Annotated in this window: 51 protein-coding genes, 2 tRNA genes and 2 pseudogenes (1 of these 55 cut by a window edge); 32 read left to right on the forward strand and 23 right to left on the reverse strand. The window is 60.0% G+C overall.

What is annotated here, in order from left to right; all coding sequences use genetic code 11:
- Window positions 1–64: 64 nt before the first annotated feature.
- A tRNA-Lys gene (locus E8E78_RS15425) sits at window positions 65–140 on the forward strand.
- 206 nt (window positions 141–346) lie between these two features.
- Here E8E78_RS15425 and E8E78_RS15430 read toward each other — a convergent pair.
- The 3 genes from E8E78_RS15430 to E8E78_RS15440 all read right to left on the reverse strand — a co-directional run bounded on the left by E8E78_RS15430 (window position 347) and on the right by E8E78_RS15440 (window position 2,663).
- Entirely contained in the window at window positions 347–1,642 is a 1,296-nt protein-coding gene (locus E8E78_RS15430) for an NAD(P)/FAD-dependent oxidoreductase (RefSeq protein ID WP_049278019.1), read from the reverse strand.
- Between the two features lie 84 nt (window positions 1,643–1,726).
- The gene (locus E8E78_RS15435; RefSeq protein WP_013970765.1) at window positions 1,727–1,900 is read right to left on the reverse strand and encodes a DUF3094 family protein; all 174 of its coding nucleotides are present in this window, start codon (window positions 1,898–1,900) and stop codon (window positions 1,727–1,729) included.
- Window positions 1,901–2,033: 133 nt separating this feature from the next.
- Window positions 2,034–2,663, reverse strand: coding sequence for a DUF1780 domain-containing protein (locus E8E78_RS15440; RefSeq protein ID WP_016501581.1), 630 nt, complete (start codon window positions 2,661–2,663; stop codon window positions 2,034–2,036).
- 193 nt (window positions 2,664–2,856) lie between these two features.
- On the opposite strand from E8E78_RS15440, the gene E8E78_RS15445 reads away from it, so the two are divergent.
- The gene (locus E8E78_RS15445; RefSeq protein WP_016501580.1) at window positions 2,857–3,564 is read left to right on the forward strand and encodes an energy-coupling factor ABC transporter permease; all 708 of its coding nucleotides are present in this window, start codon (window positions 2,857–2,859) and stop codon (window positions 3,562–3,564) included.
- A gap of 134 nt (window positions 3,565–3,698) precedes the next feature.
- Here E8E78_RS15445 and yacG read toward each other — a convergent pair whose 3' ends face one another.
- From yacG to E8E78_RS15465, 4 genes are read right to left on the reverse strand one after another with little or no spacing between them, the layout of a single operon-like run.
- Entirely contained in the window at window positions 3,699–3,899 is a 201-nt protein-coding gene (gene yacG / locus E8E78_RS15450; protein ID WP_016501579.1) for a DNA gyrase inhibitor YacG, read from the reverse strand.
- Window positions 3,896–4,519 (reverse strand): dephospho-CoA kinase, encoded by a 624-nt coding sequence (gene coaE / locus E8E78_RS15455; protein WP_049278022.1) that lies wholly within the window; start codon window positions 4,517–4,519, stop codon window positions 3,896–3,898. Before coaE ends, yacG begins: the two co-directional genes overlap by 4 nt.
- Complete coding sequence (locus E8E78_RS15460; RefSeq protein ID WP_280315176.1) at window positions 4,519–5,385, reverse strand: A24 family peptidase; 867 nt, start codon at window positions 5,383–5,385, stop codon at window positions 4,519–4,521. Before E8E78_RS15460 ends, coaE begins: the two co-directional genes overlap by 1 nt.
- Before the next feature lie 2 nt (window positions 5,386–5,387).
- Window positions 5,388–6,596 carry a type II secretion system F family protein gene (locus E8E78_RS15465; protein WP_280315175.1) on the reverse strand — a complete coding sequence of 403 codons (1,209 nt, stop codon included), beginning with the start codon at window positions 6,594–6,596 and terminating at the stop codon, window positions 5,388–5,390.
- 216 nt (window positions 6,597–6,812) lie between these two features.
- On the opposite strand from E8E78_RS15465, the gene E8E78_RS15470 reads away from it, so the two are divergent.
- The 8 genes from E8E78_RS15470 (at window position 6,813) to E8E78_RS15505 (ending at window position 14,854) form a co-directional block, all read left to right on the forward strand.
- The gene (locus E8E78_RS15470) at window positions 6,813–7,223 is read left to right on the forward strand and encodes a pilin (protein ID WP_049278026.1); all 411 of its coding nucleotides are present in this window, start codon (window positions 6,813–6,815) and stop codon (window positions 7,221–7,223) included.
- 71 nt (window positions 7,224–7,294) lie between these two features.
- Window positions 7,295–7,370: transfer RNA gene (locus E8E78_RS15475), tRNA-Thr, on the forward strand.
- 161 nt (window positions 7,371–7,531) lie between these two features.
- Window positions 7,532–8,821: an integrase arm-type DNA-binding domain-containing protein gene (locus E8E78_RS15480; RefSeq protein WP_280315174.1), complete on the forward strand. Its 1,290-nt coding sequence runs from the start codon at window positions 7,532–7,534 to the stop codon at window positions 8,819–8,821.
- Between the two features lie 830 nt (window positions 8,822–9,651).
- On the forward strand, window positions 9,652–9,858 hold the full coding sequence (locus E8E78_RS15485) for an AlpA family phage regulatory protein (protein WP_280315187.1): 207 nt from the start codon (window positions 9,652–9,654) through the stop codon (window positions 9,856–9,858).
- Complete coding sequence (locus tag E8E78_RS15490; RefSeq protein WP_280315173.1) at window positions 9,855–10,190, forward strand: hypothetical protein; 336 nt, start codon at window positions 9,855–9,857, stop codon at window positions 10,188–10,190. Before E8E78_RS15485 ends, E8E78_RS15490 begins: the two co-directional genes overlap by 4 nt.
- A gap of 520 nt (window positions 10,191–10,710) precedes the next feature.
- Entirely contained in the window at window positions 10,711–11,007 is a 297-nt protein-coding gene (locus E8E78_RS15495) for a hypothetical protein (RefSeq protein ID WP_280315171.1), read from the forward strand.
- A complete protein-coding gene (locus tag E8E78_RS15500) occupies window positions 11,004–13,886 on the forward strand; it encodes a DUF927 domain-containing protein (protein ID WP_280315169.1) in 2,883 nt (960 codons plus the stop codon). The genes E8E78_RS15495 and E8E78_RS15500 overlap by 4 nt, the downstream gene beginning before the upstream one ends.
- 89 nt (window positions 13,887–13,975) lie before the next feature.
- Window positions 13,976–14,854, forward strand: a complete 879-nt coding sequence (locus E8E78_RS15505) for a hypothetical protein (protein ID WP_280315168.1) — start codon at window positions 13,976–13,978, stop codon at window positions 14,852–14,854.
- A 209-nt stretch (window positions 14,855–15,063) separates the two neighbouring features.
- On the opposite strand, the gene E8E78_RS15510 is transcribed toward E8E78_RS15505, so the two are convergent.
- From E8E78_RS15510 to iteA, 4 genes are all read right to left on the reverse strand, one after another.
- Window positions 15,064–15,930: a hypothetical protein gene (locus tag E8E78_RS15510; RefSeq protein WP_280315166.1), complete on the reverse strand. Its 867-nt coding sequence runs from the start codon at window positions 15,928–15,930 to the stop codon at window positions 15,064–15,066.
- Window positions 15,931–16,236: 306 nt separating this feature from the next.
- Entirely contained in the window at window positions 16,237–17,004 is a 768-nt protein-coding gene (locus E8E78_RS15515; protein ID WP_280315165.1) for a hypothetical protein, read from the reverse strand.
- A gap of 262 nt (window positions 17,005–17,266) precedes the next feature.
- On the reverse strand, window positions 17,267–19,252 hold the full coding sequence (gene iteS, locus E8E78_RS15520; protein WP_348532383.1) for a S8 family anti-phage peptidase IteS: 1,986 nt from the start codon (window positions 19,250–19,252) through the stop codon (window positions 17,267–17,269).
- A gap of 233 nt (window positions 19,253–19,485) precedes the next feature.
- Complete coding sequence (gene iteA, locus E8E78_RS15525) at window positions 19,486–20,670, reverse strand: anti-phage ATPase IteA (RefSeq protein WP_280315161.1); 1,185 nt, start codon at window positions 20,668–20,670, stop codon at window positions 19,486–19,488.
- 841 nt (window positions 20,671–21,511) lie between these two features.
- Here iteA and E8E78_RS15530 point away from each other — a divergent pair.
- The 9 genes and pseudogenes from E8E78_RS15530 to betT all read left to right on the forward strand — a co-directional run bounded on the left by E8E78_RS15530 (window position 21,512) and on the right by betT (window position 29,123).
- A complete protein-coding gene (locus E8E78_RS15530; RefSeq protein ID WP_280315159.1) occupies window positions 21,512–22,837 on the forward strand; it encodes a hypothetical protein in 1,326 nt (441 codons plus the stop codon).
- 370 nt (window positions 22,838–23,207) lie between these two features.
- Window positions 23,208–23,330: pseudogene (locus E8E78_RS15535) on the forward strand (Fic family protein); the annotation flags it as partial.
- Between the two features lie 7 nt (window positions 23,331–23,337).
- Window positions 23,338–23,538, forward strand: a complete 201-nt coding sequence (locus E8E78_RS15540; RefSeq protein ID WP_230676157.1) for a hypothetical protein — start codon at window positions 23,338–23,340, stop codon at window positions 23,536–23,538.
- Window positions 23,539–24,156: 618 nt separating this feature from the next.
- Entirely contained in the window at window positions 24,157–24,384 is a 228-nt protein-coding gene (locus E8E78_RS15545) for a hypothetical protein (protein WP_049278030.1), read from the forward strand.
- Window positions 24,385–24,756: 372 nt separating this feature from the next.
- Window positions 24,757–24,999, forward strand: a complete 243-nt coding sequence (locus E8E78_RS15550; protein ID WP_049278032.1) for a hypothetical protein — start codon at window positions 24,757–24,759, stop codon at window positions 24,997–24,999.
- Window positions 25,000–25,339: 340 nt separating this feature from the next.
- Window positions 25,340–26,269, forward strand: coding sequence for a malate dehydrogenase (locus E8E78_RS15555; protein WP_280315156.1), 930 nt, complete (start codon window positions 25,340–25,342; stop codon window positions 26,267–26,269).
- Window positions 26,270–26,387: 118 nt separating this feature from the next.
- Window positions 26,388–26,639, forward strand: a pseudogene (locus tag E8E78_RS15560) (type VI secretion system tube protein Hcp); the annotation flags it as partial.
- 5 nt (window positions 26,640–26,644) lie between these two features.
- The gene (locus E8E78_RS15565; RefSeq protein WP_230676156.1) at window positions 26,645–26,986 is read left to right on the forward strand and encodes a hypothetical protein; all 342 of its coding nucleotides are present in this window, start codon (window positions 26,645–26,647) and stop codon (window positions 26,984–26,986) included.
- Window positions 26,987–27,149: 163 nt separating this feature from the next.
- Window positions 27,150–29,123: a choline BCCT transporter BetT gene (gene betT, locus E8E78_RS15570; protein ID WP_049278035.1), complete on the forward strand. Its 1,974-nt coding sequence runs from the start codon at window positions 27,150–27,152 to the stop codon at window positions 29,121–29,123.
- 4 nt (window positions 29,124–29,127) lie between these two features.
- On the opposite strand, the gene E8E78_RS15575 is transcribed toward betT, so the two are convergent.
- The 3 genes from E8E78_RS15575 to E8E78_RS15585 all read right to left on the reverse strand — a co-directional run bounded on the left by E8E78_RS15575 (window position 29,128) and on the right by E8E78_RS15585 (window position 35,696).
- Complete coding sequence (locus tag E8E78_RS15575) at window positions 29,128–30,084, reverse strand: bile acid:sodium symporter (RefSeq protein ID WP_049278037.1); 957 nt, start codon at window positions 30,082–30,084, stop codon at window positions 29,128–29,130.
- A gap of 243 nt (window positions 30,085–30,327) precedes the next feature.
- Window positions 30,328–31,581: a serine hydroxymethyltransferase gene (glyA, locus tag E8E78_RS15580; protein ID WP_012270418.1), complete on the reverse strand. Its 1,254-nt coding sequence runs from the start codon at window positions 31,579–31,581 to the stop codon at window positions 30,328–30,330.
- A 284-nt stretch (window positions 31,582–31,865) separates the two neighbouring features.
- Window positions 31,866–35,696, reverse strand: a complete 3,831-nt coding sequence (locus E8E78_RS15585) for a bifunctional diguanylate cyclase/phosphodiesterase (RefSeq protein WP_059396021.1) — start codon at window positions 35,694–35,696, stop codon at window positions 31,866–31,868.
- Window positions 35,697–35,944: 248 nt separating this feature from the next.
- Between E8E78_RS15585 and E8E78_RS15590 the strand changes: the two genes are divergently transcribed.
- The 3 genes from E8E78_RS15590 to gdhA all read left to right on the forward strand — a co-directional run bounded on the left by E8E78_RS15590 (window position 35,945) and on the right by gdhA (window position 39,890).
- On the forward strand, window positions 35,945–36,358 hold the full coding sequence (locus E8E78_RS15590; protein ID WP_016501554.1) for a hypothetical protein: 414 nt from the start codon (window positions 35,945–35,947) through the stop codon (window positions 36,356–36,358).
- A 302-nt stretch (window positions 36,359–36,660) separates the two neighbouring features.
- The gene (gene ettA / locus E8E78_RS15595; protein WP_016501553.1) at window positions 36,661–38,328 is read left to right on the forward strand and encodes an energy-dependent translational throttle protein EttA; all 1,668 of its coding nucleotides are present in this window, start codon (window positions 36,661–36,663) and stop codon (window positions 38,326–38,328) included.
- A 221-nt stretch (window positions 38,329–38,549) separates the two neighbouring features.
- Window positions 38,550–39,890, forward strand: a complete 1,341-nt coding sequence (gene gdhA, locus E8E78_RS15600; RefSeq protein ID WP_280315151.1) for an NADP-specific glutamate dehydrogenase — start codon at window positions 38,550–38,552, stop codon at window positions 39,888–39,890.
- Window positions 39,891–40,022: 132 nt separating this feature from the next.
- Here gdhA and E8E78_RS15605 read toward each other — a convergent pair whose 3' ends face one another.
- The 4 genes from E8E78_RS15605 to E8E78_RS15620 form a co-directional block, all read right to left on the reverse strand.
- Window positions 40,023–40,520 carry a GreA/GreB family elongation factor gene (locus tag E8E78_RS15605; RefSeq protein ID WP_049278042.1) on the reverse strand — a complete coding sequence of 166 codons (498 nt, stop codon included), beginning with the start codon at window positions 40,518–40,520 and terminating at the stop codon, window positions 40,023–40,025.
- A 68-nt stretch (window positions 40,521–40,588) separates the two neighbouring features.
- Window positions 40,589–40,945: a lipoprotein gene (locus E8E78_RS15610; RefSeq protein ID WP_041167873.1), complete on the reverse strand. Its 357-nt coding sequence runs from the start codon at window positions 40,943–40,945 to the stop codon at window positions 40,589–40,591.
- Between the two features lie 91 nt (window positions 40,946–41,036).
- Complete coding sequence (locus E8E78_RS15615) at window positions 41,037–42,890, reverse strand: DUF4105 domain-containing protein (RefSeq protein WP_049278044.1); 1,854 nt, start codon at window positions 42,888–42,890, stop codon at window positions 41,037–41,039.
- A gap of 71 nt (window positions 42,891–42,961) precedes the next feature.
- Entirely contained in the window at window positions 42,962–43,450 is a 489-nt protein-coding gene (locus E8E78_RS15620) for a DUF3015 domain-containing protein (RefSeq protein WP_016501548.1), read from the reverse strand.
- A gap of 261 nt (window positions 43,451–43,711) precedes the next feature.
- On the opposite strand from E8E78_RS15620, the gene E8E78_RS15625 reads away from it, so the two are divergent.
- From E8E78_RS15625 to E8E78_RS15645, 5 genes are all read left to right on the forward strand, one after another.
- Complete coding sequence (locus E8E78_RS15625; protein WP_016501547.1) at window positions 43,712–46,150, forward strand: ATP-binding protein; 2,439 nt, start codon at window positions 43,712–43,714, stop codon at window positions 46,148–46,150.
- Window positions 46,151–46,311: 161 nt separating this feature from the next.
- On the forward strand, window positions 46,312–46,650 hold the full coding sequence (locus E8E78_RS15630; RefSeq protein ID WP_016484826.1) for a hypothetical protein: 339 nt from the start codon (window positions 46,312–46,314) through the stop codon (window positions 46,648–46,650).
- Between the two features lie 196 nt (window positions 46,651–46,846).
- Window positions 46,847–47,335: a TIGR00645 family protein gene (locus tag E8E78_RS15635; protein ID WP_016501546.1), complete on the forward strand. Its 489-nt coding sequence runs from the start codon at window positions 46,847–46,849 to the stop codon at window positions 47,333–47,335.
- A gap of 128 nt (window positions 47,336–47,463) precedes the next feature.
- The gene (locus E8E78_RS15640; RefSeq protein WP_016501545.1) at window positions 47,464–47,769 is read left to right on the forward strand and encodes a DUF6482 family protein; all 306 of its coding nucleotides are present in this window, start codon (window positions 47,464–47,466) and stop codon (window positions 47,767–47,769) included.
- Between the two features lie 85 nt (window positions 47,770–47,854).
- Entirely contained in the window at window positions 47,855–48,472 is a 618-nt protein-coding gene (locus E8E78_RS15645) for an FKBP-type peptidyl-prolyl cis-trans isomerase (RefSeq protein WP_016484828.1), read from the forward strand.
- A gap of 136 nt (window positions 48,473–48,608) precedes the next feature.
- Here the strand turns inward: E8E78_RS15645 and E8E78_RS15650 are convergent, their stop codons facing one another.
- The 3 genes from E8E78_RS15650 to E8E78_RS15660 form a co-directional block, all read right to left on the reverse strand.
- A complete protein-coding gene (locus E8E78_RS15650; protein WP_016484829.1) occupies window positions 48,609–48,854 on the reverse strand; it encodes a hypothetical protein in 246 nt (81 codons plus the stop codon).
- Window positions 48,855–48,938: 84 nt separating this feature from the next.
- Window positions 48,939–49,280, reverse strand: a complete 342-nt coding sequence (locus E8E78_RS15655; protein ID WP_016484830.1) for a zinc ribbon domain-containing protein YjdM — start codon at window positions 49,278–49,280, stop codon at window positions 48,939–48,941.
- A 166-nt stretch (window positions 49,281–49,446) separates the two neighbouring features.
- Window positions 49,447–50,415: a polyprenyl synthetase family protein gene (locus E8E78_RS15660; protein WP_016501544.1), complete on the reverse strand. Its 969-nt coding sequence runs from the start codon at window positions 50,413–50,415 to the stop codon at window positions 49,447–49,449.
- Window positions 50,416–50,659: 244 nt separating this feature from the next.
- Here E8E78_RS15660 and rplU point away from each other — a divergent pair, with 244 nt between their 5' ends.
- The 5 genes from rplU (at window position 50,660) to E8E78_RS15685 (ending at window position 54,347) form a co-directional block, all read left to right on the forward strand.
- Entirely contained in the window at window positions 50,660–50,974 is a 315-nt protein-coding gene (rplU, locus tag E8E78_RS15665) for a 50S ribosomal protein L21 (RefSeq protein WP_003247466.1), read from the forward strand.
- A gap of 38 nt (window positions 50,975–51,012) precedes the next feature.
- Entirely contained in the window at window positions 51,013–51,270 is a 258-nt protein-coding gene (gene rpmA / locus E8E78_RS15670; protein WP_003247464.1) for a 50S ribosomal protein L27, read from the forward strand.
- Between the two features lie 188 nt (window positions 51,271–51,458).
- Window positions 51,459–52,685 carry an Obg family GTPase CgtA gene (gene cgtA / locus E8E78_RS15675; RefSeq protein WP_016501543.1) on the forward strand — a complete coding sequence of 409 codons (1,227 nt, stop codon included), beginning with the start codon at window positions 51,459–51,461 and terminating at the stop codon, window positions 52,683–52,685.
- 85 nt (window positions 52,686–52,770) lie between these two features.
- A complete protein-coding gene (gene proB / locus E8E78_RS15680) occupies window positions 52,771–53,889 on the forward strand; it encodes a glutamate 5-kinase (RefSeq protein WP_016501542.1) in 1,119 nt (372 codons plus the stop codon).
- The gene (locus E8E78_RS15685) at window positions 53,886–54,347 is read left to right on the forward strand and encodes a CreA family protein (RefSeq protein WP_049278050.1); all 462 of its coding nucleotides are present in this window, start codon (window positions 53,886–53,888) and stop codon (window positions 54,345–54,347) included. The genes proB and E8E78_RS15685 overlap by 4 nt, the downstream gene beginning before the upstream one ends.
- A gap of 133 nt (window positions 54,348–54,480) precedes the next feature.
- On the opposite strand, the gene mksF is transcribed toward E8E78_RS15685, so the two are convergent.
- Entirely contained in the window at window positions 54,481–57,312 is a 2,832-nt protein-coding gene (gene mksF, locus E8E78_RS15690; RefSeq protein WP_061202944.1) for an Mks condensin complex protein MksF, read from the reverse strand.
- Window positions 57,309–57,439, reverse strand: the final stretch of a protein-coding gene (gene mksE / locus E8E78_RS15695) for an Mks condensin complex protein MksE (RefSeq protein ID WP_061202945.1). Its footprint extends 577 nt past the window's final position; 131 of the gene's 708 nt are visible here — the last part of the coding sequence; its start codon lies off the right edge, out of view; the stop codon is at window positions 57,309–57,311. Before mksE ends, mksF begins: the two co-directional genes overlap by 4 nt.

Genomic DNA, 57,439 nt, shown 5'->3' on the forward strand with positions numbered 1-57,439 from the left:
GGTAGCGCGCCTGCTTTGGGAGCAGGATGTCAGGAGTTCGAATCCCCTCACCCCGACCATTTTTGGGTCGTTAGCTCAGTTGGTAGAGCAGTTGGCTTTTAACCAATTGGTCGTAGGTTCGAATCCTACACGACCCACCATGAATAAAGGGCATCTCGAAAGAGATGCCCTTTTTCTTTTGCCTCAAATTTAACCCACCTCTTACCGCAACACAGGCCCTTGTAGGAGCAGCCTTGTGCAGCGAAAGGGCCGGTACGGTAAAAGATTTTCTCTGCGGGTAATGGCCTCTTCGCAGCACAAGGCTGCTCCTACAGGTCAGTGCATGGCCTGCAGGAGCGGGTGCCTGTCAGTGCAGCTTCAGGCGTGGCTCGGTACCCCGGCCAATCTTGCTCCCCAGCATCATCAACGCCGTGCGGAAGAACCCGTACAACGCCATCTGGTGCATGCGGTACAGCGACACGTAGAACATCCGCGCCAGCCAGCCTTCCAGCTTCACGCTGCCCATCAGGTTACCCATCAGGTTGCCCACCGCCGAGAAGCGCGACAGCGACACCAGCGAGCCGTAGTCCTTGTACTCGTAGGTCGGCAGCGCCTTGTTCTCCAGGCGCGCCTTCAGGCTTTGCGCCAGCATCGATGCCTGCTGGTGCGCCGCCTGGGCACGTGGCGGCACATTGCGGTCGCTACCCGGTTGCGGGCAGGCGGCGCAGTCACCGAAGGCGAAGATGTTGTCGTCGCGGGTGGTCTGCAGGGTAGGGCGCACCACCAGCTGGTTGATGCGGTTGGTTTCCAGCCCATCGATGTCCTTCAGGAAGCCCGGCGCACGAATACCCGCCGCCCACACTTTCAGGCTGGCCTGGATCACCTCGCCGTCCTTGGTTTTCAGGCCGTCCTCGGTCACTTCACTGACAGCCGCGTTGGTCATCACCTTCACCCCGAGTTTTTCCAGGGTCTTGTGCACCGGCACGCTGATGCGCTCCGGTAGCGCCGGCAGCACGCGTGGGCCTGCCTCGATGATGGTGATGTGCATGTCTTTGGGCTGGATGCGGTCCAGGCCATAAGCCGCCAGCTCGTGGGCGGCGTGGTGCAGCTCGGCCGCCAGTTCCACACCGGTGGCACCGGCACCGACGATGGCTACGCTGATCTGCTCGCTGGCCACGTCGCCGGCGTGGGCGCGCAGGTAGTGGTTGAGCAACTGCTGGTGGAAGCGCTCGGCCTGCTTGCGCGTGTCGAGGAACAGGCAATGCTGCGCCGCGCCCAAGGTACCGAAGTCGTTGGTGTTGGAACCCACGGCAATGACCAGGGTGTCGTAGCCCAGGGTGCGCGCAGGCAACAGCTCGCGGCCCTCGTCATCGAGGGTGGCGGCCAGTTGAATCTGCTTGCCCTCACGGTCCAGGCCGCTCATGCGCCCCAGCTGGAAGTTGAAGTGGTTCCACTTGGCCTGGGCCACGTAGTTCAGTTCGTCTTCCGAGGAGTTCAGCGAGCCGGCGGCCACTTCGTGCAGCAGTGGCTTCCAGATGTGCGTGAGGTTGGCGTCGACCAGGGTGATGTCGGCCTGCTTGCGCTTGCCCAGGCTTTTACCCAGGCGGGTCGCCAGTTCCAGGCCGCCGGCGCCGCCGCCGACAATCACGATGCGATGAGTCATGGGGATATCTCATAAGGTTTACGGAATTCGTGGCCCTTTGGGCCGGCCGCAAACTGCACGAGGGGAGGGCGAGCGCGAAGCAGCTCATAGCACCAGTCCACTCAGCAGGCGGCTGATGAGACCCAACCCGATGGTCACGGCCACCACCAGCACAAGGAGCAGCCACGGCCGGAATGGCCTGCGCTCGACTTGGTGCTGGGGGGCTCGCAGATACTCATCGACACGACGCTGATCTTCCGGGTTCAGGCGGCTGGTCATGGTGGGCCTCGTCAGGTAGACGTTTGTGACTGCGCAAACGCTACAGCGTTCGTGCAGGCGCTTTGAAACAAATGATAATGCTTTCTATCTCTGGCGCCGAGTGTACGCCATCGCAAACACTCGCTGCACTGGATCAAAGACTGATGCCCACATCAAAAACAATGCTGCGCCCCAGGTTGCCACGCAGGAAGTCTGGCGCGTCGGGGTGGGCGAACAGCACCCGGGCAAACGTCGGCCCCACCAGCGACAACGAGCGCCAGCCCTGGCGCAGGTATTCGGTGGGCGGCGGGAAGTGGGTGTTGAGGTCGAGCACTTCGCGCTTGAGGCTGGAGAAGGCGATGATGTCCAGCTCGTTCAGCTCCAGCCCGCGTTCCCGGTAGTTGTGCGCTTTTTTGCGCAAGGTAGGCGCCAGGCGCGCCAGCAGCTCGGTGGCACTGATGCGCCGCGGGCGCGCTTCACGGCGCACCAGTTGTGCCAGGGAAAACGCACTGCGCCGGCGCTGCAGCTCTTCGCGCCACTCATCGTTCAACCGACGCCCCTCGTCGAGCACGAAAAACACCTCAAAGGCCGCATCGCGGAACAGCACATCCGGCGGCTCTTGCCCGGCCGGGGTGAAGTCCTCGCTGCGGTAGGGGATGTTCAACCCCTGCAACAGTCGCTGGCACACCCAACGCTCCCGCTCCCACTTGCGGGCGTTGGAGAGAAAGGCGTTAGCTTGCTCGGCCTGAATGGTAAGCAGGCGCAAGTAGTCTGAGTCATCCATGCAGACAAGCTTAGCCGCTAATCGATGACGGTAAGATGCTGTTTAAGCGTGGGAATCAGCCCAGTACCGACAACGCTTGCACAGGTGCGCCCGATTTCTTCGGGCTTGACCGATGCTTCCTAGATCGAATGAGGGCACTAATCCACCGCAGCCGAAGGAAAGGGAGAATGGGTGTAGACTCGATCTTGTCCACATGGCTGCAAAGGGTATTGTTCAGGTGATCAGCGCGCAGGTGTTGTCCGGCACCACCCTTACTCTTGGCTGGCTGGGTTTTGTGCCGTTGCTGATCTGGGCGGTAAGCCGGGTTCGCTGGGTTGAACTGTTCACCGACCGGCGCCGCCAGCATTTGCTGTTTGGCACGGTGTTCTGCCTGTTCGCGCTGTGGCTGGTGAGGCGCGATTTTGATACCGGGGTGTCGTACCACTTTATTGGCATGACCGCGGTCACCCTGTTGCTGGACTGGCCGCTGGCGGTGCTGGGCGGGTTCATGGCCCAACTTGGCTTGCTGGCGCTAGGGCGACAGGACCTGGCGGCGCTGGGGGTGAACGGCTTGTTGCTGATTGGTTTGCCGGTGCTGATTACCGAGGTGTGCGCGATAGTGGTCGAGCGCGCCCAGCCGCGAAACCTGTTCGTTTATATCTTCTGTTCGGGGTTCTTCCCGGCAGCGCTCACCGTGCTGGTTTGCGTGCCTGCGGCGCTAGGGTTGTTGTGGCTCGACGGGCGTTTTGCCCTGCCGGAGTGGCTCAGCGACTTTGTCGGTTACCTGTGGCTGATGATGTTCCCCGAGGCGTTCATCAACGGCATGGTGATCAGTGCGCTGGTGGTGTTTTGCCCGGAGTGGCTGGAAACCTTCAACCGCACACGGTATCTGCAGGCGCCCTGGAAGGACGATGAGCGGTGAATGAGTGGTGGCTGTGCCGGCCTCTTCGCGGGTAAACCCGCTCCCACAGGTACCGCGCAAGTTTCGGGCACGCGCTATATTTGTGGGAGCGGGTTCACCCGCGAAAGGGCCGGCGCACCCACCTTGTAATCAGCTCAGTGCCGCGGCTCCAGGTCCCCCGAATACAGCTCATCTTCGGACTCTTCCGACCCGGCAATCTTGTGCTCCTCGGCTGCCCAGGCCCCCAGGTCGATCAGTTTGCAGCGGTCCGAACAAAACGGCCGGAACGCGCTTTTCTCGGCCCATTCCACAGGTGCGCCACAAGTAGGGCAATCGACGGTCAACGGCTGGCTCATGGCTGGCCTCCTTTCAAAGTCAGGTAAAAGTGGTGCAGGCGGTCAATCTGCTCATGCAGCGCGGCCAGGCCGCCGTCGTTGACCACCACATCATCGGCATGGCGCAGGCGTTCCTCACGGGCCAGCTGGGCCTGCAGAATCGCCTGCACCTGTTCGGCACTGGTGTTGTCCCGCGCCAGGGTACGGGCTATTTGCAGCTCCTGCGGCGCATCGATCACCAGCACGCGCTGGGTCTTGTGGTACTGGCCCGATTCGATCAGCAGCGGCGACACATACACCGCATACGGCGACTGCGCCTTGGCCAGGTAGCTGAAAATCTCTTGCCCGATCAGCGGGTGCAGCAGTTGCTCCAGCCATTTGCGCTGCGCCGGGTCGGCGAAGATCAGCTGGCGCAAGGCGGCGCGATCAAGCTGGCCGTCCGCCTGCAACACACCCGGGCCGAAGCGCTCGACGATGCTGGCCAGGGCCGGGCGGCCAGGTTCGACAACCCAGCGCGCCGCCTGGTCGGCGTCGACCAGGTGCACGCCAAGCTCGACAAAACGCTCGGCAGCAGCGCTCTTGCCGCTACCAATGCCGCCGGTCAGGCCGAGAATCCAGGGGGTAAATGCTGCAGTGGCCATCAGTATCCAAGCAGTTGCATGTAAGAGGCGTACATTTCATCACCCCAGAGCACAGCAATCCACCCCGCAATCGCCAGATAAGGGCCAAACGGTATCGCCGTGCCCATCGCATACCGGCGCAAACGCAGCAGGCACAGGCCAACCAGCGCCCCCACCGCCGACGACAGCAGCAGCGTCAACGGCAGTACCTGCCAACCGCCCCAGGCCCCGATCAGCGCCATCAGCTTGAAGTCGCCGTAGCCCATGCCTTCCTTGCCGGTGACCAGCTTGAACACCCAGTACACCGTCCACAAGCTGAGGTACCCGGCCACTGCGCCCCACAACGCGTCGGCCAGTGGCACATACAGGCCAAAGGCGTTCACGATCAGCCCAAGCCACAGCATCGGCAGCACCAGCACATCCGGCAACAGCTGGTGGTCCGCATCAATCAGGCTCAGGGCCAACAGGCACCACGTGAGCGGCAGTGCCAGCAACGCCTCGGCCGAAGCGCCAAAGCGCCAGGCCACCACCAGCGAAAGCAGCGCGCTGGCTATCTCGACCAGCGGGTAGCGCGGGTTGATACGGCCTTTGCAGGCTGAGCACCGCCCGCGCAACGCCAGGTAGCTGACCACTGGAATGTTCTCCCACGCACGAATCTGATGCGCGCAGTGCGGGCAGCGGGATGCCGGCAGGCACAGGTCGAACCGTTCGTGTTGCGCAAGCGGCAGCCCCAATACCTCTTGCGCCTCACGCTGCCACTGGCGCTCCAGCATGATCGGCAGGCGATACACCAGCACGTTGAGAAAGCTGCCCACCAGCAAGCCGAGCACCGTGGCCAGGGTAAGGAAGTACGCCGGCTGCTCAGCCAGCAAAGTCCATAAAGTCATGTTCAGATCAAGCTACCCAACTGGAAGATCGGCAGGTACATCGCCACCACTAGGCCACCCACTAGCAGGCCCAGGATCAGCACGATGGCCGGCTCCAGCAGGCTGGTCAACTGGTCCAGCGCCTGGCTGACCTGTTCCTCGTAATGGCTGGCGGCTTTTTCCAGCATCTGGTCCAGCGTGCCACTGGACTCTCCGATGGCGGTCAGCTGCACCAGCAGCGGTGGGAACAGCAACTCGCCCGCCATCGCCTGGTTCAGCCCCTGCCCGTTGGCCATGCCCTGGCGCAGCCGCAACACCGCCTGCTCATGCAGCTCGCCCCCCATCACCCTGGCCACCGTGCCCAGCGCATCCAGCAACGGCACCCCGGCGCCGTACGACGTTGCCAGGCTACGCGCAAACCGCGCCAGCGCCGCCTCCCTCAGCAACTTGCCGAACAGCGGCAAGCCCAGCACCCGCCGAGATATCCACAGGCGCGCTGGCGCATGCTGCCGATACAGCTGGCGCACGGCCAAACCCAGCACCACCCCTATCACCAGCAACGGCGGCGCAAACCGGCTCAGCCCTGTGGACAAGTCGATCACCCATTGGGTAAATGCCGGCAACGCCGCGCTCATGCCCGAGAACATGCTTTCGAATTTCGGGATCACCTCCAGCAACAAGATCGCCGACACCCCCAGCCCCGTCAGCAACAGCAGCAGCGGATAGACCATCGCCTTGCGCACCTTCTTGTGCAGCGCCCGGTGCTGTTCCAGCATGCCCGCCAGTTGCTCCAGCTGCCGGTCCAGCGTGCCGGACTGCTCACCTACCCGCACCAGGTTGCAGTACAACGCATCAAACCATGCCGGGTGACGCTGCAACGCATCCGCCAGCCCCAGGCCCGAGGCCACATCCTGTTTCAATCTACTCAGCAACGCCGCCTGCGCCGCATCGCAACCACTGCGCCCCATCACCTCGAACGCTTGCAACAGCGGCACCCCGGCCTTGAGCAAGGTCGCCAACTGCCGGCTGAACCCCGCCGGGTCCGCCTTCACCCGCCGCTTCGGCAAACTGAACGCCAGCCCGCTGGCCGGCCGCAAACTGGCCACCGTGATGCCCTGGCGAATCAGCCCGGCGCGCACATAAGCCGGGCTGCGCCCAGGCGTTTGGCCGCTGACCGGCGTGCCGTTGGCGTCGGTGCCGTGCCAGCTGTAAAGCAGTGAAGTTGAAGTCATGCAAAGGTCCTTTTTCTGCCCCGGCGACAAGCCTGGAAACAGCTTGCCGCGTCCATGCAAGGGCGCGCGTCCGTGATGCTCACTAGAGTAGTTCAGCGAAGATGACGCCCAAGCGGGCAGGGGTGACAAAAGGTGTCTGTTCAGGCCTACTGCGCCGCTGCCGGTTGGGGCGCAACCCACCTCAATGTGTAAGCGAATCAAAAAGGAAAGATGTTCATGAAAGGGCAACGCGGTATCACCCTGATCGAACTGATGATCGTTGTCGCGATCATCGGCATTCTGGCGACCATCGCCTTACCGATGTACACCAACCACCAGGCACGCTCCAAGGCCGCGGCCGGCCTGCTGGAAATCAGCGCGCTGAAGACGGCGATGGACCTGCGGTTGAATGACGGGAAAGACATAGCGGCCGTGGCCGAGCTGGGTGGCCAGCCGGCGACCGCGCATTGTGCGATCACCGCAAGCGGCAAGGCGGCAGATGGCAGCGGCAGCATTGCTTGCACGCTGGTGGATGCGCCGGCCAACGTGCTGGGCAAGGCACTGACCCTGACCCGTTCGGCCAACGGCTGGGCGTGCACCACCGACATCGAGGAAGACCTGGCGCCCAAGGGGTGCAAGGGGGCTTGAGGGCAGGGCAATAAACCAGCGGAAACAGGGGTTTGCGTTGCGGGTGTGAGCAGTGGTACGTTGCGCTACACGCCGGTGTAGCTCAGTCGGTAGAGCAGCGCACTCGTAACGCGAAGGTCGCAGGTTCGATTCCTGTCTCCGGCACCAGAGATCAGTTTCCAGAAGTCTATGACTGTCTACGAAACACCCCGCAAAGCCCGCCCAGCGCGGGCTTTGTTGTTTCTGCCTGTCTCGTTTTGTCTCTGGGCATCTACGTGATTTAGGGATATGGTTAGGGATATCTCGGTTCGACAAGGAAACGTATCCCTATGGCGCGCACAGTGGTGCCTCTCACTGATCCCAAATGTGATGCGGCCAAGCCTCGGGAAAAGGACTACAAGCTGTTCGATGGCAAAGGCCTCTACCTGCTGGTGAAGCCTTCAGGCGTCAAGACCTGGCGTATGAAGTACACCAAACCTGATGGCCGTGATGGTTTAGCAACGTTTGGCAACTATCCGGCGCTCGGCTTGAAGGCTGCTAGGGAGCGACGCGCCCAGGCGCTTGAGCTTCTTGCTGCTGGGAAAGACCCCATCGAGCAGGCGCGCTTGGACAAACAGGAAGCGGCCAACGCCCGGTCGAATACATTCCGTTTGCTTGCTCAGGAATGGCATGCGGCTTGCGCTCGTAAGTGGACACCTGGTCATGCTTCCACCGTGTGGCGACGCATTGAATCCCACCTGTTGCCCTCTCTCGGTGATCGTCCTGTTGCGGAGCTCAAAACACGGGATCTGCTGGTTCCGCTGAAAGCGGCGGAAAAGCGGGATACCTTGGATACGGCTGCACGCCTACGCCAATACATGACGGGCATCCTCCGCATGGCGGTTCAGCATGGCCATCTGGATTTCAACCCTGCGATCGATCTACAAGGCGCCACGGCTACCCGCAAAACAGCGCACCGGCCTGCCTTGCCATTCGAACGCTTACCTGAGCTTCTCCAGCGGATAGATGCCGACAGCGGGCGCGGCCTGACCAAGCTCGCGGTACAGCTGACCATGTTGGTATTCATCCGCTCCAGTGAGCTCCGCTTCGCTCGCTGGGGAGAGATAGACATGGGGAGGCTGATGTGGGAAATCCCTGGCGAAAGAGTGGCTATTGAGGGTGTGAAGAACTCCCATCGAGGCTCCAAGATGAGCACGCCACACCTGGTGCCGCTCAGCCGACAGGCTATAGAGGTGCTGGAGAGAATTCGTAACCTCACTGGTCGTTTCGATCTGGTGTTTGCGGGTGACCACAATCATTGGAAACCGATGAGCGAGAACACCGTGAACAAAGCGCTGAGGCGAATGGGGTATGACACCAAAGCAGAGGTATGCGGCCACGGTTTTCGGACAATGGCCTGTTCCGCATTGGTTGAGTCTGGGCTTTGGAGTAAAGACGCTGTCGAACGGCAAATGAGCCACCAGGAGAGGAACACCGTGCGTGCCGCCTACATCCACAAGGCTGAGCACATACAAGAGCGTAGGCTCATGGTGCAGTGGTGGGCTGATTACTTGGATGCAAATCGCAAGGAGGCGATCACCCCCTACGATTTTGCCCATGGGCGGTTGCCTCATTCATGAAGCTGATAAGGTGGGAAATATCGAACAGGGGTATTTGGGCAAATCTGGTTGAGGATGCTCAGCCTTTTCAAGGCCGGTGTATCAGGTGTAACCGGTGTAACGGAATGATGCAACGCATTGAAAATATTAAGGAAAACCTGTTTACACCTTATGCAGTGTCGGCATACACCCGGGTGTAACACAGCAAGAAAGTGTAACAGCCGGAAGCTCGGCTCTTCCTGCTGGTCGCTCTTTCGTTTGGACACAAATCATCTAAACGGCGCGGAATTCACTCCACAGCCATGGGGCGCGGGGGGCAAATGATTGAAAGTCAAACATACGACATGCTTCTGAAACGTTATGGCAGCACGTGCTTACCGCTTGAGCTCGTGCGACAGCACTATATTTCGCACATGGGGATGCCGGCGCTTCTCAGGGCGTTTGGCAAAGGGAGGATATCGTTGCGCGTAGTGAAGGGTGAGTGGGGCGGACGCGTGCAACGGGTGGTATACCTTCACGACCTGGCTAGCTGGCTCGATCAAGGGGGTAATTGACCCTCTTACCGCTGCGCAGCGGGTTGTTGACGACCACGACCGTTCGTCGGGGTCGAATGTCGTATAGATGTGACGAGAGTGCTACGAAGAAGCGAGATGGGGATAACTCCAGTCGCCTAGAAATTTCTCTGTTTCTTTCCCCAGTGAATCGGCATAAATAGTTGGCCCTGTTCATACCAATACAGGGAACTAGCTATGACAACTCGTAGCACTTCAAGCACCACCCCTCTTGCACCATCAAGTCCAAGAGCTGACCTCGGTGACACGAACCCACTCGGCTTTGATCCAGCAACACGGCTGATCCGCATAACAGATGTGGTCGCCCTGGTAGGTCTTGCGCGTCCGACGATCTATAAGCTGATGAGTCAGCCTGAAAGCGGTTTTCCCCAGCCAGTAAAACTTACGGATAGCACCGCTCGCGGTGCGCCTGTCGCTTGGGTCTTGTCTGAAGTCTTGGACTGGACCCGCGCCCGCATTGCCGCTCGCGACAAGGTGGCGGCATGACTCCAATCTTCCTGCCACACACCATCCTCGACGCGGTCGGAGTACTTGAAGGCGCCCGGCCTGCAGTGGCCATGGGGCGTGATCGCCTACGCGCCTTGCGTGATCGTGCCATTTCTGAGGGCGCGCACGTTCTGCTCTTGGCCTGGCCGTCGCTGGAATGGGTGATGCTGGCAGTCGAAGTGCCATCGGGCGTAGTAATCGAAGACGCGCGGCAACTAATACCCAATCTGCTGGCCAATCCCGCTGCCTTGGAGCACATGCGTTCAAAGTCTCGAAATGGCCAGCATCTGAGTTGGCTGTCTCTGGTCCGCCCCGTCGCCGCTAAGCACTAACGAAAACGCCCCCGGCTGCAACCGGAGGCGTTAGAGGTACATTCGTATGCCCCCTCAATCTATGACGCCGTGCGTGATCGCGCAAGCCTCGCGTATTGCTCTTATCAAATCGAGACGCTATGCTCCGGCTGTCGCTGCAAATTCAGTGACCGGGTTTGGCGACCCGATATACTTGGCGCATAGGCGCCCCATCCGACAGCAGGCGCTTTTTTTGTGTCTGCCGTTTCGTGTTATGGCGGCTGTGCGTGGGAGGCCTTCGGGCCTGCCGGGTTCCAAGTTCCCGGTTCGCCAACCTGCGCACAGCTGCCACCCAAAATCGTTTGGCGACGATCAGTGGCAGCTCCAGCTAACTTGGAGTACCACACATGCCCGCCCTCAATCCGTCCAAAATTCGCGCCGCCGCCCACCGGGCAATGGCTCTCGCCGCTCTGCACGCAAACTCAAGCCTTGCTACCCGCCTCGCACGATACAACCGACATATGAGCATTGCTCGCTCCCTGGAAACTGTCGGGGGTGCGCAATGAAATCTGAATCCAAGGGACTTGAGGGGCGTCTCCCCGAAGATCTTCTATCCGTATGCGCCACCAATGCTGCCGGTGTGCCAATTGATGCCATCACTGCGGCTTGTTCCCGCGTCGACGCCGTTTTGCACCTACTCATGGCGCAGTTCAATTCCGGTTCGGATGTTGAAAGGTTGTCTGACTCAGTAATTGCGAATGTTATTTGGGACGTCCAAGGCACAGTGGGACTAATTCGGTCGCTGGCTTTGCACGGCGACAAGTCCACGTACCAGCTGGTGCATGGAGCGGGCAAATGAGCAAGCGCCCCAGCTTTTCCGAAGTGAAACACGCCTCCCTCAAGTCAATCGAGCAAGTCCTTTCTAACTGGTTGCCAGGCGGTAAACGAGTAGACGGCGGTAAGGAGTACACCGCACCGAACCCCACCCGGAATGACAAGCACGCCGGTTCTCTGAAAATCAGTCTGACCAAGGGGACGTGGGCTGACTTTGCCACGGGTGACAAAGGCGGCGATCTGATCGACCTGGTGCGCTATCTCGAAAGCTGCTCCGATGTTGATGCATGCCAGAAGCTCATCGAGTTTCTACGTATTGATGCCGGTACGGTTATTTCGGCTCAGTCGGCGAATAAGCCCGCCACTGCTGAATGGCAGGCGGTGTTACCGATCCCCGCTGAGGCGATGACCAAATGTCCAAACAAGCACCGACAGCATGGGGTTCCATCGAAAGTTTGGTGTTACCGCAACAGCCAAGGCGAGCCCTTGATGGTTCTCTATCGCTTCGATGTCGCCGGTAATCCAGAAGAGCCCGCCAAGAAGGTTTTTGCACCACTCACGTGGTGCATACGCGGTGCGCAGGGGCGGGCTCAATGGCGCTGGCAGGGGCTGGCTGAGCCACGCCCACTGTTACGCCTGGACGAGCTGGATAAGAAGCCAGATGCTCCGGTAATTCTGTGCGAGGGCGAGAAGGCAGCTGATGCAGCCCAGGTGCTTTTGCCCAGTTACGTGGCCACCTGTTGGCCCAACGGCTCCAACTCTTGGCATAAGGCGGACTTCACCCCCTTGCAGGGCCGTGGGGTGCTCTTATGGCCTGATAACGATGACAGCGGTGCGAAGTGCATGCAGGCGGTAGCCGCCAAGCTGGCGGAAATTGGTTGTGCAGTTCAAACCATCGAGCTAGCAGTGTTCAAGCGCAAGCCTGTGCTCAACGACGAAGCACCGAGCTTCACCAAAGGTGGACGATGGGGTGACGGTGATGACGCCGCCGATGCACTGGAGAAAGGGTGGACTGCTGCGCATTTCGCATTGCTTGCTAGCACCGGTGAGCTTTTCGGCGGCGCGAGCCAGAGCACTCCATCGGTTGTCGAGGTGGTTAATGCGAAGCCAAGCAAGGCGAAGGAAGGGAAGGTCCGCCCCAGTCGGGATCTACTCCCGACTGGCTTCCGCCTGACAGAAGAAGGCGTGTTTTACACCACCGAGGATGGTGAGGCACGCCCCGTATGTTCGCCCTTGGAAATTCTCGCGCGCACCCGCGACGAGAAGGGGCATAACTGGGGGCTGCTCGTCGAGTTCGACGACCCAGACGGTGAAAAAAAGCGCTGGAACATCCCGGCGCGGACTATGACCGGCGATTTTGGCAAAGACGTATTGGGCCCCTTGGTCGACATGGGGCTGCGCCTGGCTGGATCTAGGTCAGGTAGGCATGCGCGCAACGACCTGCAGAGCTATCTGCAGGGTTTTGATAGCTCGCAGCGAGCACGACTGGTTAACCGTCTGGGCTGGCACAACAATGCATTCCTGCTACCTGATCGTCAGGTCGGTCAGCATGGTGAGCACCTGCATTTCTATGACGCTGGAGCCCAGCTCCCGCCAATCAACGAGTCGGGCACCCTAGAGCAGTGGCAGAGCCAGATAGGCGCTCTCTGTGTCGGTAATCATCGCTTGGCGTTTGTGGTCAGCACGGCCTTTGCCGGCCCCTTGCTTCATCTGCTGGGACATGAGTCCGGCGGTTTTCACCTTTACGGTGACAGTTCCGGCGGGAAGACCACGCACTTGCAAGTGGCGGCCTCAGTATACGGCGGACCACGATTGGTACGGTCTTGGCGGTCCACCGACAACGCATTGGAGTCAATCGCTGCGGCGCACTCTGATGGACTTCTGATCTTGGATGAAATCGGCATGTGTGACGCTCGCATTATCGGCGAAACCGTCTACATGCTCGGAAACGGCACTGGCAAAGCCCGGGCGAATGATCGAGGGCAAGCAGTCCGTACCGTACAAGAATGGCGACTGCTGTTTCTTTCGACCGGTGAGAAGACGCTGGCGCAGCACATGGCCGAAGCCAACAAAGAGCTAAAGGCTGGTATGGAGGTTCGCATGTTGGCGGTACCGGCGAACGCCAGCAAAGGGTTAGGAATGTTCGACACCCTGTGCGGATTTGATGATGCCGCAGCGCTCTCAGATGCGCTCAAGCTGCGGGTGAGCAAGTTTTACGGTACGCCGCTCACAGCATTCCTGGAGGCCCTGTGCGCTCCCGGCAAGCTTCCCGGTTTGGTGAGCATCATGCGCCGTACTGTAGAGCAGTTCATTGCACAGAACCTCCCGGCGTCAGCAAGTGGGCAAGTCCAGCGTGCTGCTCTGCGCTTCGGCCTCGCAGGGGCTGCGGGCGAGCTCGCCACTGCCTTGGGCGTGACTGGCTGGCCAGATGGCGCTGCGCTCACGGCAACTCGTGTTTGCCTGCACGCCTGGCTGGCGGAGCGGGGCGGTGCTGGGAACATGGAGGGGGAAGCCATCATGGCGCGCCTGCGCCAAGTCATAGAGCGCTTCGGTGAGAGCCGGTTCACACGGTGGGAGTCCACCGCCGCGAAGATCGATGAGCACGGCCCGCGCACGATCGATCGATTGGGCTTCCGCAAAACTATGGAGCACGGCATGGGCGACACCATGCACACCACCATCACGTATTACGTACTCCCGGAAGCATGGCGATCGGAGGTGTTCCGTGGAATGAACATCACCGCCGTGAACCGCGAGTTGATAGAGCGAGGCGTTCTACAGAGCGGCAAGGACGGAAAAGCTTCCTGCACCGTACGCCTGCCCGGCATGGGCATGCAGCGCTGTTATGTGGTGCTGAGCGAACCCAAAACCGAGGCCCCACTGGCAGAGGTTGTGGCGGCCTAACGGCAAGCCAGCCCATATGAGGTATGCGCCGGCGCGTCCGGCCTCGCCAGCCGCTCAAATCTCAACTCACTTCTAAGGATGACAAAGCAATGCGAAGCCTTGAAAAACTGAACATAGAACGCACCCAGCACCAAGCTGAGCTCGAGGAGCTCAATGGGCAGATCGCCCAATACGAAGAGCACCTGAGTGATCCAAACTATGCTGAAACGCCAGCAGGTAACGAGCTTCAAATCCGCCTTCGGGAAGTGAGATCGAAGGTCGGAACCATCGAGCACAAAGTCTCTGTGATTGATCGGGACATTGCATGGTGGGACCGAAAGACCAACAGCTCTGAGCTGATGGCAGAGTACAAAGAAACCATGGGTAACTGGGCAGCTGATAAGGCCGACCTGGAGGGCAAGCGCAAAGTGCTTAGCACGCGGTTGGCGGAAACCAAGAGCCAGTCCGAGAAAATGATTGCTGATGCTCGCCAGGCTGAGGAGGATGCCGCGCGAGCTTATGCTCAAGCGGTTGCCTGGAGCGATGTAGATGGTGAGAAAAAAGCTGCCGATGACGCACAGAAAGCGGCGAAGGCCTTGAGCTCATCGATGGAGCAACAGCGCCGCCAAGGCTTGATGATCGCTGCGTTGGAGCAGGAAATTAAAACGATCGACGCGCATATCGAAGAGGCTGCTGAGGAGATTCTCAAGGCCGAACGCTCCGCTGTTGTAGTGGCTCTTGAGCGCCTTGAGGAGCAGTGGGATGTATCGGTAAAAGAAATTCTTGATCTGGGAGCCAAGCTGTATGCGGCAAAGCGCTACATGGGGCGCGAAGGGATGGCATTTCATCGTTTCCACGTGAGTAGCCAATTGGACAGCTATACCCACTGGAGTGACAGCGACTTGGCTGCATTGAGTTACCAATATTCCCCGGCACAGATTATCGATATCAAATTAACTGACTTTAAAAAAAATAGTAAAGCAGCCTGAAGAGACGTAAAGCGCATCACTTAACTCTGTGCGGTGATGCGTTCTATTACAATTTGCCTTTCCAGTGCGCTACAATCGAGGGTTAACAGTCTGCGGATTGTATGTCGAAAGCGAAATATTTAGTGGCTGCTTTCGGACCTTATCTACCCTTGAAGGAGGGTAGATAATGGGCAGAAATATCGCAGAAAGTCTAAAGCGCCATTAAGGTTTCAAGTTTTTTCAAGTTCACAGTATGTCTCCTCACCTTCGAATTCCGCATAAATTCGTACGGCATATATTCTATCTGAGGTTAGATTCAGGCCTTTAAACTCACACCTCACCTGATCGTTGCAGTAGAACTCCAAAGCAGGTAAGTCGTTATGTAGGATAAGAACTGATTTTTCGCATATATCAACCCTGATTTGCGGTATGGACTTGATCGTCTCCCAGAAGGAAGATTCAATATACAGGCCGCTCACCTTGAAACCATGCTTGCTTCCTAGAGCATCCATTGAGTATGCCTTCGCGAAGGCGGTATTTAACTGAAATTCAAGAGGATTGTAAACAAATGTCTTGTTGAGAAGTTTTTTTCCAAAGTCACTGATATTGTTTTCGCTATGATGCAAGATCGAGTTTCCCGTGAACTCTTCTGCGGAATACTGAACCCTTTCCCCACCTGCCAATACTGTACGGATACCATATCCATAAGATTTGGTTAGAGCTAATAGGTGGCTATGCGCAAAGAAAAGATCTCTGAGGTAAAAAATGAATTGGGCGGCAATAGCAAATTCGGGATTGCCTAGGTCGACGGTTCGAGCGATTCCGTCATTGATGACAAGTACTGTCTCATAAGGCATGGGTTTCACGCCTATCAAGAACGGGTGGGCTACTCTCTCGTAAACTTCACTCAGCATCGTTAGTATTTCATTTTGCTGAAGCGTGGCTAAATCCCAAGAGCTATTCTCTAATGCTGCCCCAAACCCACAAATGTCCATCCAGGTAGCGACGCAAGGTATCACGTCTAGCTGTTTCCCCCGGGCTTTTTCCGCCCACTTCTTAGCTTGTTTGTATTCGTCTTTTTCCCAAGGATTTACCATGTGTTGATCTCTTGATAGCTATTCTGCGCCAGGGCTGAAGGTTTAAAAATTCAAGTGCGGACTTTGTGGGCGATCACCGTCGGCTGCCTCTGCTACTACTCTGTCATGTTTGCTTTTCGGCTTTCGATGGTGAGTTATGCAGCTATCTGCTGATGGCGGGCAAAGCGTGCAGTGCTAGCTATCCACGCCGCATTATGGTGGATTAGTGGTTAGCCTGATAGTTTTGGTGTGCCCATAGCCTCACGTATACTGAAGATTCGTAAAATAAATGGGCGTTGAGTTTCGATTTGCGAATGCTTAAGCAATCTATCGTGAGTGGTTTATATATCCAAAATTATAATTGTTTATCATTTGAATGGTTTTTTGAGCTCTTGTGGGAGCGGGCTGTACATGAGCAAGAACGTCTTGTAAAAATTTCTTCGTGATTGTCATGAAATGTTTTGGTACTTCGTGCTCTGCTAGGTTCTCAAAAAAACCATCGTGCCCGAATGTAGTTTTAAGATAGACATGCGCTCTTTGGGTTTTTCGCTGCCATGTATAGGGATATACATCCTTCATGTCTTCTTCCATTTGTTCGCTAGGCTGGATAATCGCTGTACCATGAGCAATAATATTTCGCAGAACGAAAAGAGTATTGATCCCTTCGCGCGTACTTTCGTCCGTTATTTTCTCAATGGCGAGGTTGAAATAAAATGAGTATTGATTTTTGAGGCTTTCCCAACCCCCTTGAAGTTCAACTTCGTCACGAAATTTGAATAGAAGTTGCTCCGCTTTTGTCGGTCCTGTTCTTCCTGCTTCATTCGCTTGGACGATTGCTAGGTTGATATCAGTGGCAAGTGTTTCTGATATTATGCTCCTGAGAGTTCCTTCTAAGATTGACGCGTTGAGAGTGATTAAAGCTAATGACTGGTTGTAGTTGGCGTAGTCATGCTTCGGGGGTTCTGCTCTCGTCAACTCCGTAGTATGCTCAAAATTAAATGGTGTTCGAATTGATAGGGCCTTCTTGTAGCCTAAGGCAAGAACTTCGTATGCGATGAGTAACGAGTTGCTGGTTTCCCAGATTTTATGTTTCAAGAGTTTCTCCTATATGATTGCTGAGGTGTTTTTCCGGTCACCAATGAGTTGTTATGGCAGAAACAGTTTTACATTAATCGGAGGCTGTTTTGTATGGGGGTGGAGAGTTGGTTTTTCAACTTTCTCAGTGTTTTTACAAAGGCCTGAATTCAGGAATTGTTGTAATCAGCCCGAATAAAAATTCATGGGGTTTGGGTCGAAAGCTATTATTAGAAAGCAAGCGGCTATCGACCCAAAGCGAGTAGTCAGCTTTGTATCTATCTCATGTGCGGATAGGTGTGCGTACGGGAAGTACGGCATGTATCCAGTTGGCCTGCGTCAGCGCACGAACTCCATCGCTTCTAACATCTGGGTTTCCATCAAGTGCACGAAGCGTGACAATTATTGTGACCGGAAGCGCGTGCGTCAGAGCTGGTTCGAAAGCTCGAAGCATTGCTGTCGCTTGAAAGCCCCAAGTTTCAACGGCTGTTCCTTGAGGAAAACTCTTGCGATGGACCTTCACCGGCGACCATTTGCTCCCATGCTCCACTTGGGCGGCTTCGTAGCCACTTTGTCCCACCTCGCCATCCATGGGTACTTTACCTCTAATGTTATTTCCTTCGATTTCGCCAAAGCTAAGCTCAACATTCGCCCGAACGTATTCACTACCGGCTCCAGGATCAACCGGTGGTGCGTAGGCAGCTGTAATGATGATCTCACCTCGAAATTTTCCGTTATGAATCAGAGAATCCGGGATTGGATATGGAGCCTTACGCCATCGCATTCCCGGTACCAGGTCCGCTTGGAAAACCAGTGTGAAGCTGTCGTCGCTGTCATATAGGCATTTCAAAATCGCCTCTGGTCTACCTGCCCCATGATATCGGCGCTCGAACGCCTCGTAATCAGGCGAAGACAGCTGAGCCGAATGGATCATCAGGGCCTTTACCAATGCGGGAGTGGGAGCCAAAGCACCATGCCCAGTCACGGCCAACCAAGCGTTAGCAGCCATTGCAGACGCGATAGGGGCTGCATAACTTGTTCCGAAGCCATACCCCAACTGATTATTCGGAGTTAGCACTTTGAGGCTGCTCGGGCCTGCTGCCCAAGGCGCATGAACGCCTCCACCTACATGGGTTATATCTGGTTTAGGTGTAAAGACAGGGCCTGGGCCACAGCGAGAATATGGCGTAGGGTGCCCGGCAGCAGACAGTGCCCCGGCAGCATCTACGTGAGAGATTGAGCCCACGGTTAGAGCTCGAACAGATTCACCAGGACATGAGACGCGGTCGGCGAGTAGCGCAGGATTTGGCCATGTCCGGCGCGGTTGGTCGAGATAGTTCCCGGCTGCGACAACGAAGAGAACACCATATTTGTCGCTAAGGTCATCCAGTGCCATGGACATTTCGCTGAAGCTTTGCTCGTCGCACGCCGCGCCGCCAAGCGAAAGATTCCAGACTTTGATATCTGGTCGCCGTTGAACCGCTTCTCGCAGCCTCAGTTCCAACTCACCGAAAGTTGACCCAGCGGCTTCTAACGCGCATACGTCATGCACATAGGCCTGGGTCGGAGGTATCCAAGCGTGCCCATCATTGAAATGCGCTGCACCTGCCACGAGGGAGGCGACTGCCGTGCCGTGCTCGAAGTTCGTGTCAGGCGGAAGAACGTAAGTGTCTCGACTTTTCACCCAATCGGTTATCGCCAATGCGTCTCTACTCACACCGGTATCGAAGACTGCCACCGTAGGGTAAACAGTGCTTGTAGAGGAGGCAGCGCTGCCTGACGCAGCAGTTACCGGTACGCTCACTGAGTTACGACTGTAGTAGGTTGGTTCGGCGTAAATCTGACGTGCGCCAGGATAGTCCAGCAAGCTCTCAAGGGCTGAGTCGTCGAGTCGGTCTAAGCGCCGTATCGCAATGAGAGGCAAGCCTCTCCCTATGGGAATTTCGTAGTAGTCGATGCGCAGCGATTTCAACAACTGGAGGACGGTTTCTTGGTTGATGCTGTTGAAATCTGACCGTTGATATTGGAAAAGTCTCAGCAGGCCACTTCCCTTCTGCTGCAGTTCCGCAGAACCTCCAGGGTTCCGACGGGCCCGGCCCCAAGGCTCGATTCCTTCAATAGCGCTGAGATTAGCAGTGATTACTTTCGTTCTGCGCGTCAAAATAGCGTTGTTGAGGGCAGAAATGGCGCTACCATCCGCTGAGACCAACATCTCGTCTATTTTAGCGTGACCTGCAGGTTGCAGTCCTGTCTCTTGAGTAAGCTCGATCGGCCGGTGACTTCGCTATCCCTTTTTCCCTAAGGCGGAAGACAAACGTCGACAGCTGCGATGGATATCTTTCCTGCTCACCAGACAAAACTGCCGAGGCTTGCAGCAAGCTCCGCGAAAGAGTTTTTCGGTATTCGTCATCCACCGGCACCAGAAGCTTCTTGCCCCCACCGGGTGGACGCTCAACGGAGCTGAGGTCCATCGGGGAAAAGGGGACATGAATGAAGGGGTTGTTAGTCCGTGGACTGGGCCGATCCGGGACTGACTCTGGGCCTTTCTTGCGTGCCATGGTCGCTACCTTCCTTGATGACTTTGCCGATATGCCTTGTCGACAAGCCGTACAGCTTTGCGAGTGCTCTCAAGGAAAAATGCTTAGGAGACCACTCTCGCAGCCAGTAAATCTCAGCTTCGACAGTTGATAGCAGTATGCCATTGGTTATCGCAAGATTTAAACCCAAGCGTCTCATCAGCTCTAGCTCACTAATTTCATGAGAGCCTGCCAGTACAGTTGCTCGTTTTGTGTCCAGACAAACCTGCTCGATGTTAGCGCCGGTGATGCCTGTGGAGATGTCTGCGAGATGTTCCAGGTCAATTCCCTCAGTTTTATACGGCAACAAAAATTGTGCCCATAGCTGCCTGCGTAAAGCAGTGTCCGGAATCGGCATGGGAACGCGGAAGCCGAAACGTCGCCATACCGCAGGGTCCAGCAAGCGATCGTGATTCGTGGCAGCGATAACAACGGTGCTTTCGGTTATCGCGTCTATGTTTTGCAATAGTGCGATCACGACGCGTTGAAGCTCTCCGACATCTCGATCGTTCCCCCTAGCGCTTGCGAGCGCATCAAACTCGTCGAGGAGAAGTACACAAGGCCTTTGTTGAGCGAACTCAAAAACTCGTCTCAGGTTTCTACTGGTCTGACCTAGGAGGCTACTCACTAGGGTATCGCAACGCACCGTAAGCAACGGCAGCTTGAGCTTGGCAGCTATATAACGGGCGAGCTTGGTTTTACCAGTTCCAGGCAGTCCGTAAGCTAACAGTCGGCTCGGCATCGCTGCGTTCATCCGCGCGAGCTCGTCATAACGTTGCACATTGGATATGAACTCACCGATTCGTGAGGCGATCGCACTCGGCAATAGGAGAGACGGTTCGTCTTCCATCGGGTGGCTCACGTCCACTGTGTGCAAGTGGCTTTCACCGTCAACTGGCAGGTTGCCAAAGCTGACCCCGTTCGAAGCATCCTGGGCATTTGCTAGCGCGACAGGTGCCCGGGCCAGTCGCTCGCGAATCATGCGGGCTTGCTTGCCATCTCCGGCCTGTTCCAGCTTATCGGCTAGAAGTCCTGCGTAGTTTGAGGCCATGCTGGCATTGGCCTTCAGGGCGCCATCAAGGATTTTTAGTATTTCGGAAAGATGTTCCAAGTGAGCTACCAATCAATGGATTCGTTTCATATTTCTGGGGTAGTGTAACGTAAAGGTGCAATTTCGCTACAGGATATGGCAATTTTGATACGGGCAAGTCTTTCGGGCGATGCGTGACCGCCCTAGGGGTGGTGAGTCCACTCCACTAGGCGCAGCGCTCTATGCCGGCAAGCCCTTGGGCAGTGACTTAGGCCATGCTTCAGGCGACCGGGTGTCAGCAGCGGGGCAAGGGCTGGGAGCGTTCATTGCGTCAAAAAACGTCGCAGGTTACAGGGGACGCGTTGAGGACAGTTGGCAGCTGAAGGAGGGGCGACGTTCGCGGCTCCTCAACATTGCGTGAGTGCAGCAGCGGAACGCCTCCGTAACACCGTTACACGTTACGCTCAGTTGCTACACATACTCGAAAGCAGTATCAATAATCGTGAAAGTGCTTATAAATCAATTGGTTGATTCGTTTGAAACACCTGCTACACCTGTAACCCCATACTAGCCAAACTCTGTATCAGGCCCTCGCCCAGCGGTTAGCAAAACCTCCAGCGAGAATCGGTACCGGAAGCTTGGTATGGACTCTGTTTCTGCTATGACCGGGGGACCCTGATCAAATCACTGAGATACGGGGCAGGAAACCCGCGATCTTTTGTTAGCGGCTGATCTGCCAGCTTAGTGAACTGGTCAACCTGGTGAACAGCGGTGAATTGTTGGACTTTTTTAACACCGGCTGGGTTGGTTTCTCTGGATCAGGCGACGTTCCCAGCTCGCTGCGCATTTGCCGAGCTTGGGATATGCTCGATCTCTGGTGGCGCGGGCAAGGAGCGCGTGCCCGGAATTGGAAGACTCATGCATGACCGACTCCCTAGCTGACTTGGACACGCTGGTACTCAGGTGCCGAGCGGAGCGTTCGAGAGACTATGTTTCGGAATCAATCCAGTGCTACAAGGCTGGCGCGTACAGGTCAGCCATTGTTAACGCCTGGATTGCGGTCGTATTCGACCTAGTCGATAAAATCCGCGATCTTGCCCTTGCAGGTGATGCAAAAGCGCAGCGCATCAACACTCGCTATGAGACCTACATCGACCAGATCAATGCGGGCAATGACCAAGGTGTGAAAAACGCCTTGGAATTCGAGCGGACGATTATCGGTACGTGTGGTACGGATCTGGGCTTCTTTGACCACCAGCAAATGCGTGATCTTCAGCGCCTTCGCGAAGATCGGCACCAATGTGCGCATCCGTCATTTCAGTCTGCAGGGATTCCTCACCGGCCGAATGCTGAGCTTGCTCGCCTCCACCTCCGTAATGCGGTAGAGCATGTGTTGTCACAGCCACCTATCCAGGGGCGCGCCGCTATCGCTGAGCTGCTCACCACCGTTGCCTCTGACTATTTCCCGAGGGATCACCACCAGGCATCGATTGCACTACGCCAAACCCCATTGGCGAACCCGTCCGAAGCCCTCGTTCGTGGCTTGGTTGACTCGCTCATCTTCGGATTTGCTCAGCCAGATAGTCCCGTGACTGGGAAAATCCAAGTCGGTGCGGTGCTGTCGGTGCTGCTCGATTCCCATCGAGCGATTGCTGAGCCTAGGATATCCCAGCAATTGAGTACGCTAATCAGGCAGGTAGGAGACCCAGGATTGCCAGCAGTTGCCCGACTGGTAGCGGCGACACCTGAAATGGCCGGTTTGATTGATGAAGCTGCTCGTGTGCGGATGGCGGAGTTCCTTCGTAGTGGACCCGAAGCTGAGGTAATGCCGGCCCTGGCGGTTGGGAGACATCCGACGTTGGCTGCTGCGGCGAACCAGAGAATTCAGGCATTGGGGACCGACCGTCTCTCTGTTGCGATCCAGGAGCATGACATAGGTGCGTTGGCGAAGGAGCGGTCGCTCCAACTGCTATCGGAGTCGCGCAGCTGGCACACTTCAAATGACGTAATCGAGAAGTTGATCACTCCTCTCTTCGATACGCTCACTCGCGAGGATCTGGAGCGCATCATCAGAATGCCTAGGGAAACCGGTGCAGACCTGCCCGGCTCTACCATGTATGGACGTCTCCTCAGTCAGGTCGATCGCGTAGGAGTGATACCTGTGGATGAGCTCGATCCGCTAGTGACCGAGTACAATGGGCAGTTCTTCGCAGAGAACCTCCAGCGGGCTCGCGAGGGAGCGGCATAGTCGCCAAGGGGGCAGATTGGGATTTAGGGATATGTATAGGGATACGTTTGAAGGCTGATAGCATCAGTATCCAGTTTTTACGGGGCTAAGTCTGCGCTATTCGATTCCTGTCTCCGCACCAGAATCAGTTGGCCTATGGCGATTTCTCGCTACCTGGCACCAATAGAAGCCCGCCTTGTGCGGGCTTTTTTGTTCCCGTTTTTTCCCGCGGATCTGCGTGTTTTTGACTTAATGGTTCGCAGTTTTCCACTTAGGGGTGTACGTTTTTTTAGATAATGGTTAGCTTTCGATCAGGTTTTGGCCAGTGTTTACGGGGTTAGAGCCGAAATTTTTCTAGATAATGATTTTCCCGTTTAGAGATAATTTTGAGATGCCCCCGTTTTCTCACCACGACCTGCAGCTACTGAACGCATCCTTCGACTCGCCGCTGGTTGACGTTCTGGCCGAGCTCGAATTTCTGCGCAGGCGGAGGCTGGAAGGGGACACTCCACCTCTCCACCATCCAAAGCTACGCCTGGACCCTCGAACTGCTAGGCGAGGCCCTGGTCCAGCACGATGAAATGCTGGAATGCGAACACAACCCGCAATTGAGCTTTCGCAACACGGCCGGTATCCATCAGGCGATTCGGATTATCAGCCGGTTGGCCAGTGAGCAGTGTGGGAAGGTGATGGAGCGGAACGGCCATGAGTTGGAGGGATAGGGGAGGTCGTTGGTGAGTGGTGGGCCAGATATCGGGTTGCAGCTGGCTCCTTCTGTTGAAGGCCGATGGTGGGTTATTCCTGCCACGCCGGGGTATGGGGCTGCTGCGCAGCCCATCGCAGGCAAGCCAGCTCCTACACGGACCGCATACGGACTGGAGTGTGTGAGTTACCTGTGGCGAGCAATTTCCTACGAAACGCGCAGTTCATTCGTACCCTCGAAAACTTGCGAAAACAGCCACCCAGGAATAAAGTCCCTCAGTCGCCGGAGCATCGGCGACGCGACCTTGGCCGGTCGGAATCGAAAGGCGCATCAGCGCCCAGTCTTCATCGCAGGCGCTTTTTTTGTGCCCGCGATGTCGTGTTATGGCGGTGGTGCGCGGGACACCTTCGGGTGTGCCGGGCTCCTTTCGTCCCGGTCGGCCAACCCGCGTACTGCTGCCACCTTAACTTGCTTGGCCGCGAGCGGTGGTAGTTCCATCACGAAAGGAACTCATGCATGACCACCGTAAGTCCGTTGCTGAACCTCGCATCCGTTCTCCTCCGTCGTTCCTCGACGACCCTCAGCTATTTCACCGTTAGCCAATCCCGCTTCACCTCCGCCCAATCGGAGGCACGCCATGACTGATCAAGAACGCCTCTCCACCATCCAAAGCTACGCCTGGACTCTCGAACTACTAGGCGAGGCCCTGGTCCAGCATGACGAAATGCTGGAATGCGAACACAACCCGCAACTGAGCTTCCGCAACACTGCCGGCATTCACCAAGCGATCCGGATCATCAGCCGATTGGCCAGTGAGCAGTGTGGGAAGGTGATGGAGCAGAGTGGTCAGGCCCCGGCTGATTAGGCTGGGCCTTTACTGATCGGCGCTTCCTGCGCAGTGCGCCGCCGGCTAGCCGTTTAGCAGGCATCACGGTGGGTGGCACGGGCTGCGCCCGTGTTCGCGGGCTCGCCCGCTCCCACAGGGATCGTGCCAGGTCTCAGGTGTTCAGCAGGGCAACTGCCGTACACCCGGTGTTCGGTGCGGAGGTATAGATTACTGGGGCTGCTTTGCAGCCCTTTCGCGACACAAGGCCGCTCCTGGTAATGACCACTTTGGGGCGGGTTGGGGATATCTTTACAGGCATGGTAAATGGGGCTCATGCCTTGTGTACTAACGGCGGTATGGGGTACCAAGAGGCGGACGACTCCCCGTCACGTTCAAGATAAGGAAATCACCATGTCCAACCACCACTGGAATGACTGGGCCGGCGGATTGACGCTAGTGCTTCAGGCAATCGTTTATATCCCGCTGCTATACATCCTCCTGATGCCATGGTTTTGCCTGGCGCTGGTCAAGCTTGGGAAAATTCCTTTCTTCCCGGGGTTTTTCCAGGCAATGGCCTCGACCGGGTGGCTGGTTGCTTCTGGGCTTGTGGGCCTGGTAGTACTGTTTGTTGTGGTTCGTCCCTTGGTCCGTTGATTTACCGGCACGAGGAAGGTGCTTTTGGAACCGTGTTGTTCACTGTTCGTAAGTCTTCAGGGCGAGGGTAAGCATTTCATGGATGTGCGCCCGCAAGGCAAGCGGCTCCAGCACCACCAACTGACCCCAGAGCACAACAAGCTGACCGACCTGAAGAAAGTGGATTTCATCCTCTGGCAGATGCGCGGTTAATACACCGTTTGATCCCTCGGGCAGGGCAGGCCAGTGTCCCGTCAGCTGCCGGCCATCAGCCTTTGGGTGGCCTTTTCGCCTCGGCGGGCAATACTTCTCTGTATATGCAGGCGTGTTCCTGGTGGCGCGCGCCGCTGGGAGGTGTCAGGTGAACAAACTTTCAATCGTGGGCGCCGGCTTGGTCGGCGAGGCAGCGGCGCAGATCATCGCCCGGGACGAGTTGTGCCGTGAGCTGGTGCTGATGGACGTGCAGGGTGAGCTGGCGCAGGGCAAGGCGCTGGACGTGTGGCAGGCAGCCGTGGAATCAGGCTCCGATACCCGGGTTTACGGCGGGGGCAAAGCCGACCTGCTGGACGGCTCCGAGCTGGTGGTAATTACCGCAGGCGTGCCGCGCAAGCCCGGCCAGTCGCGCCAGGATGTACTGAGCATCAACCTGCCAATCCTCGACAGCATCATGGCCGATATCAGGCACCATGCGCCGGCAGCCACGGTGCTGGTGGTGTCCAACCCGGTCGACGTGCTCACCTACCGCGCCTGGAGCGTCAGCGGCCTTGGGCGGGACAAGGTGTTCGGGCAAGCGGGGGTGCTGGATACCGCGCGCATGAAGTGTTTCATCGCCGAACAAACCGGGTTTTCTGTCCGGGATATCACCGCGCTGGTGCTGGGCGGCCATGGCGACAGCATGGTGCCGCTGATGCGCTACTGCCAGATCGGCTCGGTGCCGCTGTCGCACTTCCTGTCCAGCGAGCAGATCGAACAGATTGTCGAGCGCACCCGTAAGGGCGGCGGTGAGATTCTGGGGTTGAAGAAGACGGGGAGCGCCTGCGATGCACCGGGCGTGGCCATTGCGCAGATGGTCGATGCGATCGCCAATGGGCGGAACCGTATTTTGCCGGCGGTGGCGATTCTTGAGGGCGAGTATGGGCGAACGGATATCGCCATGGGTGTGCCCTGCGTACTGGCAGAGAAGGGGCTTGCGCGGATTATCGAATTGCCGCTGGATGCGCAGGAGCAGGCGATGTTCGACCACTCTGCAGACCAGGTGGCGCGAGATATTGCCGAGATGAAGGCGTTGTAGGGCTTGAAGCGTCATGCATCGGGTGTGGCGGCTCGGGCAGTGGGGGAACACTTTGCCTCCGTACCTGTCACACCCGTTCATTGGGGTTCAGACCCACCATTACCAGGGAGAGGTAGGCATGGCTTTCGACGCTTTCATCCAAATCGACGATATCGCTGGCGAAGCGCTGGATGAGCAGTACACCAACTGGATCGAGATCAACGGCTAAAACTTCGGTGTCAATCAAAGCGCGTCGGCTACCGCAAGCTCGTCCGGCGGTGCAACATCGGGACGTACCACCTTGACCAACTTCACGTTCACCAAGTTTCTCGACAGCGCGAGTTGCAAGCTGCTGGAAGCCAGCTGCTCGGGCCAGCATCTCAAGGAAGTATCGGAGTGAATGAAGTTGAGCCTGGGCTAATTGCGATTCTGATTCTTGCACCCATGATGCTGGCGATGGTCGTACAGTGTTTCATCGCACATAAATACACTGAGTACTACGAGTCTTTAAATCACGTTTCAACATGCAGGCCTTCTGGGCAAGGTTATGCGTACGGGTTTGATCTCCATGGTGCTGGCTATACCGAGCCTCTTCGTGCGCAGGGGGTTGTTCTAACCGGCAGCCTCGAGCTTTGCACGAGCAGACCTCTCGCGACCCAAGGTTGCTGCGGCATCGACCGCGTCGGCTGTGGTACCGGCCCGGAGCGCATTGCCGAGCTCAAACGTAACCCGGGCTGACTTTCAGCGCGGGTCTGGCGGGAAAGCGCAGCGGTTATTGTTGGGAAATGCCTGAACTGACGGTAAGGTTTGGGCGTCTCTCATTCACCACGCGTCGAGGGTGATCGAGTCTTGACCGCTCGTTCACGATGCGCAGCGCTGTACACCAGGAGCAATACTGCCTATGAATGCAGAGCAAAAACGCAGGAGCACCATCAACCCTCCCGTTTTCTTTACCAGTGCCATTCTGGTGCTGCTATTGGTGCTGTACGCCACTGTTTTCCAGGAGCACGCCCAGCGTGTGTTCGAACACGTGCAGCAATGGATCATCACCAACGCCAGCTGGTTCTACATCCTTACCGTGGCATTGGTACTGATCAGCGTGGTGTTCCTGGCGGTCAGCCGTTACGGCGATATCAAGCTGGGACCGGACCACAGCGAACCGGATTACCCCAACAAGAGCTGGTTCGCCATGCTGTTCTCGGCAGGCATGGGTATCGGCCTGATGTTCTTCGGTGTAGCCGAGCCTGTGATGCATTTCATCAACCCCCCGGTCGGTGAGCCAAATACCATCGCAGCAGCCCGTGAAGCCATGAACATCACGTTCTTCCACTGGGGCCTGCATGCCTGGGCCATCTACGCCATCGTCGCGCTGATCCTGGCTTACTTCAGTTTCCGCAACGGGCTGCCGTTGACGCTGCGTTCGGCTCTGTATCCTTTGATCGGCGAGCGCATCTACGGCCCGATTGGGCATGCTGTGGATATCTTTGCCATTCTCGGGACGGTATTTGGCGTGGCCACGTCGCTTGGCTACGGCGTGCTGCAGATCAACAGCGGCCTGCACCAGCTGTTCGGTTTGCCAGTCAGCACTACTGTGCAGGTCGTTCTCATCGCCGCCACCTGTGCCCTTGCCACGCTGTCGGTGGCCAGCGGGCTGGATAAAGGCATTCGCATTCTCTCCGAGCTCAACCTTGGCCTGGCAGTGATATTGATGCTGTTCGTGCTGGTGATGGGCCCGACCGTGTTCCTGCTGCAGGCCTATGTTCAGAACACCGGCGCGTACCTGTCCGATATCGTCAACAAGACATTCAACCTGTTCGCCTACGAACCCACCGACTGGATCGGGGGTTGGACCCTGCTGTACTGGGGCTGGTGGCTGTCCTGGTCGCCTTTCGTAGGGCTGTTTATCGCGCGTATTTCCCGTGGTCGCACCATTCGCGAATTCGTCTGCGGCGTGTTGTTCGTACCGGCCGGTTTTACCCTGCTGTGGATGACTGTGTTCGGGGACACCGCCATTCACATGATCCTGCACGGGGGTGTGAGGGAGCTGGCGGCGGTGGTCGATCAGGACAGTTCGCTTGCGCTATTCGCGTTTCTCGAACACTTCCCGTGGTCGACAACGGTATCGTTGGTGGCGGTGCTAATGGTGGTGGTGTTCTTTGTCACCTCCGCCGACTCCGGGGCACTGGTGGTAGACATGCTTGCCTCCTCGGGCAAAGGTCACTCGCCGCTGTGGCAGCGGGTGTTCTGGTCGGTGACCATGGGCGCAGTTGCCATTGCCTTGCTGTTGGCCAACGGCCTGAAAGCGTTGCAGGCAGCCACCATCGCCAGTGCCTTGCCATTCGCGGTAATCCTGCTGGTGGCGATCTGGGGCCTGTTCAAGGCCCTGGGCCTGGATGCCACACGTCGCGGCCTGCGCACCCAATCGCTGCCTGGCCAGCGCCAGCACCGGCAGAATCACGGTGGCTGGCAACGGCGCCTGCGCAACATCGCCATGATGCCGCGTAGGGCCCACGTTACTCGCTTTATCAATGATGTGGTCAAGCCCGCCTGCGAGGAAGTGGCCCAGGAGCTGCGCAAGCAAGGTTACGAGGTTACGGTTGAGGAACGCGACGATGGCCGGGTCACGCTCGAGCTTTCCCACGCGGGCGAGGGCCGCTTCAAATATGAAGTTCGGCCGCGTGCGTACAATACCCCTAGCTTCGTCATTCGCGAATCTGACGATAACAACGATGCACGCAAGTATTTCCGCGCCGAGGTGTATCTGCGTGAGGGCGGGCAGGACTACGACGTGATGGGCTGGAGCCGCGAAGATGTGATTGGCGACATCCTGGACCAGTACGAGCGCCACCTGCACTACCTGCACGTGGTCAGTTGAGCCCCTACGTGCGGGCCAGGCGAGGTATGGCCCGCACGTACACCAGCTCGCACACCAGTTCCACCAGCGTCTGCGTGATCACGGCAGCTGCCGCCAGGGTGCGCGTATGCTCTGGCAAGGCCAGTGCCAGCGGCAGCACCACCAGCGAATTGCGGGTCGATGCGCTGAACATCACCGAACGCGCTTCGGTGGCCGGCAGGCGTAGCAGCCGCGCCGCGATGAAGCCGAGCGCTGGCGCCAGCAGCATGAAGCCGATGTACACCGGAATCACCGGCAGCAAGCGGTCGAAATCACGCACCACCACGGCAATCTGCGAAGCGATCACAACCACCAGTACCAAGGCCATCGCCGGCACGGGCAACCACGCCCAGGCGTCATTCCAGGCCGTGACTGTGCGCGAGCGGCGGGCACCGAGGCTGGTGAGCACGGCAAGCAGCATGGGCAGCACGATCAGCAGCACGAAGGCTTCCACGAACGGGGTGATGGAAATGGACACGTTGCTGCTGTCTCCCAGCATCAGGGCCAGGTAGATCGGCAGCAGTGCCAATTGCACCAGCAATAGCACGGGTGTGGCGGCCAGGGTCAGGCGCGAGTCGCCTTTGCCGATGTGGGTGAACACCACCACGTAGTCGATGCAGGGTGTAAGCAGTACCAGCAGCGCGCCGACAAGGATCGCCGGGTGCTCGACCAGCCCACGGGTGATCGCCCAGACCAACAGCGGCACAAGAATGAAGTTGGCGAGCAGCAGGGCGCCCATGAAACGGCGATTACCCAGACCCTGGCGCAGGTCGAGGAAAGGGATTTGCAGAAACATCGCATACATCAGCACGGCAATGGCGGGGGTGACCAGGGCTTCCAGGTGGCGTGCGCTGTCGCTGGCCATCAAGCCGAAGGCAACGGCTGCGAGCACGGCAGCGAAGTAGATCGGGATCTGGTGGGTCTCGAGTTGTTCTCTGGTCAAGGTGTGGCCTGTGGTTGGTGGTGTGGAAGCAACTTGAATTGAGCCTAGGTAGTGAAGGCAAGCATATTACCTGTGGGAGCGGGTTCACCCGCGAACACCGGCGTAGCCGGTGCCATCCACCTCGTTGCCCTCTTCGCGGGTAAACCCGCTCCCACAGGGGCCGCGACAGGTTAGCGAACCTGGTTCATGAAAACGAAAAAGCCCGGCACTGGGCCGGGCTTTTTCACTTCAGGCTGGCGCCAATCAGTTGCCGTAAACCGGCAGCTTCTTGCAGATGGCCTTAACCTTCTCACGAACGGCGTCGATCACCGCTTCGTTGTTCAGGTCTGCCAGGATGTCGCAGATCCAGCCAGCCAGCTCCTTGCACTCGGCTTCCTTGAAACCACGGGTGGTGACGGCTGGGGTGCCGAAACGCAGGCCCGAGGTGACGAACGGCGAACGTGGGTCATTCGGTACCGAGTTCTTGTTGACGGTGATGAAGGCCTTGCCCAAAGCGGCGTCAGCGTCCTTACCGGAGATTTCCTGCTTGATCAGCGACAGCAGGAACAGGTGGTTCTGGGTGCCACCGGACACCACGTCGAAGCCACGCTCGATGAATACGCTGGCCATGGCCTGGGCGTTTTTCACCACCTGCTGCTGGTAAGCCTTGAACTCAGGCTGCAGGGCTTCCTTGAAGCAGATGGCCTTGGCGGCGATCACGTGCTCCAGCGGGCCGCCTTGGGCGCCTGGGAAGACAGCGGAGTTCAGCTTCTTCTCGATGTCGGCGTTGGCACGGGCCAGGATCAGGCCGCCACGTGGACCGCGCAGGGTCTTGTGGGTGGTGGTGGTGACCACGTCGGCGAACGGAACAGGGTTCGGGTACACGCCAGCGGCAACCAGGCCGGCAACGTGGGCCATGTCGACGAACAGGTAGGCACCGACCTTGTCGGCGATGGCGCGGAAGCGGGCGAAGTCCAGGACCTGCGAGTAGGCCGAGAAGCCGGCAACGATCATCTTCGGCTTGTGCTCGACAGCCAGGCGCTCGACTTCGTCGTAGTCGATCAGGCCGTTGCCGTCGATGCCGTACTGGATGGCGTTGTACAGCTTGCCCGACGAGCTTACCGAAGCACCGTGGGTCAGGTGGCCACCGTGGGCCAGGCTCATGCCCAGGATGGTGTCACCGGCCGACAGCAGGGCCAGGTAGACAGCGGCGTTGGCCTGGGAGCCAGCGTGCGGCTGGACGTTGGCGTAATCGGCGCCGAACAGTTCCTTGGCACGGTCGATGGCCAGTTGCTCGACGATGTCGACGTACTCGCAACCACCGTAGTAACGCTTGCCTGGGTAGCCTTCGGCGTACTTGTTGGTCAGGACCGAGCCCTGAGCTTCCATGACTGCCGGGCTGGTGTAGTTTTCCGAAGCGATCAGCTCGATATGCTCTTCCTGGCGCAGGGCTTCTTGCTGCATGGCTTCGAAGAGCTCGGCGTCGTACTTGGCAATGGTCAAATCACGGCTGAACATGGCGGTCCTCAAGGATCGGGGTAGTTTGGGTGGGCATTCTAACCGATTGATTCGCGGCTGGCATATGAAGTGGCATCAAGTCGCGGACCAATGGGGCTCATGTTGCATCCCGCGCCGTGTCTGGGCTGGGTGGGTTCCGGAGCTGACTCTCAGGTCCATTTTTTGGGGCGCATATGGCCCCATCGCCGGCAAGCCAGCGCCCACAGGACTGGCGCTGGCCTTGAGGCTGATGCATCACTTGTGGGAGCTGGCTTGCCGGCGATGAGGCCAGTGCAGGTACCGCATCAATGGAACATGAACAGGGTTTCGTTGGCGAACTGCGCCTCGAACTGGTGTGCTGGCATCGGCCGCCCGAACAGGTAGCCCTGCACTTCGTCGCAGCCATGCTCGCGCAGAAACTCCAGCTGTTCGTGGGTTTCCACGCCCTCAGCAATTACCGCCAGGTTGAGGCTGTGGGCCATGGCGATGATCGCCCGGGCAATCTGCGCGTCCTGCTCGCCTTCGGGCAGGCCGTCGACGAAGGTGCGGTCGATCTTCAGTACGTCGATGGGGAACTGCTTGAGGTAGTTGAGCGATGAGTAGCCGGTGCCGAAGTCATCAACCGCAATGCTCAGGCCGAGGTTTTTCAGGCTGGCCAGAATCTGCAGCGCCTCGTTCACTTCGCGCATCAGGATACTTTCGGTCAGCTCCAGCTCCAGGCAGGCCGGCGGCAGGCCGCTTTCTTCAAGAATGTTGGCAATCCGCGTGCCCAGCTGGCCGTCGGAGAACTGCCGGGCCGAAATGTTCACCGACACCTTCGGCACCCGCACCTTGGCCTTGTGCCAGGCCTTGAGTTGGCGGCTGGCTTCGCGCAACACCCAGTCGCCTACGTCCACCACCAGGCCCAGCTCCTCGATCACCGGGATGAAGTCGCCCGGCGGCACCAGGCCACGGGTCGGGTGGCGCCAGCGCAGCAGCGCCTCGGCCCCGGTCAGGCGCTTGCCGTCGCCGCTGAACTGCGGCTGGTAGTAGAGGATGAATTCGTTCTGCTCCATGGCGTGGCGCAGGTCGCTTTCCAGTTCAAGGCGCTCCAGGGCGCTGGCGTTCATCTCGGCCTGGTAGAACTGGAAGTTGTTCTTGCCGCGCTCCTTGGCGTGGTACATGGCGGTGTCGGCGTTCTTCATCAGCTGGCTCAGCTCACTGCCATCCTGCGGGCTGAGGGCGATGCCGATGCTGGCGGTGACGAAGAACTCGCGATTTTCCAGCACGAACGGCCGCACCAGGCTGCCGAGGATGTTCTCGGCCACGTGGATGGCGCGGTTCAGGGCCATTTCGCGGGTGGGGCGCGGCTGCAGCAGCAGGGTGAACTCGTCGCCGCCCATGCGTGCCACCGTGTCGTCGTCATCCACGCAGGCCAGCAGGCGCAGGGCCATGTCCTTGAGCATGCGGTCGCCGGCCGCATGGCCGAGGGAGTCGTTGATCGGTTTGAAGCGGTCGAGGTCGAGGAACATCAGCACCACCCAGGCCTTCTGCCGCTCGGCCTGCTGCAGGGCGTTGTACAAACGGTCCTGGAACAGTGTGCGGTTGGGCAGGTGGGTAAGGGCGTCATAGTAGGCCAGGCGGTGGATGCGCTGTTCGCTGGCCTTGCGTTCGCTGATGTCGGTGAAGAAGCACACGTAGCTGGCCAGGTCGCCTTCGTCGTCCAGTACCGCGGTGATGCCGACCCAGGCCGGGTAATGGTCGCCGTCACGGCGCTTGAGCCACACCTCACCTTCCCAGCTGCCGCGCTGGTGCAGTTGCTTGACCACATAGCGCAGGTGGCCTTCCTGCTGTTCATCGACAGTGAGCATGCCCGGCAATTGGTCGAGCACTTCACTGACGGCGTAACCGCTGACGCGGCTGAACGCCTCGTTGGCCTGGACGATATAGCCGGCCGGGTCGGTGATGAGGATCGCCGAAGTGGAGTGTTCGAATACGGTCGCGGCCATGCGCAGGTCTTTTTCGGCTCGACGTTGCTGGCTGATGTCGCGGCCCACCCCGAGTACGCCTTCGAAGCGCTGGTCATCGTCCCACACCAGCACCAGGCGCAGCTCGATCGGGATCTTGCGGCCATCGGCACGCAGGCAGTCGAACAGGAACAGCTGGGTCGGCAGCTGGCTGCGCAGTTGGGCCAGCTGAACCGGGTCGCCCATGGCCTTGCTCACGCGCTCCATCAGGCTGTAGATGCCGGTGAGCTGGGCCGGGTTGGCGATGATCGACTGCCAGCCGTTGGCGAAGATCCAGTCCGCCTGGTAGCCCAGCACGCTCTGCACCGAAGGGCTGACATAGTTGAGCTTGAGCAGGCTGTCGGTGGAGAAGATCACGTCGCTGATGCTTTCGGCGAGCATGCGGTAGCGCTGTTCGCTGTCGCGCAGCGACTGGCTGGCCTCTATCTGCACCGTCACGTCCTTGGCCACGCCGATGATGCGCGTTACCAGGCCTTCGGCGTCACGGGTCAGCACCTGCTCGCGGATGTCATAGCAGCGCCAGCCGCCATCACGGTGGCGGAAGCGCAACTGGCAGTGCAGCGGCTGGTCATGGCCGTTGTCGCGCTGTTGCTGGCGCAGGGCCTGGAAGTGCGCGGCGTCTTCGGGGTGCAGCAGCAGCTCCCAGAAGCGGTCGCCCATTTGCGCAAGCTCGGTGCGGTCGTAACCCAGGGTCTGGCCAAGGTGGCGGTTGCTGAAGATCATCCGCTGGCTGAGCACGTCCTGCACGTACAACTGGTCGGGGACGGTGCGCACCACGTCCGACCAGAAGCTTTCGCGCTCCAGCAACGACAGCTCCACCTGCTTGCGGCTGGTGATGTCGCTGATGCTGAGGATCACCGCCTGGTAGTCGCCGCGCTGCTGCGGCAGCCGTGCCATCAGCCACAGGTGCAGCTCACCGCCCAGCGGCGCCGGCAGGCGTACTTCCAGCTCCAGCAGCGGGCGGTGTTCGATCAGCGCGTCGATCAGTTGCATGCCGATGCTGTCGCGGCCATCACCCGTGCCGTCGATCAGGCGCTGCCAGGCACCTTCGTGGCAGTTGATGTTCAGCAGCTGGCGGGCAACCTGGTTGACCTCGGTGATTTTCAGCTCCAGCAGCAGCGAGCGGCGCAGGTTCGGGTCCAGGGCCAGGCTATGTTTGAGCGCAGCGCGGTTGCGCAGGTGGTAGCGGTCGAGCTGGCCGGGAAGGCTGGACAGGTCGAGCACACACAAGGCCACGCCGGTGCCTTCGAAAATTTCCTGGTAGCGCCGGCGGTCTTCCTGCAGCGCGCGCTGGCGGCGGCGCATGTTGATCAGGGCCAGCACTGGCAGCAGGGCGCAGAACAGCACCAGCAGGCATTTGCCGATCAGTGCAGGCAGCAGTTTCTGCTGGGTCAGCTGAGCGTCAAACAGGCCGCGCAGTTGCCAGGTGCTGTTGTCGATAAAGGCCAGCATCACGCTCTGTAGCGGCTCGCTGCCGGTGTCGGCCGGCGCGTGGCGTTGCAGTACCTCGCCGCTGCGGCTGTTTTCCAGCAGCCATAGGGGGTGGCCGGCGCCATCAAGGTGGACGGTGAGGGTGCTGTAGTAGTCCGGCGACAGGCGCAGCAGCCAGTAGCCACGGTCCTGTTCGGTGGACTGGCGCAGCAGCAGGTAGAGGGTGCGGTTGTCGGCTGAATTGGTGAAGAAGTAGGGGCGGCCCTGGTTCAGCTTCAGCAACTCGTCAAGCAACTGGCGGTCCGGGCTGCCGGCCAGGCTGTCGGCGCGCAGTTGCCCGGCGCTGTCCAGCCAGGCCACGCTCTGCAAGGCGGGCAGGCGCTCGCGCAAGGTATCCACCAGGCTCGGCAGGGCGGCGGGCGTCGGCGCATTGACGTAAGGCTGTACCACATTTACCGCCTGCTGCGCCTTGAACGCCATGTTCAGGCCCAGGTGGTCGGCGAGTTCCGCAGTGGCGTCCAGGCTTTGTTTGCGCAGGTCGGCCTGGGTGTGGTTGAACTGGGCGAAAAGCTGCCACAGCAACAGGCCCAGCAGTATCAAGGCAAGCATCGCCAACGCACCCTTGACCGACCCGCGCAGGGTGGCGGCGGGCGCCTGTGGCGCGGTACGCAATGTCGACGGATGATTAAGGTTGGTCAAGCGTTGATCCTGCGATTGGGCTGGCGATGGCAGGGAAGGATCATGCACGGTGTGTGCCGGTGTCTGGTTGACGCACAACGGTGGCGCACTATAAGGCCGGACACCTGAAACCGGCTAGCATGCCTAGGATTATGGCAAAGTGCCAGCCATGTTGACCGATGGTGCCGGCCCGGTGGTTCGGCAAGCCCCTGCAACCTGTGCGAGAATAGCGCCCGCTATACATGACAACGCATCGGAGATGTTCGGTTTTGGTTACTCACTTTTCCTCCAATGGCCTCGATTCCGCCTGTGGGCGCAGCAGTCAGACCCTTGTCAGCACTGCCGTGACCGAGGACGTATCCTGCAAGTCTTGCCAGCGCTCGCTGGTCAAACCTGACGCTGTCGCCAGCGCCAAGAGCAAAGCGCCCTCGCTGGCTGAACTGCGCAAGACCGCCAAGGCGGCAGCAGCGCCAACGCCGGCAGAGGCGGCAGTCAAGCCTGCTGCCAAGGTGGTCAGTACTGCGCCTGCGGCTGCCAAGCCGGCCAATGTGGCCAACGTGGCCGAGCAGCAACCTGCCCGCAGCGGCGGCTTCAGCGTGAAGTCCGCCTGGGCCGCGCGCCTGGCCGGGCAGGGCGACCGTTGCCGGTTGCCGCGGGGCAAGGCCAAACAGCGCCACGTCTGAGCCATCTCGGCTGCTGTGCCGGCCTCTTCGCGGCTAAAGCCGCTCCCACAGGGATATCACCGCCTTCAAGGGCAATGCAGTACCTGTGGGAGCGGCTTTAGCCGCGAAGAGGCCGGCAAAGGCAACAAATTCCCCCCAGGGACAACACCGATCCCACCCCACTCTCGGCCCCTCCTATGCAACGCCGCGCGTTGGCGTAGAATGGTCGTCTTTGTCCAATGACACCCGAACACGCATCCCCCTGGCCATGCTGCCTGGGCGATCGTCGATGTCTTTACCTATCTGAATTAGAGGGCTTGGTTTTGGCTCAATACGTCTACACCATGCATCGGCTGAGCAAGGTCGTGCCGCCGAAGCGGGAAATTCTCAAGAACATTTCCCTGTCGTTCTTCCCGGGCGCCAAGATTGGCGTGCTCGGCCTGAACGGTGCCGGTAAATCGACCCTGCTGCGGATCATGGCGGGCGTCGACAAGGAATTCGACGGCGAAGCCCGTCCGATGCCCGACATCAACGTGGGTTACCTGCCACAGGAACCGCAACTGGACCCGACCAAGACCGTGCGTGAAGTGGTCGAGGAAGCGGTCAGCGTGATCAAGGACGCCCAGGCACGCCTGGATGAGGTCTACGCCGCCTACGCCGACCCGGATGCCGACTTCGACAAGCTGGCCGCCGAGCAGGCCAAGCTGGAAGCCATCCTGCAGGCCGCCGATGGCCACAACCTGGAGCGTCAGCTGGACGTCGCCGCCGACGCCCTGCGCCTGCCGGCCTGGGACGCAAAAATCGAGCACCTGTCCGGTGGTGAAAAGCGCCGTGTGGCCCTGTGCCGCCTGCTGCTGTCGGCCCCCGACATGCTGCTGCTCGACGAACCGACCAACCACCTGGATGCCGATTCGGTGGCGTGGCTTGAGCGCTTCCTGCATGACTTCCCTGGCACCGTGGTAGCCATTACCCACGACCGTTACTTCCTCGACAACGTCGCTGGCTGGATCCTGGAGCTGGACCGCGGCGCCGGTATCCCGTACGAAGGCAACTACTCGGGCTGGCTGGAAGCCAAGTCGGACCGTCTGGCGCAGGAATCCAAGCAGCAGAGCGCCCACGAGAAGGCCATGAAAGAGGAACTGGAGTGGGTGCGCAAAGGCGCCAAGGCTCGTCAGTCCAAATCCAAGGCCCGTCTGCAGCGCTTCGAAGAAATGCAGTCGCAGGAATTCCAGAAACGCAGCGAAACCAACGAGATCTACATCCCGGCTGGTCCGCGCCTGGGCGACAAGGTCATCGAGTTCAAGAACGTCTCCAAAGGCTACGGCGACCGCGTGCTGATCGACAACCTGTCGTTCGCCATGCCAAAAGGCGCCATCGTCGGCGTGATCGGTGGTAACGGTGCCGGTAAGTCGACCCTGTTCCGCATGCTGATGGGCAAGGAACAGCCGGACTCGGGCAGCATCGAGATCGGTGAAACCGTGCAACTGGCCTGCGTGGACCAGAGCCGCGAAGACCTGGACGGCGCCAAGACCGTGTTCCAGCAGATTTCCGACGGTTCCGACCAGATCCGCATCGGCAACTACGAGATCCCGTCGCGTACCTACGTTGGCCGCTTCAACTTCAAAGGTGGCGACCAGCAGAAGTTCGTCAAGGACCTGTCCGGTGGTGAGCGTGGCCGCCTGCACCTGGCCCTGACCCTGAAGGAGGGCGGTAACGTCCTGCTGCTCGACGAACCGTCCAACGACCTCGACGTCGAAACCCTGCGTTCGCTGGAAGAAGCCCTGCTGGACTTCCCGGGCGCCGCGATCGTGATTTCCCACGACCGTTGGTTCCTGGACCGTGTGGCTACCCACATCCTGGCGTACGAAGACGACTCGAACGTGGTGTTCTTCGAAGGCAACTACACCGAGTATGAAGCCGACCGCAAGAAGCGCCTGGGCGATGCTGCTGCCCAGCCGCACCGTGTACGGCACAAGAAACTGGCCCAGTAAGCCGGTTTTCTGATGCACAAGAATGGGGCCCTTGGTGGCCCCATTTTTGTGCCTGGCTCAAGCGGGAAAGCGGCTGATCAAGCGCGTGGTTTGTATACACTTATATAAAACGCACCAAATAATTTCAAAAAAACGACATTTCGCCCTATTCCAGTGCGATTGCTTCTTGGTACATTCGAAAAAAAACCAATAAGTCCAATCCTCTTGGTGAGATGTCTACCATGATCGAATCTGTCGACCATTTCCTTGCACGCCTGCAACAGCGTGACCCCGGCCAACCGGAATTCCACCAGGCGGTGGAAGAGGTGCTGCGCACCCTGTGGCCGTTCCTTGAAGCCAACCCCCACTACCTGCAATCGGGCATCCTCGAGCGTATGGTCGAGCCTGAGCGCGCGGTGCTGTTCCGCGTTTCCTGGGTCGATGACCAAGGCAAGGTGCAGGTCAACCGCGGCTACCGCATCCAGATGAGCAGCGCCATCGGCCCGTACAAGGGCGGCCTGCGCTTCCACCCGTCGGTAAACCTCAGCGTGCTGAAGTTCCTGGCTTTCGAGCAGGTGTTCAAGAATTCCCTGACCTCGCTGCCCATGGGCGGCGGCAAGGGCGGCTCGGACTTCGACCCTAAAGGCAAGAGCGACGCCGAAGTGATGCGCTTCTGTCAGGCCTTCATGAGCGAGCTGTACCGTCACATTGGCGCTGACTGCGACGTACCGGCCGGTGACATCGGCGTGGGCGCCCGCGAAATCGGCTTCATGTTTGGCCAGTACAAGCGCCTGGCCAACCAGTTCACGTCGGTGCTGACCGGTAAAGGCATGACCTACGGCGGCAGCCTGATCCGCCCGGAAGCTACCGGCTTCGGCTGCGTGTACTTCGCCGAAGAAATGCTCAAACGCCAGGACAAGCGTATCGACGGGCGCCGCGTGGCGGTTTCCGGCTCGGGCAACGTGGCCCAGTATGCGGCGCGTAAAGTGATGGACCTGGGCGGCAAAGTGATCTCGCTGTCCGACTCCGAAGGCACCCTGTACGTCGAAGCCGGCCTGACCGATGCCCAATGGGACGCCTTGATGGAGCTGAAGAACGTCAAGCGTGGCCGCCTGAGCGAACTGGCCGGGCAGTACGGCCTGGAGTTCCGCAAGGACCAGACCCCGTGGAGCCTGCCGTGCGACATCGCCCTGCCGTGCGCCACGCAGAACGAGCTGGGCGCCGAAGACGCCCGCACGCTGCTGCGCAACGGCTGCATCTGCGTGGCCGAAGGCGCCAACATGCCGACCACCCTCGAAGCTGTGGATATCTTCCTGGACGCCGGCATCCTGTATGCCCCGGGCAAAGCCTCCAACGCCGGCGGCGTGGCTGTGTCGGGCCTGGAAATGTCGCAGAACGCCATGCGCCTGCTGTGGACTGCCGGTGAAGTGGACAGCAAGCTGCACAACATCATGCAGTCGATTCACCATGCTTGCGTGCACTACGGTGAAGAGGCGGATGGCCGTATCAACTACGTCAAAGGTGCGAACATCGCAGGCTTTGTGAAAGTGGCTGATGCGATGCTGGCCCAAGGCGTAGTCTGACCTGAAGTTTTTTGGGGCTGCTTTGCAGCCCATCGCCGGCAAGCCAGCTCCCACAGGGTCATCACAGGGCTCGAGGGCTGTGATGACCCTGTGGGAGCTGGCTTGCCGGCGATGGGCCGCACGGCGGCCTCCTCAGGGCTCACCCTCGATCCCGACCACTTCAATCACCTGATCCCCCACCGGCCGCCGCCAAACCACTTCATCCCCAGGCCCCGCGCCCAGCAACGCCCGCCCCAGTGGCGAACCCCAGTTGATCAACCCCCGCCCGGCATCCGCTTCATCCTCGCCCACCAGCTGCACCACCTGCTCCTGGTCCTGCGCATCGACAAACCGCACCCGGCTACCAATCTGCACCTTGCTGTGTGAGGTGGCTGCCGGCACCACCTGGGCACTCTGCACTCGCGCACTGAAGTAACGCAGGTCCCGCTCGGTATCGGCCAGCCGCTGCGTGTCGCCACGTTCGCCCTGCGCCTGCAGTTCGCTGCGCAAGGCATTCAGCTCGGCCACGCGGGCCTGGAGCTGGCGCAGGCCGTTGGCGGTGAGGTAGTTGGGTTGTTCGCTGACACGACGCTCGACCGGCTGGTCGGCCTGGGCGGCAGCCTGGTCTTCATTGACGAATGCTCGGCTCATGCTGGGCCTCCTATGTGCAGGAGACCATCATGGCAGGCCGCCGGTTTCAAGGAATGTCCGTTTGCGACTCAGTTGTGGCGATAAGCCTTGGCCGCGCCACGGTCCTTTTCCTGTTCCCAATCGCGGTCGCGCTGGTCCCAGAAGCGTTCGTGGTACTCGCGCTGTTCTTCACTGTTCTGCATGGCGTGGCACTGGCGGAAGCCGTCGTCCCAGCCGGTTTCGTACTGGCGCTCGTGCAGGTAGCGCGGCACGTTCTTGCTGAAGCCGCCCACCATCAGCCCGGCCGCCTGCCGGCCGCTGCTGCAGCCATCCTCAAAGCCATCGGCATAGGCAGGGGGATAACCATGGTTGAGCATCTGCTCGTGGGTGGTTTCGCAACCTGACAGCAACAACGCAATGCACACGCCGAACCAGTACCGCGACATGACCACCAGACCCTCCCGTTTATATTGGGAAGTCTAGGTGGCCATTTGTCGAGGAGCTGTCAAAACGGTGTCAAAGAGTCGATTGGATCACTCAGTAGTGGTACCACTTCAATTCGAGCATTACCTCGTTCTGTGCGGTAGCCAGGTGGCTGAACTCGCGCGAGGCACTCAACCGCAGCCCAAGGTTCTGGCTGATCTCCCACTGCTGGTTCAGGCTCACACTGCGCCGCACTTCGCCGTTGGTGAAGTAATCACCCTTTGCCTCCAGCGTCATGTTGCCCAAGCCGTTGCGCCACAGCAGGCCGCCATTGAACCCTGCCGCCGGGGCGATGAACTGGGCGAAGTCGTTGTGATGCTCGACCCGCACCGTACCGAGGGCAAAACCCAGCAACCCGTCGGCCAGTTGCCAGGTGCCACCGGCGCCGCCGTTCACGTGGCTTACCAGCACCTCGTCATCATGCTTGCCCGGCACCCGCTCCAGGCCGCCGGCCACCTGCCACGACCAGGGTTTGAGCAGCTCGTTGCGGGGTGTCAGCGAGCGAATGGTGGCCAGGTCCAGGCGCTGCACCTGCCAGTCATTACCCTCGTACTGGCGCACCTTCAGCTGCAGAATCTCGATTTGCGCCCCCAGCGGGAAGCCGTAGGCATTGTCGTTCAGGTCGTGGTAGGCCATGCGCAGGCCGTACTCGGCGTAGGCGCGGTCTTCACGGGTGCCCACGCCCAGTTGCCAGGTGCGTGAGTCATGGCCGTCTTCAGGCAGGCCGGGGCGCTCGATCTGCAAGGGCGGCGGCGGGTTGCTGTTGATCGCCCGCAGTAGCTCGAAGCTGCGTTTCGCCTGCCCAGGGTCGCGTTCCTGGCCATTGGCCCGGTAACGCTCAAGGCGATAGGCGGCGTCTTGTACCAACGCCTGGCGTTCGCGGGGCAGGGCCTTGAACTCAGGGCTCTGCAACTGTGCAGTGTTGGCACTCACGGCCAGCACCTGACGCTTTTCGTCGTGGTCCAGTGGCTCTGCCCTGGCCAGCAGTTCACGTTCGCGGGAAGGGCGGTAGACCTCGCTGGCGACCAGGCCGGACTGTTTCACGGCCTTCACCGTATCGGTCGGGATGGCGGTCAGCGGGAACTGCGAGGTCAGGTCCAGGCTCGGCCGGGCCACTTGCAGCAGCTCCAGCAGGCGATACGAGCAGTTTTCGTCGAAGAAGAAATAGTCGAACTGGATCTGCTTCAACTCCCACACATGCTCGACCATGCGCCCGGTTTCTTCGGGGGTGAGGTCCAGCTGGTATTCCCACAGGTCGCGGTTTTCCAGGCTGCGGTATTCGGACAGTTTTTCCTGGTAGGGCATCAGCGCGAACAGCCCTGGGTAGCCGCCCATCAGGCCCTTCCAGGCGTACAGGATGCTGTTGTCGCTGCCTTCGATGTAGGCCCCGAAGTTGATCGCGTAGCTCAGCAGCGTGGTGTCGTCGCTGCGGGTGTTGGACTGGTCGATGCGCAGCAGGGTGTGGCCGAACATCGAAGACGGGCTGTTCAGGTAGGCCGCCGGAAAGATAAGCGCGGCGCTGTGCGGGTCGATCGACTTGTACCAGGTCTTGAACTCCTGGCAGTCCGGTTGCGGCAAGCCTTGCAGGTCAAGCTGTTCGCGCAGCCAGCGGGTGCGGGCGGGGAATACGCATTGGGCGTGCTTGTCGCCCAGGCTGGCCGGGGCATACAGCGCTTCGACCGTGGCTTGCAGCTCTTGGTCGGGGTGGTGCGCACCGTCCTCGGCGAGGAAGAAGGCATCATCGTCCACATAGCTACGCCAGCCGCCGAGCTTGGCGGTTTCGTAGTGACCAATGGCGAGCCAGTAAGGGGTATTGGCCAGTTGCTGGAGACGGCCTTGATCCAGCACGGGCGCGGCATGAACAGGGGCGCAGGCACACAGCGCCAGGGAAGCGAGGCGTTTGAGCATATCGGGCAACTACTTCTTCACGATGCCGAAAAAGGCGAAACCCGCCCCCGTGGGGGCGGGAACAGCAGTGCTTAGGCCTCGGTAGCGTATTTGGCCAGGCGTGGGTCGCTCTTCAGAACGGCCAGGGTGTTGGTGTGGACAGTTTCGGCAGTGACATCGGCGCTGCTGAAGATCTGGTTGAAGTGCTGGTGGGTAACCGAGTTGAAGTAGACGCGGTCTTCCGGGGCCACGCCAAGCACTACGGCATAGGTGGTCAGTGCTTCGCCCTGGCCCATGGCCATGTCTTCGGAAAGCTCGTTCATCATGCCGTTCATGGCAAACCAGGACTTGCCGCCGTAGGTCAGCGAAGCCTTGGTCGAGCAGCCGTTGGTGCCGGAGGTCATGCCGAAGGTGGCGTTACCGGAAGTGCCGTTGGTGGTAGAAGCCAGGAAGTGTGCCGGAGTGCCGCGCTGGCCTTCGAACAGCATGTTGCCCCAGCCGCAGTTCGGGCCGCCAGGCGCTTCGGCCATGGCGTTGAGCGAGACCACGGTGAACAGAGTACCCAGAAGAATCCGTTTCATAGCATTTGTTCTCTTTGTCTTAACCAAGGGTCAGGGTTTCTGGCAACTCGGTTGCCAGGTCGGGAAAGCTTTTCACCCACCCGCGCAGCTTGGAGTTTAGGCACGATCTAAAGGTTGCGTTGTTGATTGCGAAAAATTTGCTGTTACATGACCTGCACTGGCTGCCACCTGCCGCGATATAAAGTCCCGTAGAGCCTTGCAAGGCGCGCTGGGGCAGCGCCAGAATGCTGCTCATCTGCCCCGCCGAAGTAAGGAAACCCAATGCCCGATCCTGTCGCTGCGCGCCTGCGTCTCGCGCCTGAAGCCCTGACCCGGCGTTTCTCCCCCGAGCAGTTTGCCTTTACCCATACCGACGATCTGGAGCCGTTTCGCGGAGTCCTGGGCCAGGAACGTGCTGTCGAGGCCCTGCAGTTCGGCGTGGCCATGCCCCGCCCCGGTTACAACGTATACGTGATGGGCGAGCCCGGCACCGGGCGCTTCTCGTTCGTCAAGCGCTACCTCAAGGCCGAGGGCAAGCGCCAGCAGACCCCGGCCGACTGGGTCTACGTCAACCACTTCGATGACACCCGCGAGCCCCGCGCCCTGGAATTGCCGTCGGGCAGCGCCGGTGCGTTCATCGCCGACATGGGCGGGTTGATCGACAACCTGTTGGCCACCTTCCCGGCAGTGTTCGAGCACCCGTCGTACCAACAGAAGAAAGGCGCCATCGACCGCGCCTTCAACCAGCGCTACGACCGCGCCCTGGATGTGATCGAGCGGGCCTCGCTGGAAAAGGACGTGGCCTTGTACCGCGACGCCAGTAACGTCGCCTTCACGCCGATGGCAGAGGGCAAGGCGCTGGATGAAGCCGAGTTCGCCCAGTTGCCTGAAGCGGTGCGCGAGCAGTTCCACGAAGACATTGCCTTGCTCGAGGAACAGCTGAACGAAGAGCTGGCCAGCCTGCCGCAGTGGAAGCGCGAGTCGAACAACCAGCTGCGCCAGCTCAACGAAGAAACCATCACCCTGGCCTTGCAGCCGTTGCTGGCGCCGCTGTCGGAAAAGTACGCCGAGAACGCCGCGGTGTGCGCTTACCTGCAGTCAGTGCAACTCAACCTGCTGCGCACCGTGGTCGAGCAACTGGTCGACGACAGCAAGACCGACGCCGCCGCGCGCAAGCTGCTGGAAGAGCAGTACGCCCCAAGCCTGGTGGTCGGCCACCATGCCGCCGGTGGCGCGCCAGTGGTGTTTGAGCCGCACCCGACTTACGACAACCTGTTCGGCCGCATCGAATACAGCACCGACCAGGGCGCGCTGTACACTTCGTACCGCCAGCTGCGCCCAGGCGCGTTGCACCGTGCCAACGGCGGCTTCCTGATTCTTGAAGCCGAGAAAATGCTCGGCGAGCCGTTCGTGTGGGATGCGCTCAAGCGTGCGCTGCAGTCGCGCAAGCTGAAGATGGAGTCACCCATCGGTGAACTGGGCCGTGTGGCCAGCGTCAGCCTTCAGCCGCAGATGATTCCGCTGAACGTGAAACTGGTGATCATCGGCTCACGCCAGCTGTACTACGCGCTGCAGGACCACGACCCGGACTTCCAGGAGATGTTCCGCGTGCTGGTGGACTTCGACGAAGACATGCCCATGGTCGACGAGAACCTGGAGCAGTTCGCCCAGCTGTTGCGTACCCGTACCAACGAAGAGGGCATGGCGCCGCTGACCAGTGACGCGGTAGCACGCCTGGCCACCTACAGCGCCCGGCTGGCAGAGAACCAGTCACGCCTGTCGGCGCGTATCGGCGATCTGTTCCAGCTGGTCAGCGAAGCCGATTTCATCCGTCAGCTGGCCAGTGACGAAATGACCGACGCCGGGCACATCGAACGTGCGCTCAAGGCCAAGGCCACCCGCACCGGGCGTGTTTCGCAGCGGGTGCTGGACGACATGCTGGCCGGCATTATCCTGATCGATACCGAAGGGGCGGCCATCGGCAAGTGCAACGGCCTGACCGTGCTGGAAGTGGGCGACTCGGCGTTCGGTATGCCGGCGCGTATCTCTGCCACCGTGTACCCGGGCGGTAGCGGCATTGTCGACATCGAGCGCGAGGTCAACCTTGGCCAGCCGATCCACTCCAAGGGTGTGATGATCCTCACCGGGTACCTGGGCAGCCGCTATGCGCAGGAGTTCCCGCTGGCGATTTCCGCGAGCATCGCCCTGGAGCAGTCCTACGGCTATGTAGACGGTGACAGCGCCTCGCTGGGCGAAGCCTGCACGCTGATCTCGGCCCTGTCGCGCACGCCGCTCAAGCAGTGCTTCGCCATCACCGGTTCCATCAACCAGTTTGGTGAAGTGCAGGCCGTGGGTGGGGTCAACGAGAAGATCGAGGGCTTCTTCCGCCTGTGCGAGGCGCGTGGCCTGACTGGCGAGCAGGGGGTGATCATTCCGCGTGCCAACGTGGCCACCCTGATGCTCGACGAGCGCGTGCTGCAGGCTGTGGAGAACGGCATGTTCCACGTTTACGCCGTCAGCCAGGCCGATGAGGCGCTGAGCCTGCTGGTGGGCGAGGAGGCCGGGGTGCTTGATGACCAGGGCCTGTTTACCGAGGGCAGCGTCAACGCCCGGGTGGTGGAGCGCCTGCGTGAAATCGCCGAAATGATCAGCGAGGAAGACATCGAGAAGGCAGAAAAAGAACGCCTGGAAGAGGTGATTGCCCAAGCCAAACCGGCCTGAGTCAATAAACCGGCGCTGGCGGCGATGTGCTACCGTTCAGCGCCGGTTTTCCATCTTTTGGTGCTGTTATCCTATGCTGGAACTTAAGGACGGTATCAGCGTTCAGGATGGAAACAGCCTGGTGTTCAGGCTGAACAAGGCTTATTGGAGGGGACGCGGCCATGCGCAACCTCAGCCTCACACGCCAGTGCCTGGGCCTGGTGACCCGCATCGAATGCAGCATTCGCCCACTGGCCGGGGATAACGGCATGTGGACGCTGCTGTTTGCCGCCGGCATGGCCGGTGAGCAACCTTCCGCGATAAAGGCTCAAGGGCCGTTTCATGGGCCGTTGGTGGCCGAATCGGTGCTCAACGCCATCGTCGACAGCCTGACCTTGCATGGCTACCAGGTATCCGAAGACCCGCAGATCTGGTGCTTGCACCTGCAGGCCCAGTTGCGGCGGATCAATGGCGAGCGGTGCCGGAATCTGGGGGATTATCAGTTTCATCCTGAGACCTGATTGATGCCGGGGGCCGCTTTGCGGACCATTCGCAGCACAAGGCTGCTCCTACAGGAGATCGCGGTCGCTTGTAGGAGCAGCCTTGTGCTGCGAATGGGCTGCAAAGCAGCCCCCATTCACCGGGCTTTTGCTGTAACAGGTGGCTGGCTATACTCGCTGTCGTTTTTTTAGTCACCTGACGAGTCCCAAACCCTCCATGGAACGTATTCTCGAAAACGCGATGTATGCCTCGCGCTGGCTGCTCGCCCCCATCTACTTCGGCCTGTCCCTCGGCCTGCTGGCCCTGGCGCTGAAATTCTTCCAGGAAGTGGTCCACGTCCTGCCCAACGTCTTTGCCCTGAGCGAAGCTGACCTGATCCTGGTGATCCTCTCGCTGATCGACATGTCGCTGGTGGGTGGCCTGCTGGTGATGGTGATGATCTCCGGCTACGAGAACTTCGTCTCGCAACTGGACATCGACGACAGCAAGGAAAAGCTCAACTGGCTGGGCAAGATGGACTCCTCGTCGCTGAAGATGAAGGTGGCTGCGTCGATCGTGGCGATTTCGTCCATTCACCTGCTGCGGGTGTTCATGGATGCCCAGAACATCTCCACCGACTACCTGATGTGGTACGTGATCATCCACATGACCTTTGTGGTTTCGGCGTTCTGCATGGGCTACCTGGACAAGCTGACCAAGCACTGAGCCCGGTTGTTGCCTGCACCGCCCGTCTGTTGCAAAACGGACGGGCGGTGTCGTTTCTGGCTTGTGCTTTAGCCTCGCCTGTACGAAAAATGAGCACTCATGCGTGGTTCTCATCGCGAGGTGCTTACATGAACCTGCATCAGCTCAATCTCGAGGCCAGGGCTGGCCATGTCGACGAAGTGAACCTGATCGCCATCGAAGGCGGCGATTACCTCATTGAAGCCCGGCTCAAAGGCCGCGCCCACCCGTTGTCTGACACCCGTGGCGAGCGCTTGCGCGTGCACTCGGTGGAGGATGCCCGCAAGTTGCTGCAAACCATCCCCATGGTCTCGATGAACCTGGTGCACTGGTCGGTGCAGGATGAAATGTGCGGCATGGGTTCGCACCCCGAAGAAGACCTCAAGGTGCCGATTTCCCAGCGTTCGGCCTGGTAGCTGCTCGCAGCTCATCAGTGTGCTAGGCTGCTCGCCCTTTTCATCAAGGGCGCGGCTGCACTGCGCCCTGCAGTGGAGCACGACAATGTCCGAACTCAATCTGTCTACCGACGAAACGCGCGTCAGCTACGGTATCGGCCGTCAGCTGGGCGGCCAGCTGCGCGACAACCCGCCACCAGGTGTTAGCCTGGAAGCCATCCTGGCCGGCCTGACCGACGCCTTCAACGGCGCCGACAGCCGCGTCAGCGAAGCCGACCTGTCGGCCAGCTTCAAAGTGATCCGCGACATCATGCAAGCCGAAGCGGCTGCCAAGGCTGAAGCCGCTGCTGGCGCTGGCAAGGAATTCCTGGCTGAAAACGCCAAGCGTGATGGCATCACCACCCTGGCTTCGGGCCTGCAGTTCGAAGTACTGACCGCAGGTGAAGGCGCCAAGCCGACTCGCGAAGACAACGTGCGTACGCACTACCACGGCACCCTGATCGACGGCACCGTGTTCGACAGCTCCTACGAGCGTGGCCAGCCGGCTGAATTCCCGGTTGGTGGCGTGATTGCTGGCTGGACCGAAGCCCTGCAGCTGATGAATGCCGGCAGCAAATGGCGCCTGTACGTGCCGAGCGAGCTGGCCTACGGCGCCCAAGGCGTTGGCAGCATCCCGCCGCACAGCGTGCTGGTGTTCGACGTCGAGCTGCTCGACGTTCTGTAATACCGCTTGGGGCCGCGTTGCGGCCCATTCGCGGCACAAGGCCGCTCCTACAGGAATATGCGATCCCTCGGCGGGATGCGTCCCCTGTAGGAGCGGCCTTGTGCCGCGATCGAGGGCGAAGCCCTCGCCAGGGCCCTCAGTTCCAGTCTGTTCCCATCGGGCGCAATGCCCGCGCATAGCAGAACAGAAACAGGTTGCGCACCAGCTCCTTGAGCACCCCCGGTTCACTCGAATTCAGCCCGCTCATGTCCAGGTCGCCCTGGTCACGCAGTTCGTCGAGCGCTTCTTCTTCAAGCACCGCGCACACTTCGCCGGTTTCGCGATGAAGAATGCGCAGGTAGGGGTGAGGGCGGTCAAGCCAAGCGTCAATCAGATAAGTCATGGCTATTCTCCTTGGATACCAGTTCCAATGAGAATAATTCTTATTATCAGAATAGCAAGCGCCAATTGGCCTTTTTTTCTGTAATCAGACTTTGCGAACGAACTCGGACTTCAGTTTCATGGCGCCGATACCGTCGATCTTGCAGTCGATATCGTGGTCGCCGTCGCATAGGCGGATGTTCTTGACCTTGGTGCCGACCTTGACCACCAGGGACGAACCCTTGACCTTGAGGTCCTTGATCACGGTGACGGTGTCGCCGTCCTGCAGGATATTGCCGACCGAGTCCTTCTTCACCGCCTCGTCGCTGGCCGCTTCGGCGTCGCCACTGGCAGACCACTCGTGGGCGCATTCAGGGCAGATCAGCTGAGTGCCATCCTCATAGGTGTACTCGGAATTGCATTTTGGGCAGGGTGGCAAAGTGCTCACTTCGGTTCCTCAAACAAACAGACGGGCGGTTAAAAACCCACATTGTAAAAGGTATTTTCCCAGAAGTGATTATGTCCGGACAAAACGCATCGCGGGCAAGCACGCTCCTACAGGCGACGCAATCCTGTGGAGCGGGCTTGCCCGCGAATGAAGGCGACTCGTTCTGTCAGTGCGTACGCGCGACCGCAAACTCGCTCAGCTCAACCAGGGCATCCCGGTACTCACTGGCAGGCAGCACTTCGAGGCATGCAATGGCGCGCTTCACATAGTCGCGCGCCAGCTCTGCGGTGTACTTCAGCGCGCCCGACGCTTCGACCGCCACGCGGATCTGTTCCAGATCCTCAAGGCCGCCCTTCTGGATCGCCTGGCGTACCAGCGCAGCCTGCTCGGCAGTGCCTTCGCGCATGGTGTAGATCAGCGGCAGGGTAGGCTTGCCCTCGGCCAGGTCGTCACCGACGTTCTTGCCCAGGGTTTGCGAGTCGCCCTTGTAGTCCAGCAGGTCGTCGACCAGCTGGAAGGCCACGCCCAGGTGGTCACCGAAGGTGCGCAGGGCTTCGCGCTGCTCGTCGGTGGCTTCGGCCAGCGCGGCGGCGCTGTGGGTCGAGGCTTCGAACAGCATCGCGGTCTTGCCGCGGATCACCTCCATGTAGATTTCCTCGGTGGTGCTGGCATCGCGTACCCGCGACAACTGCAGCACTTCACCTTCGGCAATCACACGGGTGGCCTTGGACAGGATCTGCATGACCGGCATCGAACCCAGTTCGACCATCATTTCGAACGAGCGCGAATAAAGGAAGTCGCCCACCAGCACGCTCGGCGCGTTGCCCCACAGGGCGTTGGCGGTGGAGCGGCCACGGCGCATGCCGGACATGTCGACCACGTCGTCGTGCAGCAGGGTGGCGGTGTGCAGGAATTCGATGGTGGCAGCCAGCAGGCGCAGGTCGTCGCCTTCGCGGCCCAGGGCCTTGCCACACAGCAGTACCAGCAGGGGACGCAGGCGCTTGCCACCGGCCGACGTGATATAGTCGCCGATCTTCGATACCAGCGGCACGCGCGAGGTCAGCTGCTTCTTGATGATCTCGTCGACGGCGCTGAAATCATCAGCCACCGCGCGGTAGAAGGTTTGGGGTTGCATCGGCTGCTCCAGTGAGGTTGCGCGGCATGCTAGGTCGCGGGTACCGGTGTGTCAAGGCGCGGTGCCAGCGGGCCGGGGGCGGCACTTGCAAGCAAAACCAGGGTTGCGTACAATCGCGCACCCTAACTTCCTGGGCAGCACCTGCCTTACGCAATTGCGCCGGGCCGTTCCAGCCTTGTGCAGCCATGCCAGCCAATACTCATCATATAAAGCGCTGGGTGAGCAGGATTATCGGAGAAATACCATGTCTTACGCAGTAATCGTTACCGGCGGCAAGCAGTACAAAGTCGCTGAAGGTGAATTCCTCAAGATCGAAAAACTGGAAGTCGCCACTGGCGAATCCGTGACTTTCGATCGCGTTCTGCTGGTCGCCAACGGTGAAGAAGTCACCATCGGTGCTCCAGTTGTTGCTGGCGCTAAAGTAGTGGCCGAAGTCGTTTCGCAAGGCCGCCACGACAAGGTTCGCATCATCAAGTTCCGTCGTCGTAAGCACCACATGAAGCGTATGGGCCACCGCCAGTGGTTCACCGAGATCAAAATCACCGGCATCCAGGCTTAATCCCCTAGATCCCCTGAATTTATTTGGAGAATTGAACCATGGCTCACAAGAAGGCTGGTGGTAGTACTCGTAACGGTCGCGACTCAGAATCTAAACGCCTTGGCGTGAAGATGTATGGCGGCCAGGTTATCAAGCCAGGCAACATCATCGTCCGTCAGCGCGGCACTGAATTCCACGCTGGCTACGGCGTTGGCATGGGCAAGGACCACACCTTGTTCGCCAAGATCGAAGGCGTGATCAAGTTCGAGAAGAAAGGCGAGTTCATGCGCCGTTACGTGAGCATCGTCGCCGCTTAATCGCGACGTCGCTCCAGAAGCCCCGTCATGCGACGGGGCTTTTTCGTTTGTGGTGAGCCTCTTGCAAAGCTGTTTGTCTGGGTTGCCGGCGTTGGTTTCTACGGTCGTACGGGGCCGCCGCGCTCATTTTTGCAAGAGCCTCATGTTTTTGATTCATTCAACTCGTCTACCGACGAGAGGCGGTTTTAATGAAGTTTGTTGACGAAGTATCGATTCGGGTCAAGGCCGGTGACGGCGGCAACGGTTGCATGAGCTTCCGTCGCGAGAAGTTCATCGAGAACGGTGGCCCTAACGGCGGTGACGGCGGTGACGGCGGCTCGGTGTACATGGTCGCCGACGAAAACCTGAACACCCTGGTCGACTACCGCTACACCCGTCACCACGAAGCCCAGCGCGGCTCCAATGGCGGCAGCACCGACTGCACCGGCAAGAAGGGTGAAGACCTGTTCCTGCGCGTGCCGGTCGGTACCACTGTGATTGACGCTTCCACCCAGGAAGTGATCGGTGACCTGGTCACCCCTGGCCAGAAGCTGATGGTCGCCCAAGGCGGCTGGCACGGCCTGGGCAACACCCGTTTCAAGTCCAGCACCAACCGTGCACCGCGCCAGACCACGCCAGGCAAGCCGGGTGACCAGCGCGACCTGAAGATGGAAATGAAGGTGTTGGCTGACGTTGGCCTGCTGGGCCTGCCGAACGCCGGCAAGAGTACCTTCATCCGCTCGGTCTCGGCCGCCAAGCCGAAAGTGGCCGACTACCCGTTCACCACCCTGGTACCAAACCTGGGCGTGGTCAGCGTCGACCGCTGGAAGAGCTTCGTCATCGCCGACATCCCCGGCCTGATCGAAGGCGCTTCCGACGGTGCCGGCCTGGGTATCCGCTTCCTCAAGCACCTGGCGCGCACCCGCGTGCTGCTGCACCTGGTGGACATTGCGCCGCTGGACGAAAGCAGCCCGGCCGATGCTGCCGAAGTGATCGTCAACGAGCTGACCCGCTTCAGCCCGTCGCTGGCCGAGCGTGAGCGTTGGCTGGTACTGAACAAGTCGGACATGGTCATGGACGACGAGCGCGATGAGCGTGTTCAGGAGGTGATCGATCGCCTGGAGTGGGAAGGCCCGGTCTACGTGATCTCGGCGATCTCCAAGCAGGGTACCGACAAGCTCAGCCACGACCTGATGCGCTACCTCGAAGACCGCGCCGACCGCCTGGCCAACGACCCGGCCTACGCCGCCGAGCTGGCCGACCTCGACCAGCGCATCGAGGACGAAGCCCGTGCCCAGCTTCAGGCCCTGGACGACGCGCGTACCCTGCGCCGTACTGGCGTCAAGAGCGTGCACGACATCGGTGACGATGACGCTTGGGATGATGATTTCGAGGACGACGAAGACGGTCCGGAAATCATTTACGTGCGCGACTGACCGGTTGCAGTACACTAAACGCCGCTCTCTGGAGCGGCGTTTTTGTATCCACGGTATCTACAGATTCGACATAGGTTGGAAGAAGATGCGAAGCAAGGTGACGGGCGCCAAGCGCTGGGTCGTGAAGATTGGCAGTGCTCTGCTGACCGCTGATGGCAAGGGCCTCGACCGCGGTGCCATGGCCGTTTGGGTCGAGCAGATGGTCGCGCTGCGTGAGGCAGGCGTGGAGTTGGTTCTGGTCTCCTCCGGGGCCGTGGCTGCCGGCATGAGCCAGCTGGGTTGGACTTCGCGACCGAGCGCGATGAACGAGCTGCAGGCCGCTGCCGCGCTCGGCCAGATGCGCCTGGTGCAGGCCTGGGAGTCGAGCTTCGGCGAACACGGCAAGCACACCGCGCAAATCTTGCTGACCCATGACGACCTGTCCGACCGCAAGCGTTACCTGAACGCCCGCAGTACCCTGCGCACCTTGGTCGACCTGGGCGTGGTGCCGGTGATCAACGAAAACGACACCGTGGTCACCGACGAAATCCGCTTCGGCGACAACGACACCCTGGCAGCGCTGGTGGCCAACCTGGTCGAGGCCGACCTGCTGGTGATCCTCACCGACCGCGATGGCATGTTCGACGCCGACCCGCGCAACAACCCCGAAGCCCAGCTGATCTACGAAGCCCGTGCCGACGACCCGACGCTGGATGCCGTGGCCGGGGGTACCGGTGGTGCCCTGGGCCGTGGCGGCATGCAGACTAAACTGCGCGCCGCGCGCCTGGCCGCCCGTTCCGGTGCCCACACCATCATCATCGGTGGCCGCATCGAGCGCGTGCTTGATCGCCTCAAGGCGGGCGAGCGCCTGGGTACCTTGCTGTCGCCCGAGCGCGGCATGCTCGCTGCGCGCAAGCAGTGGCTGGCTGGCCACCTGCAGACCCGTGGCACCCTGGTGCTGGATGCCGGCGCCGTGCAGGCGCTGCGCCAGGCCAACAAGAGCCTGTTGCCGGTTGGCGTGAAGACCGTGCAGGGCAGCTTCCGCCGTGGCGAGATGGTGGTGTGCGTTGGCCCGGACGGTGTTGAAGTGGCCCGCGGGTTGGCCAACTACAGCGCCCTGGAGGCGCAGAAGATCATCGGTCAGTCGTCCGATGGTATCGAGTCGATCCTTGGCTATAGCGCTGAGCCCGAGCTGGTACACCGTGACAATCTGGTGCTGGTATGAGCCTGTTCAAGCGAGTGATTGCCGTGGTGGCGCTGGCGCTGCCAATGCTGGCCGGGGCCGAGGAAGTCGGCCAGGTGTCCACTGTCTTCAAGTTCCTGGGGCCGAACGACCGCATTGTGGTCGAAGCGTTTGACGACCCCAAGGTGGAGGGCGTGACCTGCTACCTGTCGCGGGCCAAGACTGGCGGCATGAAGGGTGGCCTGGGGCTGGCGGAGGATCGTGCGGAGGCGTCGATTGCCTGCCGTCAGGTCGGGCCGATCAACTTCAAGGGTGAGTTGAAAGACGGCGAGGAAGTGTTCAAGGAACGCACCTCGCTGGTGTTCAAGACCATGCAGGTGGTGCGCTTCCTGGACAAGAAGCGCAATACGCTGGTGTACCTGGTGTACAGCGACCGCATGATCGAAGGCAGCCCGCAGAACGCAGTGACCGCGATCCCGATCCTGCCTTGGGCTCATTGATAGCCTGGTAGATTGCCGGGAGGCCTTCGGCCTCCATTCGCGGCACAAGGCCGCTCCTACAGGGATATGCGTCCCCTTGTAGGAGCGGCCTTGTGCCGCGAACGGGCCGCAAAGCGGCCCCATTACATCAATATCAGGCCAATTCTTCGGCCTGATCCTCACGCACAACCGCCTTCACCTCATCCAGCCGGCTGATGAACTTCCAGTCCGCCTCGTCGATGTAGATGCCGTTCGGCCCGCTGCCGCCTTCCAGGTCGATCGCCACGTGCGCGGATACCTGTGGCTTCACACTCGCCAGAATCGGTACGAAGCCCAGCTGCAAACTGGTCTCCAGCAGTGCGGCCTGGTTGCGTTCGTCGATGTCCGCTGCTTCGTCCAGGTAGTACGGCAGGCGAATGCGCCCGGCCAGGTCGCGGTCCATCAGGTGCAGCAACAAGTACATGTTGGTCAGCGCCTTGATGGTCATGGTGGTGCCGTTGGACGCAGCGCCGTCGATGTCGGCGTGGATGATCGGCTGGCCGTTGACCTTGGTGATCTCGAACGCTAGCTCGAACAGGTCTTTCAGGCCCAGCTGGTTGTGGTTGGCTGCCACAAGGCGTGCCAGGTATTCCTTGGCCTCTTCGTTCTTGTTGTCCTGCTCGGCGCTTTGGGTCAGGTCGAACACCGACAAGGTTTCGCCTTCTTCGTACTGGCCGGCACTGTGGATGATCTGGTCGATGTGCTTGAGCGCTTCCTTGTTCGGCGCCAGCACCACGCGGAAGCTCTCCAGGTTGGAAACCTGGCGCTTGTTGATCTCGCGGTTGAACAGGGCCAGCTGGTGCTCGAGGCTGTCGTAGTCACTGCGGATGTTGCGCAGGGTCCGGGCGATGTCGGTGACCGCGGCGCGGCGTGCCTTGGCCAGGGTCAGGGCTTCTTCGGTACGGTGCGCATAGGCGTTCACCAGCAGCTGCAGGCGGCGCTCCATGTCGTCTTCGCTGTCGAACTTGGCCACGCCTTTCAGGCGCACCTGGGCGTACAGCGCCTCGATCTGGTTGTCTACCCGTTGCAGGCCTTGCCAGCTGTCCTGGTAATCGTTGAGCAGGGGCAGCAGGTTGTCCATCGAGTCGTCGATGGCTTCCATGAACGGGGTGCCGTAAGGCAGGTCGGCCGGCAGCAGCTGGCGACGGCGCAGGGCGTCTTCCAGGGTGCGCTGCTTGGACTCGAGGTCGCCGATCTGGCGGCCGACCAGCTGCAGCTTGGCCGACAGCTGCTGGACGCGCTCGGTGAAGGCATCACTGGAGCGCTTGAGTTCGTCCTGGGCGGCTTCCAGTTGTGACAGCTGTTCCAGCTTCTCGGGCTCTTCGGCGGCTAGGGTTTCGCTGCGGCGGAAGTCTTCCAGCGCCTTCTGCGCGTCCAGCACTTGCTGGTACAGGGTTTCGGTCTGCGCCTTCGAGGCGGTGCGGTCTGCGGTTACAGCCTGCTGGGTCTTGAGCTGCTTCAGCTCTTTTTCCAGGCGCTCTTTCTGGTCGCGCAGGGCGGCGCGGTCGGCCAGGGCCTGCAGCGCCGGTGGGTCGATGTGGGTGAGGTCGATGGACAGGCCCGGGGCTTCGAAACGCTCGCCCTTGAAACCGTCCAGCACCGCTTCCAGCGATTTTACCCACAGGGCGCTGTCGTCCAGCTCGATGCCACGGTCGCCCAGCGGCAGGCTGAACAGTGCACCGTTGAACAGGCGCATCAGGCGGTCGACGTCCTGCTGCGAGAACTCCTCGCGCAGGCGGGCGTAGCTGTTGTTGTCAGCGTGGTCCAGTTGCTGCTTGACCTGCTTCAGGCGTTTTTCCAGGTCGCGTACGCGCTCGTCCAGGTCTTCGGCACTGAACTGGCGCGACTGCGCCAGGGCGCCGGCCAGTTCGTCGTGGGCGTCCTTGGCCGCCAGCAGCTGCTGCTCCAGTACCTTGACGTCATCGACCAGGGCAAAGCGGTGCTTGAGCACCGACAGCTCGCCCAGCCAGCGCTGGATACCGGTAATCTCACGCTCCAGGCGCATCAGCTCCTGGGTGCCGCCGCGCTGGTCGTTCTGCAGGCGGTCCTGCTCGCCACGGTAGTGCTCGGACTGGATGACCAGCTCTTCCTTGCGCGCCATGGCGTATTCCTGCCAGGTGCCCAGCAGGGTGTCGAGCACTGGCGAAATGCGGTGCAGCTTGCCACGCAGGATGTCGCGCTGGGCTACACCACCGGCCAGGGCCTCGACCAGCGGGCCGGCGGCGACCAGGGCGTTGTAGTCCTGCTCCATGCGGCGCACGTCGCGGAAGGCTTCCTCGCACGCGGCGATGTAGTCGACGCTGCCCGAACGCAGGCTGTGCTCGAAGGCGTCCAGGAACAGCTGCTTGAGCTTGGCCGCGGTGATTTCGCGCATGTGCAGCAGGTTGATGAACAGCGCGCGGAAGGTTTTCAGGCTTTGCTCGCTGGTGGAGCGCAGCGGGATCATGGTCAGGTCCAGCGGCACCGAGGTGTGGCCGCCAACCAGCAGGCGGCGCAGTTCGTCCGGCTTCAGCTCGTAGGCTTTGATGCCCAGCCGCTCCAGGTTGGTGAACAGCTCTTTCTGGCGCAGGCAGGTGTCGTTCTTCTGGTAATGGGCCAGGTCCAATTCGCCTTTGTAGGCGAAGAACTGGTGACCGAAACCGCCGCCCGGGCCGCGGCCGACCACGCCGATCACGTGCGGGCCGTGGGGCAGGCTCAGCTCACAGAGAATGTAAGAGGTGTCGCTGGCGAAGTAGAAGCGGCGCGACTGCTCGAGGCTGTACTTGCCGAAACTCATGTCTGACATGCGTGCCAGGATCGGGAACTGCAGGGCGTTGATCGACGCCGACTTACCCAGGTTGTTGGCACCGTAGACCGACAGCGGGTGTTCCAGCGGGAACAGGCCAAGGCTGTAGCCGGCGGTGTTGAGCAATGCAAAGCGGCGGATGCCGTAGCGTTCCTGGCTCATGCGTCAATCTCCTGTTGCTCTTCGCGGATGGCCCGGGCCAGGGCGTCCTCATCGCTTTCCTCGCCCTCGAAGGGCGTGAGGTCGAGCGGATCGTCGGTGCGGTTGAGTTCTTCGGGGCTTTCTTCCT

Origin of the sequence: Pseudomonas sp. BN505 (assembly GCF_029873175.1) — a bacterium.
GTDB lineage: Bacteria > Pseudomonadota > Gammaproteobacteria > Pseudomonadales > Pseudomonadaceae > Aquipseudomonas > Aquipseudomonas putida.

Excerpts from the sequence above, each read along its gene's own strand:
- E8E78_RS15430 (WP_049278019.1), bottom strand. The coding sequence starts at position 1,642 with ATGACTCATCGCATCGTGATTGTCGGCGGCGGCGCCGGCGGCCTGGAA.
- E8E78_RS15435 (WP_013970765.1), bottom strand. The coding sequence starts at position 1,900 with ATGACCAGCCGCCTGAACCCGGAAGATCAGCGTCGTGTCGATGAGTAT.
- E8E78_RS15440 (WP_016501581.1), bottom strand. The coding sequence starts at position 2,663 with ATGGATGACTCAGACTACTTGCGCCTGCTTACCATTCAGGCCGAGCAA.
- E8E78_RS15445 (WP_016501580.1), top strand. The coding sequence starts at position 2,857 with ATGGCTGCAAAGGGTATTGTTCAGGTGATCAGCGCGCAGGTGTTGTCC.
- yacG (WP_016501579.1), bottom strand. The coding sequence starts at position 3,899 with ATGAGCCAGCCGTTGACCGTCGATTGCCCTACTTGTGGCGCACCTGTG.
- coaE (WP_049278022.1), bottom strand. The coding sequence starts at position 4,519 with ATGGCCACTGCAGCATTTACCCCCTGGATTCTCGGCCTGACCGGCGGC.
- E8E78_RS15460 (WP_280315176.1), bottom strand. The coding sequence starts at position 5,385 with ATGACTTTATGGACTTTGCTGGCTGAGCAGCCGGCGTACTTCCTTACC.
- E8E78_RS15465 (WP_280315175.1), bottom strand. The coding sequence starts at position 6,596 with ATGACTTCAACTTCACTGCTTTACAGCTGGCACGGCACCGACGCCAAC.
- E8E78_RS15470 (WP_049278026.1), top strand. The coding sequence starts at position 6,813 with ATGAAAGGGCAACGCGGTATCACCCTGATCGAACTGATGATCGTTGTC.
- E8E78_RS15480 (WP_280315174.1), top strand. The coding sequence starts at position 7,532 with ATGGCGCGCACAGTGGTGCCTCTCACTGATCCCAAATGTGATGCGGCC.
- E8E78_RS15490 (WP_280315173.1), top strand. The coding sequence starts at position 9,855 with ATGACTCCAATCTTCCTGCCACACACCATCCTCGACGCGGTCGGAGTA.
- E8E78_RS15495 (WP_280315171.1), top strand. The coding sequence starts at position 10,711 with ATGAAATCTGAATCCAAGGGACTTGAGGGGCGTCTCCCCGAAGATCTT.
- E8E78_RS15500 (WP_280315169.1), top strand. The coding sequence starts at position 11,004 with ATGAGCAAGCGCCCCAGCTTTTCCGAAGTGAAACACGCCTCCCTCAAG.
- E8E78_RS15505 (WP_280315168.1), top strand. The coding sequence starts at position 13,976 with ATGCGAAGCCTTGAAAAACTGAACATAGAACGCACCCAGCACCAAGCT.
- E8E78_RS15510 (WP_280315166.1), bottom strand. The coding sequence starts at position 15,930 with ATGGTAAATCCTTGGGAAAAAGACGAATACAAACAAGCTAAGAAGTGG.
- E8E78_RS15530 (WP_280315159.1), top strand. The coding sequence starts at position 21,512 with ATGACCGACTCCCTAGCTGACTTGGACACGCTGGTACTCAGGTGCCGA.
- E8E78_RS15545 (WP_049278030.1), top strand. The coding sequence starts at position 24,157 with ATGACTGATCAAGAACGCCTCTCCACCATCCAAAGCTACGCCTGGACT.
- E8E78_RS15550 (WP_049278032.1), top strand. The coding sequence starts at position 24,757 with ATGTCCAACCACCACTGGAATGACTGGGCCGGCGGATTGACGCTAGTG.
- betT (WP_049278035.1), top strand. The coding sequence starts at position 27,150 with ATGAATGCAGAGCAAAAACGCAGGAGCACCATCAACCCTCCCGTTTTC.
- glyA (WP_012270418.1), bottom strand. The coding sequence starts at position 31,581 with ATGTTCAGCCGTGATTTGACCATTGCCAAGTACGACGCCGAGCTCTTC.
- gdhA (WP_280315151.1), top strand. The coding sequence starts at position 38,550 with ATGATCGAATCTGTCGACCATTTCCTTGCACGCCTGCAACAGCGTGAC.
- E8E78_RS15605 (WP_049278042.1), bottom strand. The coding sequence starts at position 40,520 with ATGAGCCGAGCATTCGTCAATGAAGACCAGGCTGCCGCCCAGGCCGAC.
- E8E78_RS15610 (WP_041167873.1), bottom strand. The coding sequence starts at position 40,945 with ATGTCGCGGTACTGGTTCGGCGTGTGCATTGCGTTGTTGCTGTCAGGT.
- E8E78_RS15615 (WP_049278044.1), bottom strand. The coding sequence starts at position 42,890 with ATGCTCAAACGCCTCGCTTCCCTGGCGCTGTGTGCCTGCGCCCCTGTT.
- E8E78_RS15620 (WP_016501548.1), bottom strand. The coding sequence starts at position 43,450 with ATGAAACGGATTCTTCTGGGTACTCTGTTCACCGTGGTCTCGCTCAAC.
- E8E78_RS15625 (WP_016501547.1), top strand. The coding sequence starts at position 43,712 with ATGCCCGATCCTGTCGCTGCGCGCCTGCGTCTCGCGCCTGAAGCCCTG.
- E8E78_RS15630 (WP_016484826.1), top strand. The coding sequence starts at position 46,312 with ATGCGCAACCTCAGCCTCACACGCCAGTGCCTGGGCCTGGTGACCCGC.
- E8E78_RS15635 (WP_016501546.1), top strand. The coding sequence starts at position 46,847 with ATGGAACGTATTCTCGAAAACGCGATGTATGCCTCGCGCTGGCTGCTC.
- E8E78_RS15640 (WP_016501545.1), top strand. The coding sequence starts at position 47,464 with ATGAACCTGCATCAGCTCAATCTCGAGGCCAGGGCTGGCCATGTCGAC.
- E8E78_RS15645 (WP_016484828.1), top strand. The coding sequence starts at position 47,855 with ATGTCCGAACTCAATCTGTCTACCGACGAAACGCGCGTCAGCTACGGT.
- E8E78_RS15650 (WP_016484829.1), bottom strand. The coding sequence starts at position 48,854 with ATGACTTATCTGATTGACGCTTGGCTTGACCGCCCTCACCCCTACCTG.
- E8E78_RS15660 (WP_016501544.1), bottom strand. The coding sequence starts at position 50,415 with ATGCAACCCCAAACCTTCTACCGCGCGGTGGCTGATGATTTCAGCGCC.
- rplU (WP_003247466.1), top strand. The coding sequence starts at position 50,660 with ATGTCTTACGCAGTAATCGTTACCGGCGGCAAGCAGTACAAAGTCGCT.
- rpmA (WP_003247464.1), top strand. The coding sequence starts at position 51,013 with ATGGCTCACAAGAAGGCTGGTGGTAGTACTCGTAACGGTCGCGACTCA.
- cgtA (WP_016501543.1), top strand. The coding sequence starts at position 51,459 with ATGAAGTTTGTTGACGAAGTATCGATTCGGGTCAAGGCCGGTGACGGC.
- proB (WP_016501542.1), top strand. The coding sequence starts at position 52,771 with ATGCGAAGCAAGGTGACGGGCGCCAAGCGCTGGGTCGTGAAGATTGGC.
- E8E78_RS15685 (WP_049278050.1), top strand. The coding sequence starts at position 53,886 with ATGAGCCTGTTCAAGCGAGTGATTGCCGTGGTGGCGCTGGCGCTGCCA.
- mksF (WP_061202944.1), bottom strand. The coding sequence starts at position 57,312 with ATGAGCCAGGAACGCTACGGCATCCGCCGCTTTGCATTGCTCAACACC.